Genomic DNA, 57,671 nt, shown 5'->3' with positions numbered 1-57,671 from the left:
GTATTATAAGCAGTTGCTCATTTTGCACAAGCAATGTATGGATTTTGTTGAAAAAGCATTTGCAAACACCTCAAAATATGGTATTTCACTTCGCGTAAATCAAAATTTGCTCCGCATCAGGCAGCAGTTGCACCGACTAAAAGTTTTGATTCCGCTTTTGATTGTTGATTTTGAAGAAAATAAAAAAAATAACGGCATCCAGCTGGCCTTAAAACTGATAAAATACAATTGTTATAAAAACGATGTCCGGGGTTTAATTAGCGAAAGCACGCAGCTTTTATCATATGAAGTTACACAGCATACTGCCAAAACAGGCGAAAAATACATAACCGAAGGCAAAGCCGAATATTTCAGGATGTTCCGCGGTGCTTTGGGTGGTGGTTTGATTGTGGGATTTCTCTGTATCATAAAAGTGTTGTTGGGGAAAGTGGAAACTAGCGCTTTCGGACACGCATTTTTGTACAGCATGAATTATGCGGCTGGTTTCATTGCTATTTATCTTTGTGGTTTTACATTAGCAACAAAACAGCCTGCCATGACAGCTTCTGCATTAATCAGTGCGCTGGAAAAAGGGATGAAAAAGCAAGGGCAGCCCTCTGAAAAACATTATGCTTTTGCCGTTTTGTTTGCCCGTGTTTTCCGATCACAATTTATCGCTTTTGTAGGCAATGTAATTATGGCTTTTCCTGTCGCTTTATTAGGTATTTGGCTGATCGATTACGCTTTTGAATACAATATTGCCGCTTCAAAATGGACAAAATTGTTGACTGATTTGAGTCCGGTTCATTCGCCAGCAATTTTTCACGCTGCGATTGCAGGAGTTTTCCTTTTCTTGTCTGGAATTATTTCGGGAAGTATTGCCAACAGAGACAAACATGGCCATGTTTATTATAGAATTCAAGAACATCCGCTGTTGAAAAAGAGCTTCGGAAGAGAAAAAACGAAGAAATTTGCTGACTTATATGAGAAAAAATGGGCCGGAGTCATTTCTAATTTTTGGTTCGGGATTTTCATGGGCTCCACGGCTTCCGTTGGACTATTTTTCGGATTAGATTTAGATATTCGACATATTACATTTACCAGCGGAAATTTCGCCCTCGGGCTTTATGGGGGCGATTTTATGGCTTCGATTGATATCATTATTTGGTCCATAATCGGAATAGGAGTCGTGGGACTGGTCAATTTCTTGGTTAGTTTTTCACTTTCATTAGGACTGGCTTTCCGTTCGAGAAATATTCCTTTGTTAGAAGTCCGTTATATTATTTCGTCAATTTGGAGGCATTTTACTTACAAGCCAATGAGCTTCTTTTTTCCGTCAGAAAGTAAAATTAAATCAGAAGCAACAGAGAGTTACCTGACTTCAGATACTAAGAAATAATCCGAAATATTTACTGTAAAAACAGCTAGTTTTGAATTAAATTTGAAGCAAGAATCAGAACGACTTTTTGAGGAAAGATTTATGCAAGAGCCAATTCAAAATAGGAAAATCATACACGTTGATATGGATGCTTTTTATGCATCTGTGGAACAAATGGATAATCCTGAATTGCGAGGAAAGCCGGTGGCTGTTGGCGGTGGAGAAAATCGTGGGGTCGTTTCGGCGGCAAGTTATGAAGCTCGAAAATTTGGCGTAAGAAGTGCCATCAGCGGTTATTTAGCCAAAAAAAATTGTCCCGATTTGATTTTTGTACGGCCAAGATTCGAACGCTATCGTGAAATTTCTGCGAAGATCCACAAGATTTTTTATGACTACACTGATTTGGTCGAGCCACTTTCGCTGGACGAAGCTTATTTAGATGTTACCGTAAATAAAAAAGGAAATCCGAGTGCTACTTTAATTGCACAGGAAATTAGAAAAAGGATTTTTGACGAGGTCGGACTTACGGCTTCTGCCGGGATTTCTATGAATAAATTTGTAGCAAAAGTAGCTTCTGATTTTAATAAACCAAACGGACAAAAAACGGTAAATCCTGATGAGATTATTGATTTTTTAGAAGTACTTCCAATCCGCAAGTTTTATGGAGTAGGGAAGGTTACCACTGATAAAATGTACCACCTAGGCATTTTTACGGGAAAAGATTTGAAAGAAAAATCCTTAGAATTTTTAGTGAAACATTTCGGAAAATCGGGAGCGTTTTATTACAATGTAGTTCGTGGGATCCACAACAGCGCTGTAAAATCAGAGCGTATTGCAAAATCTGTGGGAGCGGAGCATACATTTGATGAAAATCTGACTTCAGAAGTTTTTATGATGGAACGTTTGGAATCTATTGCAGCCACTTTAGAAAGAAGGTTGAAAAAACACAAAATTGCAGGGAAAACGGTTACATTGAAAATTAAATATAGTGACTTCACCGTTCAAACTCGAAGCAAAACTTTGATATATTTTATTGCTGACAAAAGTCTGATTCTTGATACGGCAAAAGAATTATTGTATCAAGAAAAAATGAAAGATTCAGTACGTTTGCTGGGTTTGTCTCTTGGGAATCTGAATACAGAAGTAAAGAAAACAATAGTGGTACAATTGAAATTTGATTTTTAATAATGTTGAACAAGAGTTAAACAGTACTAACATTTGCGGTTCAATTGTTGTAATATCTATATTTGTTAAAAATTTATCTGATGTTTGATTTAGAATCCTATGATAACGTACTGGAAAAATTATCCAAGATGCCTGAAGGAAATACAATGCCTTTGCATTCATGGGATTTTTTTGCTGTCAATTTCGACCAAAAAGCCACAGCGCTTTCCGATGCCAATAAACTTCAAGAATTTGCCAAAGTGAATCATTGGATCAGCAGCTGGAATTTCTCTGAAGAACTTCAAAATCAAAAAACCATTGTCGTGACTGATGCCCGCTTAAATATTGTTTTTGCAACCGAAAACATCCTGCAAATGACCGGGTACCAAAACGATGAAGTAATTGGGAAATCACCAAAAATGTTTCAAGGAGTAAATACTTGTAAAAAGGATTTGGAAGACATGAAAATCGCCATAAATCTGGAACAACCTTTTGAAAAAACGCTTTTAAATTACAAGAAAAACGGTGAAACGTATGCCTGTAAAATTCAAGCTTTTCCGGTTTTTAATTCTAAGAAAAAGTTAGTGAATTTTGTGGCTTTTGAAATTGCGGCTTAGTTACAATTTATAGTCAGTTTAACAAAGAAGTAAAATAATTTTAAAACAAATTAATTTTTTATGTTACGGAAAAACCACACATTTTGAATCTATTTGTTTTCTCTAGCAATTTTTAATAAATCTTCATCGTTTCCATTTAATTTTTATTTCGCTTTTCTATGGCGCTGTTTGAAGAATTAATATGTTCGCAAAGGTTTTTATTACGTATTCCTTGCACCAATAGTTGCACTGTCTTCAGTTCAATCTTCTATTTTCTTTATTTTTCATTTTTGTGCGTATCGATTTATAAAGCACAAGTTTACTGTTGTTTTTTTAATGTAATTACTGTTTTTCGTAAACTATTAATAAATCTCCTTAAATTTTTATTTTTAACGCACAAAAAAAGGCCGAACAAAATGTCCAGCCTATAATTTATATATTTTAAACTTTTTTAGTCTCTGCTGGAAAGTTTTGAAAGCAATCTTAAGAATTCAATGTATAACCAAACCAAGGTGATCATCAATCCCATGGCACCAAACCATTCCATGTATTTCGGAAGTCTTTTTTGAGCTCCTTTTTCAATCATATCAAAATCTAAGAATAAGTTCAATGCCGCAATGATGATCACTACCACGCTGATTCCAATACTCATCAAAGAATTTCCGTGATGCACAGGTGTGAAGCTTGTGAACATTGACAAAAGAAATGAAATTACATAATACGTCACAACTGCCAAAGTTGCTGCGATAACCACTGATTTGAACTGTTCGTTTACTTTTACAATATTATATTTATACAATCCGAAGCAAACTAAAAAAGTAACAAATGTTGCCCCAACGGCTTGAATCACCAGTCCAGGATGCATGGCTTCAAAAATAGCAGAAATCCCTCCGATAAACAAACCTTCAAATAAAGCATAAGCCGGAGCCAAATAGGTGGAAAGATGTGGTTTAAAAGAAGAAACCAGGACCAAAATTAATCCGATAACAGCGCCACCAATGGCCAAAGGCATTGGGTTCATTCCGTTAAAAGCCAAATACCAAGTCACAGATGCTGTTGCCAAAAGAAGCAAAAGCATAATAAAACTTTTGTTGATCGTTCCAGAAACCGTCATTTCTTGACCATAGGAAATTAAGGCAGAATCTTGCTGTGCAGCTAACGCAGTGGGCTTGCTAAAGTTCTTATTTCCTAAAAAAGGATTACTTGATTTAAAGTTCATTTCGTACGTATTTTATTATTTGTCCAAATATAATTTTTCTTTTGGTGTAATCCCAAAAATTGCACTATAAAAAAAGTCCGCTAGAATTTCCAACGGACTTTTTAGTATTTTGAATTGAGATTACTCTATTTCAGAAACTCTCAAAGTGTTTACCATCCCTTTGTCAACCACTGGCATTGCAGCAAGATTGATCAAGAAATCACCTTTTTCAACATAACCTTTTTCTCTTGCAATTTCGTTCACATCCGTCACAGTGTCATCCGTGCTCACAAATTTGTCATAGAAATAAGAATTAACTCCCCAAAGCAAGCTTAACTGCGTCAAGATTCTTCTGTTTGAAGTAAATACCAAAATGTGAGACTGCGGTCTCCAGGCTGAAATTTGAAATGCAGTATAACCGCTGTTTGTCAAGGTACAGATCGCCTTTGCTTTGATCACGTTTGCCATCAAGGCAGCGTGGTGGCAAATTGATTTGGTAATAAAACGTTTTGTTCTGATTTGCGGTGTATTTTGCGGTACTTGAATTAGCGGAGAATCCTCAACTGCTTCAATAATTTGGGTCATTTTTTCAATCACCTGGATCGGATAATTTCCAACAGAAGTTTCTCCAGAAAGCATCACGGCATCAGCACCGTCCATTACAGAATTGGCAACGTCATTCACTTCTGCACGTGTTGGCGTCAGGCTGGTGATCATTGTTTCCATCATCTGCGTAGCGATAATTACCGGAATTCGAGCCGTTTTTGCTCTTTGAACCAATTTCTTTTGGATCAACGGCACTTCCTGCGCTGGAATTTCAACACCAAGATCTCCACGGGCCACCATCAAGCCATCGCAGAAAGCAACAATCTTATCGATGTTTTCCACGCCTTCTGGTTTTTCAATTTTAGCGATAATCGGAATTTTATAAGCAGAATTTGCAGAAATCAAGTCTTGCAATTCCATTAAATCTTCGGCATTCCTTACAAAAGAAAGTGCAATCCAATCTACTTGGTGTTCAATTGCAAAAAGTGCATCCCTAATATCTTTTTCGGTCAAAGCCGGAAGCGAAACCTTTGTATTAGGCAAGTTTACTCCTTTTTTTGATTTCAACGGGCCGCCTTGAACCACACGGCAAACTACTTCTGAAGTTCCGTTAGTTTCTAAAGCTTCAAACATCAATTTTCCATCATCAAGAAGAATTTTTTCTCCTGGCTTGACATCAGCTGGAAATTGTTTGTAGTTCATGTAAACTCTTTCTGCAGTTCCAGGAACGTCTTCAGCCGTTTGAAAAGTAATGATATCTCCAGGAGCAACCACTACATCTTCTTTCATGACCCCAACACGAAGTTTTGGTCCTTGTAAATCAGCAAGAATTGCTGTATTGTATCCGAATTCTTCATTCAGCTCGCGAATCATATCGATTCTGGCCTTTACATCTGAGTAATCTGCATGAGAAAAGTTAATCCTAAATACATTTACTCCAGCGTCAATCATATCTTTTAGGACAGGTTTAGTGCTGCAGGCGGGGCCTAATGTAGCTACGATCTTTGTTTTTTTTCTTGTCAACATTTATTAGAAAATTAAATTGTTTTTAGATTTAATTGAGTCCGGATCCACTTCATAAACAGTTGAAATCCAATCAATATTATTTAGTTTTTGTATGATTTCTTCTAAATTGTAAGTGCTGAAGTTGTTTTCTATTTTCAACAAAAAATCTACTTTTTTTAATTCAGGAAGAAGATATACCTTGTTGTTAATTTCAACATTTTCATCTAAAAAAAGATTTTGGTCATCACTTTTTTTTCTGACGATGATTTCGTTCTTGTTTTGAATCAATGTCCAATTGATGTCTTTAGAAACATCTTCAAAACCGAATTTAGCAAACATAGCTTCTCCTTCTTTGGTTGTTACGCCAATTTCATCATTGCTTCTGCTTAAAATTATAGGTAATTGCTGATTGATGAAGTAGGCTAGCCTAAAATCTTCCAATGAAGTATGAATCGCGATTAATTCATAATCAATTTCATCAAATTCGTCAAGACTTAATTTATGGATGCCCATAGTAAAATTAAATAAGTCGTAAATATACTTAAATTTAGTGACGGATACTGCAAGAAAGTCTCTTCTTAACGGTAATTTATCAACGAAAACGATGTAGTTTTAGTTGTTTTACAATAAGTTGAGGTTGAACTTTAAGAAAGTGATAATGAAAAATAAATAGTATCTGAAGTTTAGGGAAATGATCGCAGGAAGTGTTTATCGAAAACAAAAAAACAGGCTTTCGCCTGTTTTTACTTATTATCAATTTTCTGCTGAAAAGCAAAATACGCTCTCTTGCTTGCAATTTCTTCGGCTTTCTTTTTTGAAGTAGCCCTGGCTTTGGCAATCACCTTTTTATCGATGCTCAATTTGACGCCAAAAAAACGCTCGCCACTGATGCCGTTGTCTTCAAAAACATCATAATGAAAAACTTTCTTTTCTTTTTGGCACCATTCAATCAAAAGGCTTTTGTAACTGATTACTTTTCCTTCTAATTTGGCAATATCCACATACGGCTTAACGACCCTTTTTTGGATGAATTTCTCGCAATAGGTGTAACCTTTGTCTAAATAAATGGCTCCAACCAATGCTTCAAAGATATTGCCGTGGATGTTTTCTCCAAAATGCTGTGTCGGGACTTTGCTTTCAATGAATGAAATCAGATTTAAATCGCGACCCAATTCATTCAAGTGTTCCCGGCTGACGATTTTTGAACGCATTTTGGTCAAATAGCCTTCATCGCCTGACGGAACTTCCTTAAAAAGATACGCGGCAATAACAGAGCTCAGCATAGCGTCTCCCAAGAATTCCAAGCGTTCATAATTCACGGCATTTCCGTTAGAATCCAGCTTGTTTGAAGAGCGGTGCGTGAAGGCCCTTCGGTAACATTCTAAGTTTAAGGGCTTAAATCCCAGTATTTTTTGAATATCAGTAAAAAAAATCCCGTCTTCTGGAGAACGGGAATTTGAAAATATTTTTCTGATTATACTCATATGAATATTAAAGTTCTAATTTTTTAACCAAAACGCAAGCGTTGTGTCCGCCAAAGCCAAAAGTATTGCTCATTACCACTTTCATGTCTCTTTTTTGAGCTTTGTTAAAAGTGAAGTTTAATTTTGGATCAATGTTTTCGTCATCCGTAAAGTGGTTGATCGTTGGAGGAACAATTCCGTGTTTGATCGAAAGGATACAAGAAATGGTTTCAATCGCTCCGGCAGCGCCAAGAAGGTGGCCTGTCATCGATTTAGTTGAATTCAAGTTCAATTTGTAAGCGTGCTCACCAAAAACGTGTTGAATTGCTTTTGATTCTGCAATGTCGCCAAGAGGCGTTGAAGTACCGTGCATATTTACACCGTCAACATCTTCCGGTTTCAGGCCAGCGTCTCTCAAGCAATACTGCATTACATTTTTAGCACCCAAACCTTCAGGATGGGGCGCCGTAATGTGATGTGCATCAGCCGACATACCGCCACCGCCAATTTCGCAATAAATAGTTGCGCCACGGGCAATCGCGTGTTCGTATTCTTCAAGAATTAAAGCACCGGCACCTTCACCCAGTACAAAGCCTTCGCGGTCTTTATCCATTGGTCTTGAAGCTGTTTTTGGGTCGTCATTTCTTGTTGATAAAGCGTGCATTGCGTTAAATCCGCCCATTCCGGCAATAGTTACAGCAGCTTCTGAACCGCCCGTTACCATTACGTCAGCGTGATTTAATCGGATATAATTGAAAGCGTCAATCATCGCATTTGTTGAAGACGCACACGCAGAAACTGTCGTGAAATTGGGTCCTCTGAAGCCATATTTGATAGAAATATGTCCGCCAGCGATATCTGCGATCATTTTTGGGATAAAAAACGGATTGAATTTTGGAACACCGCTGCCTTTGGTAAATTCCATTACTTCATGTTGAAAAGTTTCAAGGCCTCCAATACCAGAGCCCCAGATTACTCCAACCCTGTCTTTGTCTAATTTGTCAAAATCAAAGTTAGCGTCTTTTACAGCTTCTTCAGATGAAACCATTGCATATTGTGCATAACGGTCCATTTTTCTAGCTTCTTTTCTATCTATAAAATCCTCTACATTAAAGTTTTTTAGCTCGCATGCAAATTTAGTTTTGAAATGAGTGGTATCAAAATAAGTGATTGGCGCGGCACCGCTAACACCATTGATTAGAGCGTTCCAATAATCTTGGACGTTATTTCCAATCGGGGTCAAAGCTCCTAAACCGGTTACTACAACTCTTCTTAATTTCATACTTTAAATTTTATAGTTATAAATTTATATAAAAAATACCCGTGCTTTCTTCTTAGTCATAAAAAAGAGACATGGGTATTGCATAATTGTATCTTAATGATTGAAAGCAATCAAAATCGTTAATTTTAAAAATAATAACTCCCGTGTACTCAAAAGAATACACGGGATGTTATTGTTATTATTTTTTTGCTTCTTCTATGTAAGAAATTGCTTGACCTACAGTAGCAATGTTTTCAGCTTGGTCGTCTGGAATTTGAATATCAAATTCTTTTTCGAATTCCATGATAAGCTCAACAGTGTCTAATGAATCAGCTCCTAAATCGTTTGTGAAGCTAGCTTCTGTTACAACTTCGTTTTCGTCAACACCTAATTTGTCTACGATAATCGCTTTTACTCTTGATGCAATGTCTGACATAATCTTTTAATTTTTGAATTTAATTGATGGCAAAAATAAAAAACTTTATTTTAAAACCACGTTTTAGTTGATAAATGTGAGTACTAATTTAAAAAAAATATTTCACAAAGGCTCTTAATTTCTATTTATTATCATTTATTATTCTTTTTTTTGTGGTGTCGTAAAAAAGACTAAAATGAAAAAGATCATACTGTTTGCTTCGGGTTCAGGTTCAAATGCTGAGAATATCATCAGGTATTTTCAAGAGAAAAAGACGGCCGAAGTGGTGGCAGTTTTTTCTAACAATCCGAGTGCAAAAGTGCTTGAAAAAGCATCAAATCTTCACGTTTTTACGTCAGTTTTCACAAAAGAAGACTTGAATTCGGGGGAAGTTTTGCTAAAACTGAACGCGTTTCAACCTGATTTGATCGTCTTGGCTGGTTTTTTATGGAAATTTCCCGATGCTATTGTGGCTGCTTATCCTACTAAAATTATCAATATCCACCCTGCGCTTCTTCCTAAATATGGCGGAAAAGGAATGTATGGGATGAACGTCCATACAGCGGTTTTAGAAAATAAAGAATCACATTCGGGCATCAGCATTCATTATGTCAATGAAAATTATGACGAAGGCGGCATGATTTTTCAAGCGGAAGTGGAAGTAGCTAATTGCCAGACTCCTGAAGAAATTGCTGTAAAAGTGCAAGAATTAGAGCAGATTCACTTTCCTTTAATTATTGAAAAAATAATGAAGCAGACTTTATAGACCTCTTAGGTTTTTAAACAATTTAGATGCTTTGTGTTTAAAAAATCTCGAAATGAAAGAAATCTAAAAAGTTGAACGAAAGTCTTGCAGTTTAATAATCCAATAATCTAATAATCAAAAAAATGTCCCATCAAGTTCACATCTATACCGACGGCTCTGCCAAAGGAAATCCTGGTCCGGGCGGTTATGGCGTGGTTATGGAATTAGTGGGCACTCCTTATAAAAAAGAATTCTACGAAGGTTTTCGGCTGACCACAAATAATAGAATGGAACTTTTGGCAGTAATCGTGGGAATTGAAAAGCTCAAAACCGCTGGAACAAATGTTCTGGTCATTTCAGATTCTAAATATGTTGTGGATTCTGTCAGCAAAGGCTGGGTTTTTGGTTGGGAAAAGAAAAACTTCGCTGGCAAAAAAAATGCGGATTTGTGGAAACGGTTTTTAATTATCAACCGAAAGCACAAAGTCGATTTTAAATGGATAAAAGGCCATAATAATCATCCGCAGAATGAAAGATGCGATCAATTAGCGGTTTTTGCTTCCACACAGCCCAATTTGTCTGTTGATAAATGGTATGAAGAAGTGGGGTCAAAACAAGATTAGTTTTAACTCGGAATCACTTCCTCCAAAATTTCATTTCCTGATTTGTCACTATATAAATAGTGCAAAATTTGATTTAATAAAAAAAGCGCGCAGAAAAATATTCTACACGCCTTTTTAAAATAACTTTTAAGTTTTAGTTTTTGTCTAAATCTTTTGATTTGTTGAAACCTGCAAGAAGTCCGATTCCTGCCATCATGATGATAATTGAAGGATAAACCGCTCCATTGTTCAAATCAGTGTACGTTGTGATGAGTAACGCAATGAAAATCCCAAGACCGCTTCCTATTAATAGGTAAGCCAAATTTAAGATATACACTTTCCACATGGGCGTGCTTTCTTGCCTTCCTTTCATAAAAATGGAAGCATCGACGCCTTTTTCGATTAGCGCTAAACGTTCTCTGTTTCGATTCCGATATTGAAGAATTATTTTGACAAACGGTTTGAGGTTTAGGTTTTAATTGATTGCAAAATAGTATAATCATATAAAAATTAGCTAGAATAGTAGAATAACAGATTGATTTTAGGTCGGTAATTTAGCAAGAAGAATCGCATTAATAACCACAACCAAAAAATCAAAAGCTATGGACTCAAATTACATTATCAATCGACTTAAAACAACACCGTTTAAATATCCAACTGTTGAATTATTGCGATCAAGATTGAGAAATCTGGATGAAAACGCGAGATTTGAAATTCTTTCTTCGTTGAAAAAGGAAGTTTGGAAAGAGCGAAATATTGATATTCACGAACCGCTTATTGAATTGGTTTATAGAATGCCATTAGCGTCATAAAGTATGTAAAAAGGCGGAATGTTCATTTGAGATTGTTTTGAATTCAATCGTTGATACATCGTTAGGGATTTTAAAAATCAATATTTTGGGCATTAGTTTGTCTTTCAGTTTAAAATTTTAAAGAATTTTACACCTAAAGCGGTGTGTTTTGGAAATCATGTTCAAACTCAAGTTCGTTATCTTCCAATTTTCTTGTCATCCTGAAATTTAATCGTTCCAAAAGTTGAATGGCTTTTTTATTGTCCTGAGAAGTTATCGCAACGATTCGTTTTAATTTCAATTCGTTTTTTCCGAAGTCAAATGCAAGTTTCATTGCTTTTGACATAAAACCTTTTCCATAAAATGCTGGTTTTAAAACACAGCCAAGTTCACCGACTTCATTCTTGAATCCTCGGTAATATCCCAAAGTTCCCAAAATTTCATTGGTGCTATTATCAGCAATTCCCCAATGGATGGTTTCGCCATTTTTATAGTCAGCGACAATTCTGCCATGCATTTCGGTGGCTTCTTCTATAGTGGTGGCAACCTTTGCGTCATAGAAAGAAATAGACATTATGGATTGCATATCAGAGGGTTCAATTTCCCGAAGGACAATTGTATCAGAAGCAAGTATTGGAAATTTTACGAGAGGCAGTGCTATTATTAATTTTAGATTCAAAATTGCAGGAAGCGAATATCGGTATTTGATTCATTTTTTTACTATTTTATTTTTAAATTAAATCGCTTTCAATCGTTTAAGAATCAACAGGCTGTATTATTAAAACTTTGTGCTTTCCAATCGTTGCAGTTTTAAAACTTTAGAAGTATCTTTGCGCCTTAATTCGAAAATCTAAAAATGAATAAATTATTGATTGTCGGTACCGTTGCTTTCGACGCTATTGAAACTCCTTTTGGAAAAACAGATAAAATTTTAGGCGGAGCTGCAACTTATATTGGTTTGTCGGCTTCTCATTTTAACGTTAAATCTGCAATAGTTTCTGTTGTCGGCGATGATTTCCCACAAGAATATTTAGATCTTTTGACCAGCAGAAATATTGATATTTCAGGACTTGAAGTGGTTCAAGGCGGAAAAACGTTCTTTTGGAGCGGTCTGTACCACAATGATTTGAATTCAAGAGATACTTTAGATACGCAATTGAATGTTTTGGCGGATTTCCAGCCAAAAGTGCCTCAGGATTTTAAAGATGCTGATGTCGTTATGTTAGGAAACTTGCATCCTTTGGTTCAAAGCAGTGTTTTAGACCAAATGGAAAAACAGCCTAAGTTAGTAGTTTTAGATACTATGAACTTTTGGATGGATTGCGCTTTACCAGAATTATTAGACGTAATCAAACGCGTTGACGTAATCACTATAAACGACGAGGAAGCAAGACAATTGACAGGAGAGTATTCTTTAGTGAAAGCGGCTGCTAAAATCCACACCATGGGACCAAAATATGTGGTAATAAAAAAAGGAGAACACGGAGCATTGCTTTTCCACCAAAAAGAAATTTTCTTCGCGCCGGCATTACCTTTGGAAGAAGTTTTTGATCCAACAGGTGCAGGCGATACTTTTGCAGGCGGTTTCTCAGGATTCATTGCGCAAAGCGAAAACGTGTCCTTTGGCAATATGAAGAATGCAATCATCTATGGCTCAAACTTAGCGTCTTTCTGCGTAGAAAAATTCGGAACAGAAAGAATGGTAACACTAGAAAAAGCAGAAGTGCAACAAAGATTGCAACAATTCAAAGCTTTGACCCAATTTGACATCGTCTTAGAAAAATAACGGATAACACCGAGCCTCAGAAATGGGGCTTTTTTGATTTAAATAGTAGGCAAGAGATAAGAAGAAAGAGTCAAGAGAAAAGAGAAAAAACGCCACCTAATTTATTTTCTTAACACTTACAATAATTCATAATTCACAATTAGTTAAGTATTTCGGTACAAAAATTGCTTTTACAAAAAACAACTACAACACAACAACTACAATGAGCGACGCTTTAAAACACGAGTGTGGTATTGCCCTTTTAAGATTAAAGAAACCGTTAGAGTTCTATAAAGAAAAATACGGTTCGGCATTTTACGGTGTACAAAAAATGTACCTGTTAATGGAGAAACAGCATAACAGAGGCCAAGATGGTGCCGGTTTTGCAAGCATCAAGTTAGATGTGGAACCAGGCGAAAGATACATCAGCCGCGTGCGATCCAATGATTCGCAGCCTATCCAAGACGTTTTTGCGCAAATCAATGCCAGGATCAATGAAGAATTGGCTGAACATCCTGAATATGCTGAAAGTGTGGAACTGCAAAAGAAACACATTCCGTATATCGGAGAATTGTTTTTAGGCCACGTACGCTACGGAACTTTCGGTAAAAACAGCATCGAAAGCGTGCACCCTTTCTTGCGCCAGAACAACTGGATGCACCGAAACCTGATTGTAGCCGGAAACTTCAACATGACCAATGTCAAAGAACTTTTTGACAGCTTGATCGAATTGGGACAGCATCCAAAAGAAATGGCGGATACCGTTACCGTAATGGAGAAAATCGGACACTTTCTTGATGATGAGGTTACTGATCTGTACCAAGAGTGCAAAAACGAAGGCTTGTCAAAAAGAGAAGCTTCGCCTGTAATTGCAGAACGTTTAGATGTCAAGAAAATCTTGAAAAGAGCTGCAAAAGGCTGGGACGGAGGTTATGCCATGGCAGGACTTTTTGGCCACGGTGATGCTTTTGTTTTCAGAGATCCAGCAGGGATTCGTCCGGCCTATTTTTATGAAGACGATGAAATTACCGTTGTTGCTTCTGAAAGACCGGTTATCCAAACCGTTTTTAATGTTCCTTTTGATCAAGTGCAAGAATTGGATCCGGGCCACGCCTTGATTATCAAAAAAAACGGAACAGTTACTAAGGAAGAAATTCTGACTCCAACAATTAAAAAAGCGTGTTCATTCGAAAGAATTTATTTCTCAAGAGGAAGCGACGCTGAAATTTACCAAGAAAGAAAAAATTTAGGAAAATTGATTCTTCCGGCAGTTTTGGAAGCCATTGACCAAGATACTGACAATACCGTTTTTTCATACATTCCAAATACGGCTGAAACCTCTTTCTACGGAATGGTGGAAGCAGCGCAAGATTTCTTGAACCAAAGAAAAAACGACTACATTTTAGCAAATAAAGACACGCTGACGGTCGATACGCTGCATGAATTATTAGAAGTAAAAATCCGTACCGAAAAAGTGGCGATTAAAGACGCCAAACTTCGTACGTTTATTACTGAAGACAGCAGTCGTGATGATTTGGTAGCGCACGTGTATGACGTAACGTATGGCGTAATCAAGCCCGAAGATAATTTGGTAATCATCGATGACAGTATCGTTCGCGGTACAACTTTAAAGAAAAGCATCATCAAAATGATGGACCGCCTGAATCCTAAAAAGATTGTCGTGGTTTCATCAGCGCCTCAAATTCGCTATCCAGACTGTTACGGAATCGATATGGCAAAATTAGAAGGCCTTGTGGCGTTTCAAGCTGCTTTGGAACTTTTGAAAGAAAGAAACCTTTACCATATTGTTGACGAAGTATATGCAAAATGCAAAGCACAAGAAAATTTTAAAGACGCTGACGTTGTCAATTATGTGACTGAAATCTATGCGCCATTTGAGCCGCAGGAAGTTTCAGATAAAATTGCGGTGATGTTAAGTTCAGAAGATATTAAGGCTGAGGTAAAAATTATCTTCCAAACGGTCGAAAATCTTCATGTTGCCTGCCCTAAGAATTTGGGCGACTGGTATTTTACCGGAGATTATCCAACACCGGGAGGAAATAGGGTTGTAAACCGCGCCTTTATGAATTTTTATGAAGGAAAAGATTCTAGAGCTTATTAATAAAAGGTTAAATATGTGCAGTTCATCGATTTTATAAGGCTGTTGGTCTAATAAACTTTGCGATTCGAAAACATTTATCTTATATTTGAGCTACCATAGCATTAGTAGGTTAAGTTTATGGTAGATTTGGGGCAAAAAGGGTGGAAGAAATTCCGCCTTTTTTATTTTATAAAAATTCGTAATTACAAAATAGAAAAGCATCCGTTCAAGGATGCTTTTACATTATGAAACGTAAGGAAATGTACTTAATCGATTATTTTATACATTCAACAGAAATAGTTGTACAGCTTTAAAAACCATCTTACTTTTGGGCTACCATAGCATTAGTAGGTTAAGTTTATGGTAGATTTGGGGCAAAAAGGGTGGAAGCAATTCCACCTTTTTTATTTTATAAATTTAGGCTATTGGAATTTTTATACTAATTGAAGTTCCAAGTCCATCTGAAGATGTAATATACAGCTCAGCTCCAATTTCAGCAGTTCTTGACTTAATGTTTTTTAAGCCAATTCCCATTGTGGTTTTTGAAATATCAAATCCGCAACCATCGTCCTTCACTAATATTTCGATATTCGAATTTATCTTTAAAATCTCAATGACCACATTTGTCGCATTTGCATGTTTGACGATATTGTTGATGCTTTCTTGCAAGATGCGATAACAATTCATTTTTATAACCGCTGGAATAATGTCCCAATTGATTTCTTTGTCGACTTCTAGATGTAACTTTGTAAAATCATGTTTTTTGAAATCAGAAACAAGATTGTTCAAAAGCCCAGAATAGTCGTCTTTTATCGGAAATTTTTCGTCAGCAAGATCGTGCGCGATATTTCTGATTTCTTTTTCAATATTTTGGATTTCAGAAATGTATTTTAAACTTTCTTCAATCGTTTCAGGGTCTGTTTTCTTTTTAAGGATGAAAAGATTGAGTCGGATGCTCGCTAACTTGTTCATAATTCCATCGTGAAGTTCTTTAGAAATTCGTTTCTTTTCTTTCTGTCTTCCTTCTTCAAATCTTATTTTTTGATCAAGTATCAATCTATATATCTCTTCATTCGCATACTGTTGGTTTTTAATCAGTCTTAATTCGCGTTTCTTTGAACGTTGGATTCGTATGTTAAATATCAAAAAGGCTAAAAGTAATCCAGAAACGGAAAGCCAGAAAAATATCCATTTTTGGGCAACTGCATTATTTTTCTCTAAAATAATTTCGTCGGTTTGATATTCAATTCGTGCAATTCTATTTCTTGATTTTCTTTCTTCAACGACAAGACTGTCATTTAGATGGTTGTATCTCTCAAAATGATTAGTGGCGTTTTTTGGATCTGAAAAAGCCAAACGTTTTAAAGAATATAATAAATCTTCTGGGATATTCGATTTATAAGAAAGCTTTAAGGATTCTTGAGCCAATTTTTTTGCTTGTAGCGTGTCTTTTAAATACAGATAATATTCTGATAAATTGTTTTTAGAAGTGACGATTCCTGAAGTCAAGTTTAAGCTGTCTTTTATTTTTATCGAATCATAGAATAAGTCTGGTAAAAGCGTGAAATCTCTTTTCTTAAAAAGTGCAATGGCAAGATTGTCTAAAGTCCGTGCGTAAGATTCAGGATTATTTAAAAAATGGTCTTTTTGAGCAAGAGAGATTTTAAAATACTTGATTGCTTGGTCATAGTTGCCACTGGTTATGTAAACAGTTCCAATGTTGTTATAACTCAATGACTTCAGTTGAAAAGAGGATGGGAATTTATACTTATTTAAAATAGCTAATGCTTTTTTATGATATTTTAAGGATTCATCAGTTTGACGCATTAAATTGGCATTCACGCCCAGAAGATTATAGGTTTCAAAAATCGAAACAGAGTCTTTTGTGTTCTTTAAGGCTTTTAAAGCCTTTACAGCCATGAATTCAGAACCGCCATAATCGTTAATCATGTAGTGTGCTCTTGAGAAGCTGATGTATAATTTACCTAATTTTGCATCATTTTTTTGTTCGATATAAAGCCTTTCTGCTTTTTTATAAAATAAAAAGCTAGAATCGGCTTTAGTATTTCTAAAATAATAGTCTCCCATATAACTATAGGCTTTTGCTAGGCTTTCATTGTCTTTTGATATCTCTGACTTTTCGACCAGCAATTCTACCGTTTTCTTATAATTTGGCCAATTGGGCATATTAAAATAGCGATTCGCAACCTTAAAAAGATTAACGCGATACATAGAATCGTTTTCTTGACTTGAAATTATTCTTAATGCTTTTTCAGTGACTTCCATTCTTTTTTTATGAGATTCGGCATCATCATTGGCAATTTCCAAATAAACGGAAAGGCTGTCATTCGAATTAGAATTCAGATCAAGCTTCTTTTTTGAACACGAAAAAGATAAAAACGCAAAAAATAATAAATATAAAAAGTGGTATTTTTTCAATGGAAAATTTTTCAGATTTCAAAAGTACTACAAAACATCGAAGTCATTAAAAATCAAAGCATAAAAAAAGCGCTCTTTTCAGAACGCTTATTTATTTCAAAAGAAATATTATTTCTCAGAAGCATATCTTCTTGAAACTTCTTCCCAGTTGATCACATTGAAAAAAGCCTCGATATAATCAGGTCTTCTGTTTTGGTAGTTCAAGTAATAAGCGTGCTCCCAAACATCCATTCCAAGGATTGGAGTTCCACCGCAACCCACTTCTGGCATCAACGGATTATCTTGGTTCGGAGTACCGCAAACGTCTAATTTTCCACCTTTTTGAACACAAAGCCAAGCCCATCCAGAACCAAATTGAGTCGCGCCCGCTTTTGCAAACTTCGCTTTAAACTCTTCAAAAGTTCCAAAATCTCTTTCAATCGCGTCCAATAATTCTCCTTTTGGAAGACCGCCGCCATTTGGCGACATTACTTTCCAAAACAAATTGTGATTGTAAAAACCACCGCCGTTATTTCTAACCGCAGCATTCTTTTTGTCAAGGTTGATCAAGATGTTTTCAATCGTTAAGCCTTCTAAATCAGTGCCTGCAATAGCAGCATTTAAGTTAGTCGTGTATGCATTATGATGTTTTGTATGGTGAATTTCCATAGTTTTAGCATCAATATGTGGTTCCAATGCATCATAAGCATACGGTAATTTTGGTAATTCAAAAGCCATAGTCGGATTGTTTTAAAGTTTTATAAAATATTTATTTCAAAATTAAACATTTAACTTTGGAATCGGAAATACTATTTTGTTATAATTGTATTAATGCAAATGATAATCTTATGATTTTTTAGTGAAATGTGAAGATTTTTATAAGAAGCTATTCCTGCTTTCCGCTACAAGTCCTCATCTTAAAATCTTTTTTTACAAGCAAAAAAACGAGCTTCCTTCGGTCGCTGTTTTTCTTGCAGCAAAAAATAGATTTCAAAACTCCGGGCTTTCCGCTACAATCAGGGCTATTGACGAAGTTTGCCGACATTCAGAATCATTTGCAAACAACAAAAAGTTTGCAAATTGAAAACTTTTAATTACTTTTGTAATGAAGATACTCATCAAGAAAACAATTTTATATTACGCCACAAAATATCCAATTGCCCAAACGCAACTGCTTATCTGGTACAATGAATTTTCAAAACTCGAATTCCAGAATTTTAATCAGCTTAAAAAAGTGTATGGTAACGCAAGTATTGTCAATAATAATCGCGTTATTTTCAATATTAAAGGCAATGAATTTCGATTAATTGTTTCTGTGAATTTTCTTCAAGGCGCGTGTTATGTGATTTGGTTTGGAACCCACAAAGAATATGATAAAATAAATGTGGAAACAATCGCATTTGACATCGCCATTTTAACAGACAAAAAGATATAACGATGAACTGGAAAGTATTAAAAACAGAAGACGATTATAACAAAGCTTCCATAAGAATGATGGAAATTTTTCACGCCTTGCCAAATACACCAGAAGGTGATGAATTAGATTTGCTTATTGTCTTAATAAAAGATTACGACGAAAAAAACTTTCAATTGCCTGAACTTGACGCTCTGGAAGTTATAAAATACAAAATGCAAGAAATGGGAATGAAAGCGAAAGATCTTGAACCGATAATTGGAAGTAAGGGTCACGTTTCAGCAGTACTTTCTGGCAAACGGGAGATTACGCTGAAGATGGCTCAAAAATTAAAAAATTATTTTAGTATTCCCGCAGACGTTTTTCTGCACAATGTGAATTAGGCGTTTTAATAATTTTAGAATAAAAACTTAAATGGAAGAAAACGAAAAACACGCCTTCTCAATATACGACGCTTCCGCAGGTTCGGGAAAAACATTTACGTTGGTCAAAGAATATTTAAAAATTCTCTTGACTTCACGAAAACCAGACGCTTACCGAACCATTTTGGCCATTACGTTTACCAATAAAGCCGTGGCCGAAATGAAAGGCAGGATCGTCAGCAGCCTTTTTGAATTTACCAAAGACGAGCCCAACAAAAAAGCTGTCGATTTAATGGAAATCATTGCCGAGGAAACAAAATTGAAAGTTTTTGAAATCAAGGCAAAGTCACAGCAGATCATCAAAAATATCATCCACAATTATGCGGCATTTGATATTTCCACGATTGATAAATTCACGCACAAAGTCATTCGAGCGTTTGCACACGATTTAGGCTTGCCCATCACTTTTGACGTTTCGCTTGAAACCGACAATCTCTTGACCGAAGCTGTTGACGCTATTATTGCACAAGCGGGTGAAGAAGAAACGCTGACAAAATTGCTCGTAGATTTCACGATGGAAAAAACCGACGACGATAAAAGTTGGGACATCACGCGCGAAATTATGGACACCGGAAGATTGCTTCTCAATGAAAACAATCGCAACGAAATAATGCATTTTCAAGACAAATCGATTGCTGAATTTGTCCAGATTAAAAAGAAAATCCAGGAAGCTGTAAAAGAATTAGAAAAAGAGTGCGTCGAAATTGCAACACAGATCTTGAGGCAGATTGAATCCAACGGAATTGATGAAAAATCATTTTCAGGAAGCTATTTTCCAAAACATCTGTACAGTATAAAAGACAATAAATTCAATGCAAAAAATAAAACCTATCACGAATTTGACGATGTCAAAGTCAACGCAAAAGCAAAAGACAAGGCGATTATTGAATCGATAATTCCAGAAATGCTTTCGGTTTTAAGTTGCATTTATAAAAATCACGAGAAAATTGGTTTTTACAATGCTTTCTTGAAAAATATCACACCGCTTTCGCTTTTGAATACAGTCAGTCAAGAGCTTATAAAGATTCAAAAAGAACAAAATATTCTTTCCATTTCAGAATTTAACGCAATCATCCATCGCGAAATCCAGAACCAGCCAGCGCCGTTTATTTATGAACGTTTGGGCGAAAAATACAAACATTTTTTCATTGATGAATTTCAAGATACGTCTGAAATGCAATGGCAAAATTTGATTCCGTTGATTGATAATGCGCTTTCGAGCGAAAATTTAATTGGAGAACGAGGTTCGTTAATGATTGTGGGCGATCCAAAACAGTCGATTTATCGTTGGCGTGGCGGAAAAGCAGAACAGTTTATCGAGTTGAGCAAAAAGGAAAATAATTTTTTCCATCACACTAAAAAAGTCGAACATTTAGACACCAATTACCGAAGTTATTCTGAAGTAATTGAGTTCAATAATCGGTTTTTCAAGATGCTTTCGGGAGAATTTGAAAACCAAGATTATAAAAATTTATACGAAAATCACAGCCACCAAAACACGAATTCAAAAGTGGGCGGTTATGTAAATATTTCGTTTATTCCGCCAGTTGAAAAAGCCAGCGATGCTTCTGATGAAGAAGCTTTGGATAAAACCGAATTGTTTGTTTTGGCGACTTTAAATGCGATCAAAAAAGCAACTGACAAAGGTTTTGAATACAAAGAAATTGCCATTCTTACGCGAAAGCGCGACCAAGGAATTGCGATTGCCAATTACCTTACGGAACAAGGAATTCCCTTGCTTTCTTCAGAAACTTTGATGATTGAAAATGCGACCGAAGTTATTTTTATCTTAAATGTGTTGCGTTACTTAAAGAATAGCAACGATTTAGAATCCAAGGCGAAGTTGTTGCAATATATCGCTCAAAATATTCAAAAGGAGCTTCCTATTCACGACTTTATCGCCGAAGGAATGCAACTTACGGCTGAAAATGAATTTGAAAATTGGCTGATGAAATTTGAGATAGCACTTTCGTTTCAAAATTTACGAAGAAAATCATTGTATGAAGCCGTTGAAATCATCGTTTCGAAGTTTATCAATTTGAATCAAAATAACGCTTATATTCAGTATTTTCTGGATTTGGTGTTGGAAAGAGATGTGAAAAATCAAGCAGGAATCACGGATTTTTTACAGTATTGGGAGAAAAACGGAAGCAAATTCAGCATTCCGTCTCCCGAAGGAAAAAATGCAGTTCGAATTATGACGATTCACAAGTCGAAAGGTTTGGAGTTTCCGGTCGTAATTATGCCTTTTGCCGAAGAAGATTATTCGCGAAAGCCAAAGGATAAATTATGGTTGGACAGCGAAGAAAATTTATCGGAACTGCCAAAAGTTTTGATTGATAATTCAAGTGCTGTCGAAGGTTTTGGCGAAGAAGCGTCGATTGTATACCATCAAAAAAAGCAGGAAGATTTGCTTGATAATGTGAATGTTTTGTACGTGGCTTTAACGCGTGCGGAAGAACAATTGTATGTGATTTCAAATATGAATTTGTCGTCAAAAGGAGAAATTCCGAAGAATAATATGGCGACTTTTTTTATCAAATATTTAGAAAATTTTGCCGATTTTAATGTAGATAAATATGAATACGAAATCGGAAATCCAGAAAAATTATCTGATAAAAAAGAAAAAGAGATTGAACCGCCAAAAGTGCCTTTTGTAAAAGAAGTTTTGAATCCTAAAGCGATAAAAATTGCCCAAAGAGAATCGTTAATGTGGGGAACGCATCAGCAAAAAGCGATTGAATATGGAAATGTGGTGCACGAGATTTTGTCGTATATTGAAACCATTTCGGATGTGGATTTGGCACTTTCAAAAGCCATCGAAAACGGATTGATTGTTGAAATTCAAAGCGCTGAAGTGGAGGAAACGATTCTACATATTTTAAATCATCCGGAACTTTCTTTTTATTTTTCGGAAGGAAATAAAGTGATGAATGAGCAGACAATTATTCAGAAAAAAGGCTCTCCAATCAAGCCAGACCGAATGGTTTTGTCTCAAAATAAAGAAGTTTTTTTATTGGATTACAAAACCGGAGTCCACAACCAAAAATACCAGTTGCAATTGGAAACCTATCAAAATGCCATCGAAGAAATGGGTTTTAAAGTGACCAAAAAAGCGTTGGTTTATATCGGAGAACAAGTAAATGTAGTAAATTTGTAGCCAAATTAGTCGAAAGATAATACGCTTAATCATAAATCCAAAATCATAAATAAAAATGTACGGAAAAATTAAACAACATCTTCAGTCAGAATTGCAAGCTATTGAAGACAACGGAATTTTTAAAAAAGAACGAATTATCACGTCACCGCAAGGAGCCGAAATCACGATTTCTACAGGTGAAAAAGTGTTGAATTTTTGCGCCAACAATTACCTTGGATTGTCTTCGCATCCAGAAGTGGTCCAGGCCGCAAAAGACGCTTTAGATACGCACGGTTTCGGGATGTCATCGGTTCGTTTTATCTGCGGAACTCAAGATATTCACAAAACTTTAGAGCAAAAAATCGCTAATTTTTATGGCACAGAAGATACGATTTTATACGCGGCCGCATTTGATGCCAACGGAGGTGTTTTTGAACCTTTGTTAGGAGAAAATGACGCGATAATTTCAGATTCTTTGAACCACGCTTCGATCATTGACGGAGTCCGTTTGTGCAAGGCTGCCCGTTACCGTTATGAAAATAGCAATATGGAAGATTTGGAACAGCAGTTAATTAAAGCAAATGAAGCAGGGCATCGTTTTAAAATCATCGTGACTGACGGTGTTTTTTCTATGGATGGTGTTGTCGCTCCGTTAGATAAAATCTGTGATTTGGCAGATAAATATGACGCTTTGGTAATGGTGGATGAATGCCACGCCGCTGGATTTATCGGTGCAACCGGAAAAGGAACTTTAGAAGCAAAAGGCGTGATGGGCCGCGTGGATATTATCACCGGAACCCTTGGAAAAGCTTTGGGTGGCGCGATGGGAGGTTACACAACTGCCAAAAAAGAAATCATAGAAATCTTGCGCCAGCGTTCACGCCCTTATTTGTTCTCAAACTCTTTGGCGCCAGCTATTGTGGGTGCTTCAATCAAGGTTTTTGAGCTTTTAGAAAAAGATACAACGTTGAGAGACCAGCTAGAATGGAATACCAATTATTTCAAAAAAGGGATGAAGGAAGCCGGTTTTGATATCATCGATGGGGATTCTGCAATAGTGCCAGTTATGCTTTATGATGCAAAGTTATCACAAACTATGGCAAATGAATTGCTAAAAAATGGCATATATGTTATAGGATTTTTCTTTCCAGTGGTTCCAAAAGACAAAGCGCGCATAAGAGTTCAATTATCTGCAGCGCACACAAAAGAACATTTAGACGCTGCTATTCAAGCTTTTACGATTGTAGGAAAGCAATTAAAAGTGATCTAAATTAACATTTAACTAAATTTGCGTTAATTTTTTAACAGAAATCTTTGTAATTAATTTTTAAGATCTTACTTTTGTCTGTAATTAACGTATTGTAATCTAATAAAATTAAGTATGAAACATCTAAACAAAATTTTTGTTGCTGCATTGTTAGCATTCGGCTTGAACGCCAATGCACAAGATAGCGACAATCCGTGGGCTATCACTTTTGGTGCCAACGCCGTGGATACAAGAATTAGTGCTCCTTACAAATTTGGAGATCAAATTAACGAATTCTACAACGTAAAAGACAATTGGAACATTCTTCCATCTGTATCTTACTTAAACGTATCTAAATACGTTGGGTCAGGATTTATCTTTGGTGTAACAGGATCTGTTAACAAAATTGACAAATTCGTAAACAGTAAAACTCCAGGAACACTTTCAACTTTTGAAACTACAAATCCTGGTGATTTAACTTACTATGGAGTTGATGCAGTTATTAAATATAGCTTCATGGAAATGATCGGATCTAAAGTGATTGATCCATCTCTTCAAGTAGGTGGAGGTTATACATTCATTGGTGACGCTAGCGCTGGAACTGTGAATGGAGGTTTAGGATTAACTTTTTGGTTTACAGAAACTGTTGGTCTTTCTCTTCAATCAACTTACAAACACTCATTTGACGATACTAGAACTCCTGATGTTGATGTTGCTTCACACATGCAGCACTTCGCTGGTCTTACTTTCAAATTTGGAGGAAAAGATACAGACGGAGACGGAATCTACGATAAAGATGACGCTTGTCCAGAAGTTGCTGGTTTAAAAGAATTCCAAGGTTGTCCTGATACTGACGGAGACGGAATTCCAGACAAAGATGACGCTTGTCCAGAAGTTGCTGGTTTAAAAGAATTCCAAGGATGTCCTGATACTGACGGAGACGGAATTGCTGATAAAGATGATGCTTGTCCAGAAGTTGCTGGTCCAAAAGCATTAAACGGTTGTCCTGATACTGACGGAGACGGTGTTGCTGATAAAGATGACAAATGTCCAGAGGTTAAAGGTCCTAAAGAAAACGGTGGTTGCCCATGGCCAGACACTGACGGAGACGGAGTTCTTGACAAAGATGACAAATGTCCTAATGTTAAAGGAACTGTTGCTAACAACGGATGTCCAGAAATTACTGAAGAGCAAGTTAATAAATTGAATGCTTACGCTAAAACGATCTTGTTTAACAGCGGAAAAGCAACTTTCAAACCAGAAACTATGCCAGTATTGGAAGCTATCAACGCTATCCTTAAAGAATACCCAACTTCAAGATTCTCTATCGAAGGTCACACTGATAGCGATGGTTCAAACGCGTTAAACCAAACGCTTTCTGAAAACAGAGCTGCAGCAGTTAAAAACTTCTTGATTGAAAACGGAATCGAATCTTCAAGATTAAGATCTACAGGATTTGGTGAAACTAAACCAATCGATACTAACAAAACTGCTAAAGGTAAAGCTAACAACAGAAGAGTTGAAGTGAAATTGATCAAAGATTAATTACATCCTTAAATAAGTTTTAAAAACGCCTCGAAATTCGAGGCGTTTTTTTATTTTTACCCTATGACGAATACTACATTTCTTGATAAAATTGCCAAAACGATAATCGATAATTACGACCACAAATTATCAGATTTGGTTGTGGTCCTGCCTAATAAAAGAGCCAAGGTTTTTTTAATTGAAGCTATGAAAAATGCTACTGACAAAACCGTTTTTGCGCCACAGATTATTAGCATCGAAGATTTTGTACAAGAGATCGCTAACATTCGTTCCATTGACAGCATTGAATTGGTTTTTGAATTTTATGAAGTGTATCTCGAAATTACTGCCAAGGAAAAACAGCAAACCTTTGAGCTTTTTGCCAATTGGGGAAAAACATTGCTTCAAGATTTTAATGAAATTGACCGCTATTTATTAGAGCCAAATCACATTTTATCTTACTTAAAAGATATTGAAGATATCAAACACTGGTCGCTTGATGCCGAGAAAAGAACCAAGATGATTGACAGTTATCTTCAGTTCTGGGATTTGCTTCCCAAATATTACGAATCACTTTACAATCATCTTTTAAATAAAGGAATTGGCTACCAAGGGTTGATTTACCGAGAAGCTGTAAAAAATCTAGATTCTTTTTCAAATTCGATTGGCAGTACTGAATATCTTTTTGCTGGTTTTAATGCTTTGAACGCTTCCGAAGAAAAAATCGTGCAACATCTCTTGGCTTCTGATAAGGCTAAAATCTTCTGGGATGCTGACGATGCTTTTTTGACAGACCCATTTCACGATGCGGGCTTGTTTTTAAGACGATTTAAGGAAAGCTGGACGCATTACAAAGCCAATCCGTTTGAATGGATTGTAAATGATTTTTCTGCTACAAAAAATATCCAGATCATCGGAACTCCAAAAACGATTGGCCAAGCTAAAATTGCTGGAGATATTATCGAAAAACATATTGAACAGAACGCAAATTCGTTGAACAAAACAGCCATAGTTTTGGGCGAAGAAAATCTGTTGGTTCCATTGCTGTATTCGCTTCCAAACAGCGTTGGCGCTTTAAATATTACGATGGGTTATTCGGGGAAAAATAATCCGGCCCAGATTCTTATTGCCAAATTGTTCAAAATGCACACCAATGCACTTTCAAGAAACCAAAATAGCTATGTATTTTATTATAAAGACGTACTCGATATTTTGACGCATCCGTTGGTGGAACCTTATGCCAAAACAGGCGATTTGGTTAAAATCATCAATTCCAATAATTATACTTTTATTACCCAAAACAAAGTCTTTGAATTGGAACAAAATAAAAGCGAACTTTTTCTTCTTTTGTTCCAAAAGTGGGAAAACGGCGCGATGCCGGTTTTGGAAGTTATTTCAAAATTATTGCTTCAGATCAAGTCGAATTTAAGCAATGATTCTGAAGAGGAAAAAATCACGAAGGCTTTTGTGTTTTCTATTTTTAAGGTGATTAACAAGCTGATGAATTATTATTCAAACCATCAGCACATTGATACGATTGACACGCTTTACGCTATTTACAAACAGATTATAGACCTTGCAGAAGTTTCTTTTGAAGGCGAGCCGTTGAACGGCTTGCAGATTATGGGAGTGCTGGAAAGCCGTGTTTTAGATTTTGATACCGTAATTGTGACTTCAATGAACGAGGGCAAATTTCCGGCCGGAAAAACGCAAAACTCATTTATTCCTTATGACGTGAAAATTGAATTAGGTTTGCCGACGTACAAAGAGAAAGACGCGATTTATACCTATCACTTTTATCATTTATTACAAAGAGCCAAAACTATTTATTTGCTTTACAATACCGAAAGTGACGGACTCGATGGTGGTGAAAAAAGCCGTTTCATTACGCAATTGGAAGTAGAAAAACAGAAAAACCATACTATTACACACGAAATTTACAACGCTACTTTGCCAGACGTTGCGTACCAGCCGATCGTAATTCCAAAGTCTGAAAAAGTGATGGAACGACTGAAAGAAATTGCTGAAAACGGATTTTCTCCTTCGGCATTGACGTCTTACATTCGCAATCCGATTCAGTTTTATATGCAGAAAATCCTCCGCATCCGTGAAGTAGAAGAAGTGGAGGAAAACATTGCCTTAAATACTTTAGGAACCATAATTCACGGCACTTTAGAGGAATTGTACAAACCTTTACTAGGTAAATTTCTTTCTTCAGAAGATATCAAAAATTGTATTACATTAATCGACGACGAGGTATTAAAACAATTTAAAGAAGTTTATAAAGAAGGCGAAATTAAAAAAGGAAGAAACCTGCTGGCTTTTGAAGTGGCCAAGCGAAACGTCTTGAATTTCTTAAAAGTAGAATTAAAAGAAATTGAAAATGGTGATGCCGTAAAAGTACTTGCTTTAGAAAAAACATACGAACGAAAATTAGAACATCCATCGTTGCCCTTTCCTGTTTTGATTAAGGGAAATGTCGATAGAATTGAACTCCGCAACGGGAAAATCAGAATCATCGATTATAAAACCGGTAAAGTAGAAGCCAGAGATGTAACCTTGAAACAATGGGATAACTTGACTTCAGAAATCAAATCAGATAAAATTATTCAGGTTTTGGCGTATGCTTTTATGTACGAGCCAAATCTCCAGAGCGAAGAAATGGAAGTCGGAATTATTTCTTTCAAGAATTTAAAAAACGGTTTTTTACCTTTTAATTTTAAAGTTGATAAGACAGAAAATACAATAATCAATGAAGAAATTTCGGTTAATTATGTAGAACAATTAGTCGTGCTTTTGAATGAAATTTTAAACCAGGATATTTCTTTTGAAGAAAAAATATAACTTATAAATTCTTTAAAAATACCAATAAATTCTTAATCAGCTCCTCGCGATTTTCAATGTGGCTCATATGTCCGTCGGGGAAAGTAAGAAGTTTTACATCGGTATTTTCAATCTGTTCGATGCTTTCTTCGTAATTTAAAACGGGGTCGTTTTTGCCTAAAACCAATAGCATCGGATAAGGTGCAAAGTGCAAAATAACTTCCCGGTCTTTTCTGATTTTCATTCCTTCGAGCGAAGCTACAATTCCTTGCAAAGGCGTTTTTAACGCTTCTGATTTTACGTTTTCTATTTCAGATTCCAATCTTTCGCGGTTGTTTTCTGAAAATAAATTAGCAATTGAAAGTCGAACAAAGTTGGTGTAATTCTGTTTTACAACCTTAATAGCACGGTGGCGATTTATTTTTCGTTCGTCAGAATCTGCTCTGGAAGTAGAATTTAAAAGCACCATTCCTTTAACGTTGTCCGCATATAATTCGGCGAAAGCCAAAGCTACATAACCGCCCATGGAATGCCCTACAAAAACGGCTTTTCTGATTTTTAATTCTGATAAAACGGCGTGAACCACATCGGCATTGTCTTCCATAGAATGGATGTAGCCCATTGGTTCGGTGTTTCCGTGGCCCAGTAAATCAATCGAAATTGTACGGTATTTTTTAGACAATTCCGGAATAAAATAATTCCACATTTTGCTGTTTTCCAAAAATCCATGTAAGAAAACAATAGCTGTTCCTTTGCCAGAATCAGTGAAAGCGATTTTTGTGTTTTTGTAGATTATTTGTTTCAACGAAGGTAATTTTTATAGTGCAAAAGTATCATTTATTAATTCATCAGCTACATTTTTGTGCCACAGATTAAAGGATTTTAACGGATTAAATCCTTCGAGATTTTAGAGGTCTTTGTTCCAAAAAAAAGACGGTTCACTTTCGCAAACCGTCTTTTCTCTTTCTTCTTTTCTCTAATTAAGCATTCATCAAACTCTCAATTTCCTCTGCTTCCACCGGAATGTTTTGCATCAAATTGAACGGTTCGCCAGATTCTTGGACCACAACATTGTCCTCAATCCTGATTCCGAAACCTTCTGCAGGAATGTAAATTCCAGGCTCAACGGTGAAAACCATATTGGCTTGCATTGGCTCGTGAAGCAAACCATAATCGTGCGTATCAAGTCCCATGTGGTGAGAAGTTCCGTGCATAAAATATTTTTTATAAGCGGGCCAGTCTGGGTTTTCATTTTGAACATCGGCTTTGTCCAAAAGACCCAAACCTAACAATTCAGAAGTCATAATTTTTCCAACTTCCAAGTGGTATTGTTTCCAAAGTGTTCCCGCTGTAAGCATTTTTGTAGCTTCATTTTTTACTTTCAAAACTGCATTGTAAACCGCTTTTTGGCGCTCAGAATATCGTCCAGAAACTGGAATTGTTCTCGATAAATCGCTTGAATAATTAGCATATTCTGCAGCAACATCCAGCAGAATCAAATCGCCAGATTTACATTGCTGGTTGTTTTCGATGTAATGCAAAACATTTGCGTTGTTTCCTGATGCGATGATTGGTGTGTAAGCAAAACCTTTTGAGCGGTTGCGAACGAATTCGTGAATCAATTCAGCTTCAATTTCATATTCCGTCACATTTGGTTTTACGAAAGATAATAGTCTTCGGAAACCTTTTTCGGTAATGTTGCACGCATTTTGAATCAAATCAAGCTCTTGGCTTTCTTTTACCGAACGCAAACGCTGTAAGATTGGGTTCGATTTTTCTACTTTATGAGCTGGATAATTCGCTTTCCACCATTTTGTGAAACGGTCTTCACGGGTTTCTGTTTCAATGCTGGCGCGGTAATGTTCGTTCGTGTTGATGTACATCGTGTCCGAATACGCCATTATTTCCTTCAACGTCTTATGAAAATCCTGCAACCAAATCACGGTTTTAACACCCGAAGTTTCAAACGCTTTTTCTTTTGTCAATTTCTCGCCTTCCCAAATGGCAATGTGCTCGTTGGTTTCTTTTAAGAATAAAATCTCCTTTAAATTTTCATACGGAGCATCTGGAAAAAGCAACAAAACACTTTCTTCTTGGTCCACGCCGCTTAAATAAAAGATGTCGCGGTGTTGTGCAAAAGGCAAAGTGGAATCGGCTGAAACCGGATAAATATCATTAGAATTGAAAATGGCAACGCTGTTAGGCTTCATTTGGGCCGTGAACTTTTGACGATTTTTGATGAAAAGCTGACGGTCGATTTGATGGTATTTCATAATAAAATTACTTTTGAAATTAATACCTCAAAAGTAGCGAAAATAGGTGCTTAAAAAGAAGCCAAATGGCGTTATTTTATGTTTTTTCTGATACGGCTCATGTGTCTGGAAGAGATTCCAAGGAAAGACGAAAGGTAGTGCAGTGGGACTTCTTGTAAGAGTTTCGGATCGTTTTCTAATAATTTTTGATAGCGTTCTTCGGGTGAAAGTGTCAGCAAATCAATGCGGTAATCATCAATCAAGCAGAGCTGTTTTTCAATCAAATTATAATAAAATTGATTAAAGGCTTCGTTATTTTTAATTAGATTTTTGAAATCTTTTAAATCAACCACCCACAAATTGCAATCGGAAATTGCTTTGATGTTTTTTCGAGAAGGTTTGTCAAATAAAAAACTGTTTAATGAACTAGTAACTGAATTTCTCAGTGCCAAATAAGTTGTTTTTTCTTCACCTTCAATAACAATAGAATGTTGCAGGATTCCGCTTTCAACAAAGCAAAAATAGTTGCATACTTCGCCTTCTCTCACAAAAAAATCATTCTTTTTCAATGCTAAAAAACGGAAAGATTCTTTCGATTTTTCTAATAAGCTTAAAAACGATTCGTTGTCAGAATTCGAAAATCCGATCAGGTAATCTAAAAAATTTGGAGCTGGAGCAACGGTTTTCATTTTGTAAAATTACTTAAAAATGTCTTTCAAGCATTTATTCTATTCATTTGTAATAACAAGCTCCAATTAATTTCGGAATATTTTTTTCAATTTTGTCTAAAATCCATTCGTTTTTTGGCGCTAGAACGCGTTTCATTGTTCTTTTTTTTGCCATTTAGCAGGTCTTAAAATTAATTTGAAATCGGTTCTGGTATTGTAAAAAGTTTGGTTTTGCCGTAAGTTGATTTATGCCTAATTTTACTTGAGATTATAAAATTTAAAATATGAAATGTTTTTTCTGCCTAATGGCTTTCGTGATTTCGTTTACTGTTGTGGCGCAAGACAAACTTCCGTATCAATTGTATGATAAAAGCGGAAAGAAAACGACCTATAAAAAAATGGTGCAACAAGCCAAAAATGCGGAAGTTGTTTTGTTTGGGGAACACCACGATAATTCCATCGTGCATTGGTTGCAATTGGAATTTACGAAAGATTTGTTCGTCAAAAAGCAATTGGTTTTGGGAGCAGAAATGATTGAAGCCGATAATCAAAAACAATTGAACCAATATTTAAAAGGAGAAATCAACCAAAAAGCATTCGATACTTTGGCGCGACTTTGGAACAACCATAAAACAGATTACAAACCTTTGGTGGATTTTGCAAAAGGAAATAATTTAAACTTTGTGGCCACAAATGTGCCAAGAAGATATGCGAGTTTGGTGTACAAACAAGATTTTCAAGCGTTAGATAAATTGTCAGAAGAAGAGAAAACGTGGATGGCGCCATTGCCTATAAAATATGATAAAAACCTTCCGGGTTATGTAAAAATGTTGGAAATGATGGGCGATCACGCCAGTGAAACAATGCCAAAAGCGCAAGCCATCAAAGATGCGACGATGGGTCATTTTATTTTGCAGAACCTTAAGCCTAACACAACCTTGGTGCATTATAACGGAAGTTTCCACAGTGATAATTTCGATGGGATATATTGGTATTTGAAGCAAGGAAATCCAGAATTGAAAATTATGACAATCGCAACGGTTTCTCAAAAAGACATTTCAAGAATGGAGAAAGAACACTTAAAGCTTGCGGACTTTATAATTGTAGTTGATAAAGACGTTACAAAAACCTTTTAAAACTGGATCAAATTAAAATGCTTTTTAAGTAATTATTGGGTGTTTTTTGCTGGTTTTTTTGAGTTTTAGAAAAGAAATGAAGAGAAAAATTATCGGTAATGAATTTTTACGCTTTATTTTCTGCGAAAGGCATCCACTTTATACTGATTATAAATTAAGCGAAAAGGTTGTAGTTAACTGAATATGCTTTATTTTTGTGTGATTTTTTAAAACACAAACAACTCTTATGGCAAAATCTGCAATCTTAAAGTCATCACTTGCGAAAAAGTACTGGATGTCTCTAACAGGTTTATTTTTATGCTTGTTTTTGGTAGGACATTTAGCTGGAAACTTGCAATTGATTTTTAGCGATGATTCGCACTTCAACGAATACGCACTATTCATGACCACAAATCCTTTGGTCAAAATTTTATCGTATGTAACTTATATTTCAATTCTTTTTCACGCAGTGGACGGAATTTTACTGACAATCCAAAACAGAAAAGCCAGGCCGATTAAATATGCCAAAGAAAATGCAGCTGCAAACACTGTTTGGGCTTCAAGAAACATGGCGGTTTTGGGAACTTTGATTTTGGTTTTCATCGTGACGCACATGGTTAACTTTTGGGCTGTAATGCACTTTGACGAAAAGATGCCGTTGCAAACGACTCAAATTGACTATCAAGGTCAGAAATATGATTTTTACATCACATCATCTGTTGGTAAAGACAAATATATTCCTGTAAACCTAGAGCAATCAGGTTTAGAAATCAGAAACCGCACCGAATTTTGGGATAAAGCAGGTAATTTGAAAATTGCTGAAGGATACAAAGATTTGCACAAAGTTACTTTTGCATTCTTTCAAGATGCCTCTTATGGCTTGATTGCTACAATTTCCTACGTAATTGCAATGTTTGTTTTGGCATTCCACTTATCGCACGGTTTTGCAAGTGCATTCCAATCTCTCGGAGCAAATAATCCAAAATACAACGGATTAATTAAAGGATTCGGAAAAGGATTTTCTATAATCGTTCCTCTTCTTTTTGCAATTATTCCTGTTTACATTCACTTTTTTGCTAAATAATATACTTATAAAATTATGAGCTTAGATTCAAAAATACCAAATGGCCCAATTTCGGACAAATGGACAAATTATAAAGACCATATTAATTTAGTAAACCCTGCAAACAAACGTAATATTGATATTATCGTTGTTGGAACAGGACTTGCGGGTGGTTCTGCCGCAGCAACTTTAGCTGAATTAGGATATAACGTTAAAGCATTTTGTTTTCAAGATTCACCTCGTAGAGCACACTCAATTGCGGCTCAAGGTGGTATCAACGCTGCAAAAAATTACCAAGGTGACGGAGATTCAACATTTCGTTTATTTTATGATACCGTAAAGGGGGGTGACTACCGTGCTCGTGAAGCAAACGTGCACCGTCTGGCGGAAGTTTCTGCAAATATCATTGACCAATGTGTGGCACAAGGTGTACCGTTGGCTCGTGAATATGGCGGACTTTTAGACAACCGTTCTTTTGGTGGAACTTTGGTTTCTAGAACTTTTTACGCTGCGGGACAAACAGGTCAACAATTATTATTAGGAGCTTATTCTGCAATGAACCGTCAAATCGGTCGTGGAAAAATCAAAATGCACAACCGTCACGAAATGCTCGATTTAGTTATCGTAAACGGAAAAGCAAGAGGAATTATCGCTCGTAATTTAGTTACAGGTGCAATTGAAAGACATTCAGCGCACGCGGTTGTCATTGCTTCTGGAGGATACGGAAACGTATTTTTCCTTTCTACAAATGCAATGGGAAGTAACGCGACTGCAGCTTGGAAAATACATAAAAAAGGAGCGTTTTTCGCAAATCCTTGTTACACACAAATTCACCCAACTTGTATTCCGGTTTCGGGAGATCACCAGTCAAAATTGACTTTGATGTCTGAATCGTTGCGTAATGACGGTAGAATCTGGGTTCCAAAATCATTGGAAGATGCGAAAGCAATCCGTGAGGGAAAAAAGAAAGCGGCTGATTTATCAGAAGAAGAAAGAGATTATTACTTGGAAAGAAGATACCCATCTTTTGGTAACTTGGTTCCTCGTGACGTGGCTTCCCGTGCTGCAAAAGAAAGATGTGATGCGGGTTATGGTGTAAACAAGACAGGTGAAGCAGTTTACTTGGACTTTGCTGCTGCAATTCAACGTTACGGAAAAGAACAAGCATTGATTCAGCACTTGGATCAAAATGATGCGGTTCTAATCAAAAAATTAGGTAAAGAAGTTATCAAAAACAAATATGGTAACTTGTTCCAAATGTATTATAAAATCGTAGATGAGAATCCTTATGAAGCTCCTATGATGATTTACCCGGCAGTTCACTACACAATGGGTGGAACGTGGGTTGATTATAATTTAATGACTACAATTCCGGGTTGTTTCTCAATCGGAGAATCTAATTTCTCTGATCACGGAGCAAACAGACTGGGTGCTTCTGCTTTGATGCAAGGTTTGGCTGACGGATATTTCGTATTGCCTTACACTATCGGAGATTATTTGTCACCAGATATCAAAACAGGAACAATATCTACAGATACTCCTGAATTCGTAGAAGCTGAAAATAATGTTAGAGAGCAATTAAACAAGTTCATCAACAATAACGGAGCACATTCTGTTGACCATTTCCACAAGAAATTAGGTAAAATTATGTGGGACAAAGTGGGTATGGCTCGTAACGCTCAAGGTTTGAACGAAGCAATTGTTGAAATCGCTGCGTTGCGTGAAGAATTTTACAGAGATGTAAAAGTGCCTGGAACAATTGATAGCTTTAACCAAGAGTTAGAAAAAGCAATGCGTGTTGCTGATTTCCTTGAATTAGGAGAGCTTTTCGCAAAAGATGCTTTGCATAGGCAAGAATCTTGTGGAGGCCACTTCCGTGAAGAGTACCAAACTGAAGAAGGAGAAGCACTTCGTGATGACGAAAATTTCGCTTATGTTGCAGCTTGGGAGTACAAAGGAAAACCGAGCGACGCCGTATTGCACAAAGAACCTTTGGTTTACGAAAATATTAAACTGGTTCAAAGAAGTTATAAATAAGAGATTAGTAAGGAGAGAGGAGATTTTTGATTTAGTCTCAATACTCAATACTTAATTCGAAAAAACTTAAAAAAGATGAAACTTACATTAAAAATATGGCGTCAAAAAAACGCTAAAGAAACGGGGAAAATCGTGGATTACCCAATCGACGGAATTGAACCAGATATGTCATTCCTAGAGATGCTTGACGTTTTGAACGAAGGCTTAATTAACAAAGGAGAAGACCCTGTTGCATTTGACCACGATTGTCGCGAAGGAATCTGCGGTATGTGTTCGCTTTTCATCAACGGTGAAGCACACGGTCCAGACAGAGCTGTAACGACTTGCCAGTTGCACATGAGAATGTTCAAGGACGGCGATACGATCTTTATCGAGCCTTTCCGTGCAAAAGCGTTCCCGGTAATCAAAGATTTAGTGGTGGACAGAAGTTCTTTTGACAGGATTCAGCACGCTGGTGGATTTATTTCGGTAAATACTTCAGGAAACACCATTGATGCCAATACAATTCCAATTCCTAAACATGATGCAGACCGTGCTTTTGATGCGGCCACTTGCATCGGTTGCGGGGCTTGCGTAGCTTCTTGTAAAAACTCTTCAGCAATGTTGTTCGTTTCTGCAAAAGTGTCGCAATTCGCTTTATTGCCACAAGGAAAAGTTGAGGCTGCTGATCGTGTTTTAAATATGGTTCGCCAAATGGACGAAGAAGGTTTTGGAAATTGTACCAACACTGGAGCTTGTGAAGTAGAATGTCCAAAAGGAATTTCTCTTGAAAATATTGCAAGAATGAACAGAGAATATTTGGTAGCTAGCATGAAATAATTAGGCAAAAGCCAAAAGAATATAATTAAACGCATCTGATCCTTCAGATGCGTTTTTTGTTTTTAACAAGTTTGATAGAGCTGTATTAGATTTTCTTATCGAATTTTCGTAGAAAACCCTTCGTGAATCTCCGTTAAATATTTTCCTATATTTGAAAAACAAAACAAACAAAATGAAATATTTCGCGCTCCTATTATTTATTTCAACTTTTACTTTTGCCCAAAACTACCAGCAACACGTCAATCCGATGATTGGAACGGGCGGTCACGGACATACTTTTCCGGGAGCGACCGTTCCGTTTGGAATGGTGCAACTATCGCCAGATACCAGAATTGACGGGAGTTGGGACGGATGTTCCGGATACCATTATTCAGATGATTTAATTTACGGATTCTCACATACGCATCTAAACGGAACGGGAGTTTCTGATTTTGGCGATATTATGTTGATGCCAACGGTGGGAGAACCTTCGTTGGACAATAAAATATATTCTTCAAAATTTTCTCATGAAAATGAAAAAGCAACTGCTGGATTTTATGCTGTAAAATTAGACAAGCACGATATTGACGTTCGATTAACGACTTCCACACGAGTTGGTTTTCATGAATATACTTTTCATGAAAAAGGTCAAGCGAATATTGTTTTAGATTTGAACCATCGCGACCATTTGTTGATGGGAGAAGTCAGGATCATTGATGAAAAGACAATTGAAGTAATGCGAAACAGCGAAGCTTGGGCAAGGAATCAGTTTGTTTATGCAAGAATTGAGTTCAATCAGCCGATGAAAATTACAAAAGTGAACAATAACGCATTTGCTCCTGCTAAAGTTACCGATACATTTTTTGCAGGAAGTTTGCTTTCAATGAGTTTCTCTAAAGAAGTGAAAAAAGGCGAAAAATTGTTGGTCAAAGTATCGCTTTCTCCAACTTCCACCGAAGGTGCAAAACTAAATAGTTCTGAAATTAACCATTGGAATTTTGAAAAAGTAAAGAAAGAAGCCGAGGCACTTTGGAACAAAGAATTATCAAAAATTGAAATCACTTCTTCAGATAAAGATAAATTGGCGATCTTCTATACAGCTTTGTACCACACGATGATGCAACCGAATATCGCACAAGATGTAGACGGAAAATACCGAGGAAGAGACAACGAAATCCATACTGCAAAAGGCTTCGATTATTATTCTGTTTTCTCATTTTGGGATACATTTCGAGCAGCTCATCCTTTATATACGTTGATTGATAAAAAGCGAACTTCCAATTTTATCAATACGTTTTTGATGCAATACGAACAAGGCGGAAGATTGCCCGTTTGGGAATTGGCTTCTAATGAAACCGATTGTATGATTGGCTATCACTCGGTTTCTGTAATGGCCGATGCCATGGCAAAAGGTATTCAAGGTTTTGATTATGAAAAGGCTTTTGAAGCGTCAAAACATTCTGCAATGTTGGACCATTTTGGTTTGGATGCGTACAAAAAGAATGGTTTTATCAGCATTGATGATGAACACGAAAGCGTTTCGAAAACCGTTGAATATGCCTATGACGATTGGTGTATTGCGCAAATGGCGAAGATTTTAAACAAAAAAGAAGATTACGATTATTTTATGAAACGTTCTCAAAATTGGAAAAATCTCTTCGATTGGGAAACAGGATTTATGAGACCAAAAAAGAACGGCGGTTGGGACAAACCTTTTGATCCAAGAGAAGTCAACAATAATTTTACCGAAGGAAATTCGTGGCAATATTCGTTTTTTGTGCCACAAGATATTCCGGGAATGATTGAAGCGTATGGCGGAACCGAAAAGTTCGAAACCAAACTCGATGAAATGTTCAATAGCGAAAGCAAAACTACCGGACGCGAACAAGTTGATGTCACAGGTTTAATTGGGCAATATGCTCACGGAAACGAGCCGAGTCATCACATGGCATATTTGTATAATTATATTGGGAAACCTGAAAAAACGCAAGAGAAAGTAAATTATATCTTGAATGAATTTTACAAAAACTCATCAGATGGTTTAATAGGAAACGAAGATTGTGGACAAATGAGTGCTTGGTATGTATTGAGTTCGATGGGATTGTATTCGGTTACACCAGGAAGTGGTGAATGGACGAAAACAAAGCCGTATTTTGAGAAGGCTAAAATCAATTTTGAGGATAAGCAAGAACTTACCATAACCAAAAAAGGAATGAATGGTTATTTGAAAGAGGTTTGGGCGAAAGCGAAAGAGCAGCGTTTTGACAAAATTACTGTCGTTCCTGTAATTCAAGCCGAAAGTAAATCGTTTAGAGATAAATTGTTAGTTTCTATGGATAATGATAATTTTGACAAGAATTATAGACCTTACTCGATTAAATATAAGATTGATAATTCTGATTTTAAAGTTTATTCTGAACCATTTGAAATAAATAAGTCTTGTACAATAACTGCATATTCTGCTGTTGATTTAGAAGCTGGACTTGGTGGTAGTGATAAAATTTCAGCCCAATTCATCAAAAAACCTAACAATTATACCATCAAAACCAAATCAAAATACAATCCGCAATACCACGCGGGTGGAGAAGAAGGTTTGATTGATGGAATTTTTGGTAGTGAAAATTGGCGAAAAGGAGATTGGCAAGGTTTTCAATCGCAAGATTTCGAAGCAGTTATTGATTTGCACGAAACCAAAAAAGTGACTTCGGTTTCAGCACGTTTTTTACAAGATTCAAGAGCTTGGATTTTAATGCCGACAAAAGTAGAATTTTATACTTCAGATGATAATGTGAATTTTAAATTGGTCAAAACAATTGATAATAAATTAGATGCAAGAAATACAGAAGTTCAAGTTATAGATTTTGAAACTCAAATTCCAGTTACAAATGCAAAATATATCAAAGTCAAAGCGTATAATTTTGGAAAACTTCCAGATTGGCATCAAGGAGCTGGTGGGGACGCGTTTATTTTCATAGATGAAATTTCTGTAAACTAAATTAAAATTTACGATAGCGTGCCATTTCTGATTGCGAAATTTTCTATCTTTATAAGAATTCAATTCCTATAATTCGAGGGGAATTAACAAAAATTGTTGTTCAAAAATAGGATGCAAAATTAAATTAAGAGTCGGTTTTTAAAAACCTAGATTTTGGTAAATTTAAACTCAGAATGTTCCAAGCTATGGGAAAAGGAACACAAATGGAACGTTGTAATACAAATTATATACCATCAAAGTCGGAATCATTATCGTAAAAAAAAACGATCTTAGAGGACCGATTTACAATAAGACACTATGAAAATCGCCATGATCCAAGCGCCTTTGGTTTGGGAAAATCCAAAAATCAATCGCACTTATTTTGAAGAAAAAATCAATTCGCTTTCTGAGGAAATCGACTTGGTTGTATTACCCGAAATGTTTTCGACCGGATTTTCAATGCATCCAGAAAAAGTTGCAGAAACTATGGACGGCGAAACAATTTTGCTTCTAAAAAATCTTGCGAAAGCAAAAAATCTTGCGATTACCGGAAGCTTGATTATTAAAGAAAAGGAGCTTTTTTACAACAGATTGGTTTTTGTTTTTCCTTCTGGAGAAATCCAAAAATATGACAAACGGCATCTGTTTTCATTGGCTGGAGAAGAAAAAATTTATGCTTCGGGAAAAGAGAAATTGATTGTAGAATATTTAGGCTGGAAAATCTGTCCGTTGGTTTGTTATGATCTTCGTTTTCCTGTTTTTGCACGAAATAGCGAAGATTATGATTTGTTGATTTATGTGGCCAATTGGCCAAAACCACGCATCCAGGCTTGGGATATTTTGCTAAAAGCAAGAGCGGTTGAAAATATGGCTTATGTCATTGGCGTGAATAGGATCGGTGTAGACGGAAATAATCATCCTTATCCGGGACATTCCCAAGCCATTGATTTCTTAGGAAATTTTACAATTGAACCGCAAGAATCGGAAGGGGTTTTTACAGCAGAATTTGATAAAAGCAAAATGGATCTAGCCAGAAAAAAACTTGGATTCTTAAACGACCGAGATGTTTTTGAAATAAAATAATTTATTGTGAGAGGTCGAAGACTTCATCAACATAATCCCAATTTGGCCTTAAATTATATTCTACTGATTTATAAATAACTTCTTCAGGTTGTAATTTTTGCAAGTAATTTCCGGTATCCCATACCTTATTTTTATTTGTATCATAAATTACACGAATAAAAACGGTGGAAGGTTCCAGTCCTTCAAAATCAACTTTTGGAACTTCTGAATATTGAGAAGCGATAATGTCTCCTTTTTTTGTAACTAATTCTACGATAACTGGAAACTGTTTTACATTCAATAATGTCAAATTCATTGTTGAATATTCTTTGATAGCCTGCGTTTTAAGCGTATATTTTAAAGTATCATTTGCGGTACCTAAGTAAGAATTTATCGAACCTGGCAAAAGTTGCATCGTATACGTTTGCAATTCTTCGCGTTGAAAGTCAACAAATAAATTTTGATTAAATTCGTCATATTCTGTTGTGAAAGGCACAGCAACTGAATCTTTATTCATCAAGTTGATCTTTGCTTTGTCAATGTCAGCAAGCGGTAATGTTGAATTAATAGTAAAACGCTCTCTGGGATGCAAAGTTCCTTTTTGTATCGCCGTGAGGCTTAAGGTGTCTTTTTTAAATTCTTTCATACGAACAAAGAACTCTTTGTCAAAGCTTCCTTTTTTTATTGAAATGCCTAGTGAATCAGGTTTTATGGGTTGAAACCAAACTTGCAATGAATCTTTTTCAGGGAATTTGGTCAACTTAATTGGCAGGTTTTCGTTGCCGTTTCTCAAAGCAACTTCTATTTTGTCCGCATTTCCTTCATACGGAATCACAAGTCGATTTCCAGAAGCCTGATAAGGTTTTTGACCTTTAAAAGAGGGAATTTCGTTAAACAATTTTAATTGATAAGCAGAGTCACTCGGAACCGTAATATATTCTTTCCTAAAAGCAATTTTGTCTTTGTTTGCATTAAATTTGAAATTGTTATTGTAGTCCTTCATTGCAATCAGCATGTACTTTCCTTCCTTTAAATTCTCAAGCTTAAAGGTTTTTAAACTGTCTAAAGTATTCGTGATATATCTTGGATTTTGCTTGTACACCACTGAATCTGTGAATTTTTCATCCACTTCATATAACATCACTGAAACAAAATTTTCCACATCTTTATTGAAAGCATCTTTCACCGTTCCGCTGACTTCCAACGAATCAATATACGTTCCTGTCGAAAAAACATACTTAAATTGCTGGTACGGATTCCCTTCATTATTGTCTTGGATGCTGCTTCCAAAGTTGAAGCTATAGGTGGTATTGGGCTGCAAGGTATCCTTGATCCTGATGTTGATGTACTTGCTCGCATTCGTCGGCGTGATCACCGGCGGATATTCCATCGGAGGCGAAACAATCAGCTGCTTGTTCACGTCTTTAATCTTGATATATTCGTCAAAAGTGATCCTGATTTCTTTTACATCAAAATTAGTGCTGAAATTTTCGGGTGAACTTGAGCGCATCACAGGGGGAATGGTGTCTTTCAAGCCTCCGGTAATACTGCCTCTCTTCGCGCAACCCGTAACTGCTAAAGCCAAAATGAAAAGTAAAAATTGAAAACGAAACTTCAACATCAGAAAAATATTTTAGCCACAAAATAACAATTATATTTAGAGGAAACGAAATCTTTTAAGAAAATTATATTTCTGTTTTTGAAGCTATTCCGGCTTTCTGCTGCAAGTCCTCGTCTTTAAATCTTTTTTTACACGCAAAAAAACGAGCTTCCTTCGGGCGCTGTTTTTCTGCGGTAAAAAAATAAATTTAAAAACTCCGGGCTTTTCGCGCCAATCCGGGCTAAAAACCCATATTGTGAGTGTCAGCAATCGAAACAATGCTCAGCTTTGAATCCGGAATTTTCAAAATGGCCCTTGCGCAGGCTTCCAAGGTCGAACCGGTCGTAATCACATCGTCCACCAAAAGAAAATGTTTTCCGTGGCAATCTTCTGTAAAAACCACGTCAAAAATCGCTTGGTTGACCTCCGTTCTTCCCAAAAAGTTTTTCTTCGTTTGTGTCTTTGAATAAATATTCCGAACCAGAATAGAATCGTCATATTTAATAAAAAGCTTTTCTGATAGAGTTTTTCCAAACGTTTCAATTTGATTGTAACCGCGTTTTTTCAGGCGCTTTTTATGCAAAGGAACCGGAATTATGACATCAAAAGATTTTGTGATTTCAAGATTTTTCAAATCTTCGGCATACCAATTCCCTAAAAATGTACCAATTTCTTGATGCCCGTAATATTTTAGATTATGAATCAATTCATGAACAATACCGCGTTTGTGGTAAAATAACATCGAGGCGCCAAATTGAATTTCGATTCTTCCATAAAATTTTTTGGTCACTTCGTTTTCAGGCTCTAGGTGATAATTTGTCAACGGAAGATCGTGGCGGCAAGACGTGCAGATAATATCTTCATTTGATAAAAGAAAATTTTCACAGCCCAAACAGACTTTTGGAAACAATAAGTCGAAGAGATTCTGTAACATTTTGTAGGCTTGAAAATTAATTCTGAAACTTAAAAATACAAATTAAATTGATATTTGTTAAGAAAATAAAAACAGAATGGGGGTATATTACGTTTTTTAATAAGAACGTCAAGCATAAAGTGTTTCTTAGCTGTTTAATTCACTCTTCATCGATTATATTTTGTGGCACAGCCATCATACTTTAATTTTGCGTAAATTTTATCTTATAGTATGTTTGGAAAGAATTATTTAGCGGTCATCAAAGTTTCAGTCGTCGTACTTTCTGTTTCGATTGTCACTCTGGTTGCAAAGCTGTATAGTTTTGAAAATCAGATAAAAGAATTGAACGAGAGTATTGAATTGGATAAAAAAATTCATAATAATGACATAAATGAAATCTTGATCCGGTATGATTCTGTTTTAATTAAAAATATGAGATTAGAAAAAGAGAGCAGCCTAAATACAAACAAAGCAACGGATTCGAATGCAGTATATGATACCTCTATCAAAAAACTGAAGGGCAGTATATCTATCCTTGAAAAGAACAATACTTCAAAAGAAAAACGGCTGGCCAACTTAAACAGTATTTTGAAGACCAAACAGATTGATCTTGAGAGCAATAAAGAAGAGATTCTAAATTTAAATTCGAAAATTGCAAAGCTTCAGACAGAAATAAAAAGGTCGGTCGGTGACATGGAGCTTAAGAAATTGAAAGCAAAAAATGTCAGTGCGATTGGATCTAAAGTTGTTTCGGAGAAAATATTAGAAACGAAAAGATTAAAAGGAACTGAAAAAATCAAGGTGTGTTTTACTTTAGAAGACAATCCTTCGGTTGAAAAGGGCGACAAAGATATTTTTATCCAAATCATAAATCCAAAATCTAATATTGTAAGTAAAGCGCCCGCTGTACTGGAAATAAAAAACAAAACTCTTTTTTACAGCGCAAAAACAACAATAAATTACGCAAAAGAAAATGTTGATGTTTGTGTTTTGGTAGACGCACATAAAAATAATTTAATCAAGGGGAATTATATTGTTAATATTTTTTCTGGAATTAATCTTATCGGCAACACAAATCTTATTTTAAATTAAATTTTCTTCCTAATTTAAAGTCGATAATCAAATCCATTTTTTATATTTTTGCAGTATGGCAAAACAAGAAGATTTATTTAAGAATGTAGTTTCGCACGCAAAAGAATACGGATACATTTTTCCGTCAAGCGAAATTTATGATGGTTTAAGCGCAGTCTATGATTACGCTCAAAACGGTGTTGAATTAAAGAAAAACATCCGCGAATATTGGTGGAAATCAATGGTGCAAATGCACGAAAACATTGTTGGTCTTGACTCTTCAATTTTGATGCACCCAACAACTTGGAAGGCTTCGGGCCACGTTGATGCTTTCAATGATCCATTAATTGATAACAAAGATTCAAAAAGAAGATACCGTGCTGACGTTTTAATTGAGGATTATGCCGAAAAATTAAACCAGAAAGCGCAAAAAGAAATTGAAAAGGCAAAAGTTCGTTTTGGCGAAGCTTTTGACGAGCAAGAATTTATCAAAACCAACGCAAGGGTTGTTGAATATAAAGCAAAACAAAGAGAAATTCTAGAAAGAATGGCGAAATCGTTAGGAGATGAAAATCTTGCTGACGTGAAAGCTTTGATCGAAGAACTAGAAATTGCGGATCCAGAAACGGGTTCCAGAAACTGGACAGACGTGAAGCAATTCAACTTGATGTTTGGTACCAAATTAGGAGCTTCGGCTGAAAGCGCAATGGATTTATACCTTCGTCCAGAAACGGCTCAAGGTATTTTTGTAAACTTTTTGAATGTTCAAAAATCGGGCAGAATGAAAATTCCTTTCGGAATTGCTCAAACCGGAAAAGCGTTTAGAAATGAGATTGTTGCAAGGCAATTTATTTTCAGGATGCGTGAATTTGAACAAATGGAAATGCAATTTTTTGTGAAGCCAGGCGAAGAAATGAAATGGTATGAATACTGGAAAACGACACGTTTGAACTGGCATTTGTCTCTTGGTTTAGGAAAAGAGAACTACCGTTTCCATGATCACGAAAAATTAGCGCATTATGCAAATGCTGCGGCTGATATTGAATTTAATTTTCCGTTTGGATTTAAAGAGTTAGAAGGAATCCATTCAAGAACTGATTTTGACTTGAAAGCGCACGAGCAATTTTCAAATAAAAAAATGCAGTATTTTGATACCGAAGAAAATAAAAACTACACACCTTATGTAGTAGAAACTTCGGTTGGTTTAGATAGAATGTTTTTGGCAGTTTTCTCTAATTCTTTGAAAGAAGAAACGTTGGAAGACGGTTCAACAAGAACGGTGTTGCAATTGCCAAGCGTTTTAGCTCCAACAAAAGCAGCCGTTTTGCCATTGGTTAAAAAAGACGGACTTCCGGATGTGGCAAGAGAAATCATTGAAGAGTTAAAGTGGGATTTCAACGTGGCTTATGATGAAAAAGACGCCGTTGGAAGACGTTACAGAAGACAAGATGCGCTTGGAACGCCATTTTGTATTACAGTTGACCACCAAACTTTAGAAGATAAAACGGTCACGATTCGCCACAGAGATTCTATGAAACAAGATCGTGTTGCTATTTCTGAATTAAGAGCTATTATCAACAGCGAAGTTTCAATGAAAAATTGGTTGGTGAAAATGTAATCATTATTTTAAATATTTTTAAAAGCTGGCTATTTCGGTCAGCTTTTTTTGTTAGCAATAAAACTAGAGATGTATATCGCCATAAGGTAATGATTTAAAATTTTTGCTTTTCTTATTTTACATAATAAAAAAATATGCAGGTAAATGGCTGAAATTCATGTATTTCGTCGGATTTTTATGATATTAATATTATTTAATCAACAAAAATTAAGATTGTATTAACAACAATTCTATTTTTGTAGTTAATAGACTAAATTGGTCTCTGTTCAGTACCATAGAAGAAGGAGAAATTTTGCATAATAATGTAAACTAAATAATATAAAAACGATTTTTTATTAAAGGTTAAGATTAGTACCCCAAAACTACTTGCCACATTATAGACTTAATCAAAAAATGCTCCGATAAATCGTCGGTCAGGCTTTTGCATTCCTGATTGGAATTCCAAAAACAAATTTGTAAAAGCAATTGATGAGTAATTCCTACGTTATCATTAACGATAATCAAGAGAATGTTTTGAAAATTCAATCATTATGTGATGAGTTTCAAAGCCTTCGTTTTGTGGCATCTGCAAATGATTATGATGCTGGAATTAATGCAATTTTAGAATTTCAGCCGAGTTTGGTTTTTCTTGAAATTGAACCAAAAGACAAAAAAAGTAAGCTTTCACTTTTGTTAATTAATGAGCTTTACCGTTATTTAAAAGCGATTCCGAAAATTGTGGTCACGGCAAAGAATGAAAGCCTTGCTTATGAGGCGATAAAATTCGGTGTTTTTGATTATTTGATATTTCCGCATCAAATTGTTGATTTTCGAAAGACAATTTTAAGACTTGAAAAAACAGTTCAAAATGATGCTGAAATTTCTATAGAAGCAAAAGGGCAAGCCCCGGTTTTTATTGACAATGATATTCCTTCGGTAGTTACAAAAGATTCTCCGTTAACAATCTGTATTAAATCATATGGCGATTATCGGTTTTTAAACGCCGCAGACATTATTTATTTTCAAGCAGACAATAATTCTACTGATATGCATTTAAATAGCGGTGAAATGATTACTGCATTTAAAACGCTCAAACATTTTGAGAACATACTTCCTTCGGAATTTTATCGCATACATAATAGTTATATCATAAACAAAAACCATATTTCAAGGATTCATACCGGAAATTCAGTTTGTTTTATAAAAAATACCTCTACAAAAATTCCCTTCTCAAAATCGTACAAAGGTAATGTGGATCTCATCATTGCTGCTATTTCTAGTTCTGATTATCTAGAAATATAAAAATCTCCCTTCAAGTTTTATAGTCAAAAAGCAACTTTTTTTAAAATCGGTTCATTTACTCGCATTTCAATATCATCTACTCATAGAATGGTGTGTTCTACCATATATATATATATTTAGATTACTGATAATGAATAACTTGGTAATTTTACATCGTGAGAATGAGACATCACAATCAATAGTAAACAAATTTCCCAAACATTCATTAACCACAAAATGGAACACATTATGAAAAAAGCTATCTTAACAATCGGATTATTTTCTTTAGTAGTATTAACTTCTTTTTCAGTAGAAGCAACTTCAGCTGATTCAGGAGGACAAGGCGAGCCAGTAAGAACAGGTGGTGTAAACACTGACCTTGGTAATGGTCAAGCAGGAACAGGAGGCGGTAAAAAAGTAGATATCGTTGCAAGAAACTAAGAAATAAAATTAATATAAAAAAAAGCCGACAGTTATGTCGGTTTTTTTGTTTTACTTTCAGAATTATTTTAGAAAACAGATTTTAGTGTAAGTTTTTTTATACCAATAGATTTACTATTTTTGGCAACAAACTTTTAAGACTATTGAAAAAATATTACCACCTCTTTTTCCTAATTGGTCTACTATTCTTAGGATGCACTAAGGAGAAAAATGATTTTTCCGATAAAAGCATTACAGATACTCTTGCGATTTATTTAGATAAAGCCAATGAGGAAAGCTATTCTTATGAAGATCGGCTGAATTACAATAAAAAGGCCTTTGCTATTTTAATCAATCAAAAAAATGATTCTTTAAATAGGGTCAATCTCTTCAAAGTTGCCAATCGCTATTTTAATATTAATAATTTTGGTGAATATCAGAAGGCATCTCAAATTATTTTAGCTAAAGCACGTTCTGCTAATGATACCGTAAATATTGCTAAGGCATATAGTTATTTAGGGGATTATTACACCAATACTACTAGAAAAGACAGTGCTTATTCTTATTATTCAAAAGCAGAAAAGATTTATCTGAGATTGAAAGATAAAGAAAATTTATTTAATACATACTTAAATATTTCAACAATACAGAGCTATGAAAATGATTTTTCAGGTAGTGAGGTTTCTGCAATTAAGGCACTTAATGTATTAGATAATAGTCAAAACGTTGAAAAAAGACACAGAGTTTATAGTCAACTCGGTTTTATTTCTGCTGAATTAAAAGATTATGAGAAGGCTTTGGAATATTACAACAAGGCTTTGAAGCTTACTTTAAATAGCAGTCAGAATTTGCAAGTTCAAAAATTAAATTCGCTGAACAATATTGGAAATGTTTATCAGCGTCAGAATAAGCATAACTTGGCTATCGAAAAATTTCAGCAAGCAATTGATGAAATACATTTAGTAGAAGACAATTCTTTTCTTTTCGCTATTTTATTAGATAATATTGGTTACTCAAAATTCAAAATTAAAGACTTTTCAAACCTTCCAGAATTGTATTTTAAATCTTTAAAAATCAGAGAAGGGCTGAATGAAAGAGTCGGAATTATTTATGTAAAAATACATTTATCTGAATTTTATTTAGAAAGAAAAGACACTTTAAATGCAAAGAGATATGCAAATGAAGCCTTGACGCTTTCAAAAGAAGTCAAAAATTATCGTGCCGTATTGGCTGCTTTGAAACAAACTGGAGTTGTTGATTCTGAAAAATCTTCTGATTATTCTGAAGAATATATTAAAATCAATGACAGTCTTCAAAATGCGGAAAGAAAAATCAAAGACAAATTTGCCAGAATAGAGTATGAAACCGATGAAATAATTCAACAGAAAGATAAGCTTGCCGAGCAAAATAGAAATATGATTTTCTTTTTTGGTCTTGTTATCATGATAGGCATTTTGCTTTTTGTAATTAGAAATCAGCGTGCAAGAACGCAACAATTGCTTTTAAAACAAACACAGCAAAAAGCCAATGAAGATATTTATAACTTAATGCTTTTTCAACAAAATAAAATTGAAGAAGGAAGAATAAATGAAAAAATCAGAATTGCACAAGAACTTCACGATGGAATCTTAGGTCGGTTATTTGGTGCGAGATTAAATTTAGATTCCTTAAATAAAAGACAAGATGATGCCGCGATTGATAGCAGGAATTTATATCTTGTTGAACTTAAGAATATTGAACAAGATATTCGTGAAATTTCACATGATTTAAATCGGGAAAAATCAGCGGTTAATAATAACTTTGTAGGTATTATTAACAATCTTATTGAGCAACAAGAAAATCTTTCAGAAGCAAAGGTTACTTTTTTAATTGACATGCAAATTGAATGGGAAAAATTTGATAATACACTCAAAATCAACTTGTATAGAATTCTGCAAGAAAGCCTTCAGAATATAAATAAGTATGCTCAAGCAAAAAATATAAAAATCGAAATCAAGAAATCAGAAAAATATCTGAGAATGGTTATTTCTGATGACGGAATCGGATTTTCGGTTAAAAAGAAAAGTAAAGGTATTGGATTACAAAATATGATGTCAAGAGCCGAAACGAGCAAAGGAATACTGGATATAAAATCAAAACCAGGAAAAGGAACAACCATTACCATCAGTGTCCCAATTGAAACCAACACAAAAATTGAATAGCAATGACAAAAAAAATAAATATTTTAATTGTCGATGATCATCCCTTTATCATTGAAGCCTACAAAAACACAATTGCGGGATACCACCCTTCTAAATTTGAGTTTACAATTACGCAAGCAAACGATTGTAAATCAGCTTATGAAATCTTGGTAAACCCAAATATGATCCAATATGACGTCGCTTTTTTTGATATAAGCATGCCTCCTTACACAGAAAAAAATATTTTGTCAGGAGAAGATCTTGCTCGATTAATGAAAAAAGTTTTGCCTTCTTGTCGGGTTATTTTATTGACAATGCACACCGAGTCCTTAAAAATAAACAACATTATTAAGTCAATTAACCCTAACGGACTTATCATTAAAAACGACTTGACATTTGATGAACTTCTAATTGCTTTCGATAAAATCCTAAAAAACGAAAATTATTACAGCCAAACGGTTCTCAAGTTTGTAAGTCAACAATCGGGGGATGGAACGCTTATTGATGAATATGATCGCCAAATTTTATACCACTTATCCAGAGGCGTCAAGACCAAGAATATTCCGTTGCACACTTCTTTATCTTTGAGTGCTGTGGAAAAAAGAAAATTAAATTTAAAGGATATTTTTAATTTAAAAGGAGGCGATGATGAAGCATTAATTTCTGAAGGAAAATTGAGAGGTTATATTTGATTCAAAAAATATGCGGTTAAACCGTAAAAAAGTTTCGGCATTTAAAGCTATTTTTACAAATGAATTTTGAGTTAGGTACTTAGAATCAAGCTTTTTTAAAATTTTAAACCTTTTTTAGTTTCTAAAAAGTGACTAAACCAGCCAATTTTGCTTGATTTTATCAGAAAAATTAAACCGTCTTTTGAAAGAAATGACGGTTTTTTTAATTTAATGCTTTGACGTATAGCTTGATGAAAGAAAAAATGCGGGAAAACTGTAAACGACTTTAATTCGTTTATATTATTTTTACAGAGTTATTAAAAACAATAAGTCTCAAAAGGAATTATTAAAGCCAAAAATGAAATAAGCAGTTAGTTGAAATAAAATACCACCCTTTTGTCAGTCCCCAAATTTGACAAACCTACAAAAATAAAAAGCTGCTTAACCAACCAAAAAATAAATTAGCGATGCTTCTCCAGGCATCGCTTTTTTAATGGTAAAAATATAAAATTTTAGGTTTTATCTGTAATTGAAAATATGCGGGAAAACCGTAAACAACTTATCTGATGTTCGTGTAAATTTACAATTGTAAAAAGTAAAATTTTCATATTAAAATCAACAACCCAACCAACAACCAGTAATTAAATTTTGTAATGTAACCTTTTTTTGCCCCAAAAATGGACTTAACCTAAAATTTACTGTTTAGAAAAATTGGAAAAATAAAAAAGCGATGATCCCCAAACCATCGCTTTTTTTATGCTTAAAAATTTCCCGTAAATTATTGCTCCAAGGCATTCCAGCCCCTCGCTTTTAACGGAATTTTTGTATCAGCTCTAGTGATTAAATGAATTCCTTCGCTTTCTTGAACCATATGTCCGATGATTGAAAAATTAGGATTTCCTTTAATTTTATCAAAATCATCCATTGAAATGGTGAAAAGCAATTCATAATCTTCTCCTCCATTGATCGCAACAGTTGTACTGTCAATATTAAATTCTTCACAAACCGAAATTAATTGCGGATCAAGTGGTAACTTGTCTTCGTATAAATTACAACCCACTTCTGATTGTTTGCACAGATGAATGATTTCTGAAGAAAGCCCGTCAGAAATATCAATCATCGCCGTTGGTTTTATCTCTAAAGCGTGAAGCAGAGTTCGCACATCTTTTCTGGCTTCAGGTCTTAATTGTCTTTCAATAATATAAGTGTAAGCATCTAAATCAGGCTGATTGTTCGGATTTACTTGAAAAACTTGTTTCTCTCTTTCCAAAACTTGCAATCCCATATAAGCCGCTCCGATGTCACCAGAAACTACTAATAAATCCGTTATTTTGGCTCCGTTTCTATACACCAATTCATTTTCGTCAGCTTCTCCAATAGCGGTAATACTGATGATCAAACCTTTTTGAGAAGAAGTCGTGTCGCCACCAATCACGTCTACATTATATTCTTTTGCAGCAGTCGCAATTCCGTCAAATAGTTCTTCTAAAGCTTCCAAAGGAAAGCGATTTGATACCGCTACAGAAACCGTAATCTGCGTTGGTTTTGCATTCATTGCATAAATGTCTGAAAGATTTACAACCACTGATTTGTAACCTAAATGTTTCAAGGGCATATAAGCCAAATCAAAATGTACGCCTTCAATCAATAAATCGGTGGAAACAACTGCTTTTTTATCCTTGAAATCAAGAACGGCAGCGTCATCACCAATTCCTGTTAAGGTCGAAGGATTGTTGATTTCAAAATTGGAAGTAAGGTGTTTTATCAGTCCAAATTCGCCTAAATCAGAGAGGCTTGTGCGTTGAGGCGTTTTATCTTCTATCATTTTTTTTGTTTTCTAAGTGGCAAAGGTACAAAGATTAAAAATCAATACCATTTGAAATATACTTGAGAGAAAGGTATTTCAAAAAAACGTTAAAAAGCTGTAACAAAATTGTCTATCTTCCCACTAATGAAAATAATCAATCAATTATAACCACAAAATTATGAAGCTCAAAATAAACAACTTAAGCAAGACATATAAAAATGGAGTGAAAGCTCTGGATAATTTGAATTTGGAAATTAATTCAGGAATGTTCGGACTTTTAGGGCCGAATGGTGCTGGAAAATCTTCATTAATGAGAACGATTGCCACTTTGCAGAAACCCGATTCAGGAACCATTGAATTTGAAGGAATTAACGTTTTGGAAGATAATATCTCGCTTCGAAAAATCTTGGGTTATTTACCTCAAGAATTTGGAGTATATCCAAATATGTCAGCAGAAACTTTGTTGGATTATTTTGCAAGATTAAAAGGAATTTCTTCGCGTTCTGAAAGGAAAGCTCTAGTTAAAAAGGTACTTGAAGTAACCAATTTATATGAACAAAGAGGAAAATCAGTAAGCGGTTATTCTGGAGGAATGAAACAGCGTTTCGGGATTGCGCAATTACTTTTGAACAATCCAAAATTGATTATCGTCGATGAGCCGACTGCTGGTTTGGATCCTGCAGAACGTCATCGTTTTTTAAATGTGTTGAGAGAAATTGGAACCAATCACGTTGTTATTTTTTCAACGCACATCGTGGACGATGTGAAAGAATTGTGTAACGAAATGGCCATTTTAAACGGAGGAAAAATCTTGGCACAAGGAACTCCCGCGGAAGCTGAAGGGAAATTAAAAGGTTTCATTTGGACCAAAATCATCACGCGCGATGAACTGGAAACGTATGAAAAAGAATTTAACGTAATTTCTTCAAAATACAACCAAGACAATACTTTAAATATTAAAGTGTACAGTATTGAAAAACCAAACGAAACCTTCATAAACGCTGATCCACAGCTGGAAGATGTTTATTTTGTTGCACTAAAATCTGATAAATAAGATGTTTTCAACTATATTTAATTTCGAATTAAAACGATGGTTGAAAGGAGCCTCGTTTTACATATTTCTATCGCTCTTTTTCTTAATTTCATTGCTTTTCGGCTGTATCAGTTTTGGAGTTTTTGAAAGCGTGAGTTCGGTTAGAAATTCAAGTGCATACGCAAACTCGCCAATTGCATTAAACGGACTGATAAACGGTTTAAACACCTTTATATATTTACTGCTTCCAATTATTGTGGGAACTTCTGTTTACAGAGATTTTCGATATAATATGCACACAATTTTGTTTTCTTATCCATTTACAAAAACAGATTACATTGCCGGTAAATTCTTGAGTTCCCTGTTTGTGGTTATTTTGATAACACTTTCATTGATTTTAGGAATTCTAACTGCGTCAGTAATGCCTGGCGTGAACCCTGATTTGCTGACTGACTTTAGCGTTCTTGCCTTTGTGCAAACGTATTTTGTATTTGTGATTCCGAATTTGATTTTTATCGGAGTTATTATCTTTACGTTGGTTACCGTTTCCAGAAATATTTTTGTGGGTTTCATAGGAGTAATCGTTGTTTTCTTGCTTCAAATTATTCTTTCAAATCTTACAAGGGACGCTGATAACCGTTATGTTGTGGCGCTTTTTGAACCTTTCGGAAGTGAGGCTTTAAATTATTATACTAAATATTGGACGGTTTCAGAACAAAATGAAAACCTGCTTCCGATGAAAGAAGTTGTAATTTACAATCGATTGATTTGGATGGGTGTTTCTCTTTTTATTCTTGGAATTTTATACAAATTATTCTCTTTTACCCAAACCGCAATTACTTTTGGGAAAGGTAAAAAAGGCGATCGTGCTACAAAAAACAACTTTGGAGGCATTACAAAAATTGAGATTCCGGTGGTAAAACACGACTATTCTGGATGGCAGAATTTTAAAACCGCTTGGAGTCTTTCGAACTTTGATTTTAAATTTATTATTAAAAACTGGGCTTTTATCGTCATTGCTTTTGTCGGACTTTTGTTTATCCTTTTAATGTCGGTTACGGCCGGAGAAATGTATGGCACAAAAACATTTCCGGTGACATGGCAGATGCTGTTCTTGCCAGGTTCTACGTTTAATTTCTTTATTAATATTTTGACATTCTTATTCGCCGGTATCTTGATTCACCGCGGTGAAACGGCAAGAATGAATCATTTAATTGACGTAACGCCAATTCCAAACTGGGTTTTATTGACTTCAAAATTCATTGCAATTGTCAAAATGCAGATTTTGCTTTTGCTTTTAATCTTGATTGCTGGAGTTTCAATTCAAGCTTATAACGGCTATAATAATTTTGAAATCGGACATTATTTGATAGAATTATACGGAATAAAACTGCTGAATTTTGTGGTTTGGGCGTTTTTGGCCATTTTAATTCAAACGCTTTTCAAAAATTATCTTCTTGGATTTTTTGTATTGATTTTGATAATGATCGCTTTGGCTTTCTTACCTGAAATTGGTGTGGAACAAGATATTTATAGTTATAATTCTGATCCGGGTTACCAATATTCTGACATGAACGGATATGGTCACGGCCTTGAATTGTATTATCTGTATAAATTTTATTGGATATTGCTTGGAGTGGTTTTCTTCTGTGTGGCATTATTATTTTGGACAAGAGGAATTCCAATGTCTGCAAAAGAAAAATTCTCGAATGCAAAAAAACGTTTCACAACCAAATTAGCCGTTCCCATGTTGGTTGCGCTTTTAGGGTTTGTGGCAATTGGTGCGACAATTTATTATGAAAACAACATTGTAAATCAACGTTATTCTCAAAAAGAAAGAGAAAAACAAATGGTAGAATGGGAAAAAAAATATAAAAAATACGAACATTATGACCAACCGAGAATCACGGATGTGAATGTAAATGTGGCTATTTTTCCTAAAACCAGAGATTTGAAGGTAAAAGGATATTATTTTTTGAAAAACAAAACTAAAAATCCTATTGACAGCATTTTTATCGATTATGTTGATTATGAAAGTGTCTTTAAATTCAGCAAAGAAGCTACTTTGGTTTCAAAAGACACACTTTATAATTTCAATATTTACAGATTAAAAACGCCATTGAATCCGGGAGATTCAATCAGATTTGATTTTGAAATCAAGAACAAACCAAATACTTTAATTACAAATTATTCCCCAGTTTTAGAAAACGGAACTTTCATAAACAACGGTTCGTTTCCTTCGATTGGATATTCTGAAAATGGTGAGCTTTGGGATGATGATACCCGAAAAAGATATGGTTTAAAGCCAAAAGACAGAATGGCAAAAGCAACTGATTCTATTGCTCGGAAAAACACGTATATTTCAAGTGATGCCGACTGGATTAATTTTGAAACCACGGTAAGTACTTCTGAGGACCAAACGGCAATCGCGCCAGGTTATTTAGAGAAAAAATGGACTGCTGACGGAAGAAATTATTTCCACTATAAAATGGACCGTCCGATGTTGAATTTTTATGCCTATCAATCCGCTCGATATGAAATCAAAAAAGACATGTGGAAAGATGTCGCTATCGAAGTTTATTATCAAAAAGGGCATGAATACAATATTGATCGAATGATCAAAGCGGTTAAAAAATCATTGGATTATTATACTGAAAACTTCAGTCCGTATCAGCATAAACAAGCTAGAATCATTGAGTTTCCAAGAACGGGTGGCGGTTTTGCACAGTCATTTGCCAACACGATTCCGTTTTCTGAAGCTATTGGTTTTATTGCCGATGTAGATGATGAAAATGATGATGCGGTTGATTATCCTTTTTCGGTAACTTCTCACGAAATGGCGCACCAATGGTGGGCACATCAGGTGATTGGTGCCAATGTTCAAGGCGCGACTTTGATGTCTGAAAGTTTGTCAGAATACAGTTCTTTGAAAGTTTTAGAAAAAGAATATGGAAAGTCGCAGATGCGTAAATTCTTAAAAGACGCTCTTGATAGTTATCTTCAAGGAAGAACAGGAGAAAGCAAAAGCGAGCAACCGCTGATGTTTAACGAGAATCAACAGTACATTCATTATAACAAAGGTTCGCTAGTCTTATATACTTTAAGCGATTACATCGGAGAAAAGAATATGAACAATGCTTTGAAAAAATACATTGAAAAAGCGGCTTATCAAGAAGCTCCTTACACGAATTCCATCGAATTTGTGTCGTATTTAAACGAAGCAACGCCAGATTCTTTGAAATATATGATTGATGATATGTTCAAAACAATCACGTTATATGACAACCGTGTTAAAAATTTTACTTCAAAGAAATTACCTAACGGAAAATATGAAGTAACGATCAATGCGCAAGTCAGTAAATACCGTTCTGACGCAAAAGGGAAAAGGTCTTTCCAAAATGCTTATGGTAAAACGCTTACTTTTAAAGGTAAAGGCGAAAAATATGCAGTAGATTCGTATCCGTTAAGTGATTATGTGGAAGTTGGAATCTTTGGTGAGCAAAAAGTAAAAGGCAAAACTAAAGAAAAACAGCTGTATCTAAAGAAACATAAAATCAATAAAATAGATAACAAATTTGTTATAATCGTGGATGAAAAACCAACAGAAGTCGGGATTGATCCTTACAATAAATTGATCGACACGAACTCTGAAGACAACAGAAGAAAGTAATAATTTTTTAAAGCCTCCAACTGGAGGCTTTTTTATGTTTTAAAACGAGTATTAAAATTTGAGTTATTTCTGAAAGATGTTTAAATTAGCGCTATATTTATGGCTTTGAGGGTTTTCTATGTCCCTCATTAAAATGATTCATGATTTAATAATCATTTTAAACCTTCGCAAGATGATAAAAATATTCGGGATAAATTTTCAATTTAAGATTGCTATTCTTGCGATGCTTTTTATGCTTTCTGCGTCTGCATCTGGACAAATTTATTATCACAGTTTCCCTTCGACAGTTGTTACCTATCCGTATATTGCACCTCCAACAACAATTGATACAAATCTTTTAAATTCTTCGTGGTATAATTCCTTTGGTGAATGGGAAATTAATAATGGGTTGCTTATGCAGGGTAATTCAACAGCAACTCTTACTTTCGATGTGGCTCCTGGATATTTACTTTCGGTATCATCATTTAATTTTTATGGTAAAAAAACTAGCGGAGGTCCACAAAATTGGTCAATGTCAATAAACGGAATTGTTGTTGGGAGTGGTTTAATTTCACCATTATTAACTGGGGCTGAAATTGGACAGACTAATGCTTCAAATTTAATTTCAGGCTTGACTGGTGAGGTTACGGTAGTTTTAACGGTATCAAATACTATTTATACCGGTGGTTATAATTTTACTTTTGATGAGTTTAAACTTTTTGGAGAAGTTATACCTATTTGTAATCCGCCTATAATTGCTTCGATTTTTCCAAATAATGGTCCTGAAAACACCTTAGTTAAAATTGAAGGTAGTGGATTTTTAGTTGGGTCAGGGACATCTTCAGTTCATTTTAATGGTGTTGCAACAACTAATTTTAATGTGATATCAGATTCATTAATCGAAGTTTATGTTCCATCGGGTAATACAAACGGTTATATAACGGTAATTACTAATGATTGTGAAAGTATCACTGGGGAAATTTTTACAAAAATAATCTCAGAAGGTGCTGATTTGACAGACTTGTATATGTCAGAAATATATGATTCTTCAATTAATGGAGCTTTTATTGAGCTCTATAATGGAAGTTTTAATAGTATTAATTTGTCTGGATATAAAATAAAAAGGTATGCGAATATTGGAGACATAGTATTTAACTATGAAGTAAATCTGACAGGTACTATTGAACCAGGTGGGATTTTTATAGTTGGATTTGATGATGTGCCATGCCCCGTATTCTATCATCAATACCACGATTTTGGTATTAATGAAAATGATGCCTTAGAATTGGTATATAACAACATCATTTTAGATTTGGTTTACACGCCTAGTTATCAAGGCTATTCTATGATTAGAAATCCTGATGCTATTGCTCCTAAAACTTTTTTTGACGAGAGTGATTGGGATATTTTAAGTACATCTACTTGTGAGAATTTAGGTTCGCACGAAACAATATTTGATTTGCCGGTACTTTATCAACCCAACAG

General features: G+C 35.2%; 45 protein-coding genes (2 of these 45 cut by a window edge). 29 read left to right on the top strand and 16 right to left on the bottom strand.

Annotation, left to right across the window (positions count from 1 at the left end; genetic code table 11):
* The 3 genes from EG849_RS11920 to EG849_RS11910 form a co-directional block, all read left to right on the top strand.
* Positions 1-1,378, top strand: partial view of a recombinase gene (locus tag EG849_RS11920; RefSeq protein WP_125013312.1) — the 3' portion only. It extends 704 nt beyond the left edge of the window; 1,378 of the gene's 2,082 nt are visible here — the last part of the coding sequence; the start codon falls outside the window, past its left edge; its stop codon occupies positions 1,376-1,378.
* Between the two features lie 81 nt (positions 1,379-1,459).
* A complete protein-coding gene (gene dinB, locus EG849_RS11915; protein WP_125013320.1) occupies positions 1,460-2,542 on the top strand; it encodes a DNA polymerase IV in 1,083 nt (360 codons plus the stop codon).
* A gap of 80 nt (positions 2,543-2,622) precedes the next feature.
* Positions 2,623-3,138 (top strand): PAS domain-containing protein, encoded by a 516-nt coding sequence (locus EG849_RS11910; RefSeq protein WP_125013311.1) that lies wholly within the window; start codon positions 2,623-2,625, stop codon positions 3,136-3,138.
* 430 nt (positions 3,139-3,568) lie between these two features.
* On the opposite strand, the gene EG849_RS11905 is transcribed toward EG849_RS11910, so the two are convergent.
* From EG849_RS11905 to EG849_RS11880, 6 genes are all read right to left on the bottom strand, one after another.
* The gene (locus EG849_RS11905; protein WP_125013310.1) at positions 3,569-4,336 is read right to left on the bottom strand and encodes a Bax inhibitor-1/YccA family protein; all 768 of its coding nucleotides are present in this window, start codon (positions 4,334-4,336) and stop codon (positions 3,569-3,571) included.
* Between the two features lie 120 nt (positions 4,337-4,456).
* Positions 4,457-5,887, bottom strand: a complete 1,431-nt coding sequence (pyk, locus tag EG849_RS11900) for a pyruvate kinase (RefSeq protein WP_125013309.1) — start codon at positions 5,885-5,887, stop codon at positions 4,457-4,459.
* Between the two features lie 3 nt (positions 5,888-5,890).
* Positions 5,891-6,379, bottom strand: a complete 489-nt coding sequence (locus tag EG849_RS11895; RefSeq protein ID WP_125013308.1) for an IPExxxVDY family protein — start codon at positions 6,377-6,379, stop codon at positions 5,891-5,893.
* Positions 6,380-6,609: 230 nt separating this feature from the next.
* Positions 6,610-7,350 (bottom strand): ribonuclease III, encoded by a 741-nt coding sequence (rnc, locus tag EG849_RS11890; protein ID WP_125013307.1) that lies wholly within the window; start codon positions 7,348-7,350, stop codon positions 6,610-6,612.
* A gap of 7 nt (positions 7,351-7,357) precedes the next feature.
* Positions 7,358-8,611: a beta-ketoacyl-ACP synthase II gene (fabF, locus tag EG849_RS11885; protein WP_125013306.1), complete on the bottom strand. Its 1,254-nt coding sequence runs from the start codon at positions 8,609-8,611 to the stop codon at positions 7,358-7,360.
* 178 nt (positions 8,612-8,789) lie between these two features.
* Entirely contained in the window at positions 8,790-9,026 is a 237-nt protein-coding gene (locus EG849_RS11880; RefSeq protein ID WP_007137004.1) for an acyl carrier protein, read from the bottom strand.
* A 175-nt stretch (positions 9,027-9,201) separates the two neighbouring features.
* Here EG849_RS11880 and purN point away from each other — a divergent pair, with 175 nt between their 5' ends.
* Entirely contained in the window at positions 9,202-9,771 is a 570-nt protein-coding gene (gene purN / locus EG849_RS11875; protein WP_125013305.1) for a phosphoribosylglycinamide formyltransferase, read from the top strand.
* A gap of 122 nt (positions 9,772-9,893) precedes the next feature.
* Positions 9,894-10,373, top strand: a complete 480-nt coding sequence (rnhA, locus tag EG849_RS11870; protein WP_125013304.1) for a ribonuclease HI — start codon at positions 9,894-9,896, stop codon at positions 10,371-10,373.
* Between the two features lie 133 nt (positions 10,374-10,506).
* Here the strand turns inward: rnhA and EG849_RS11865 are convergent, their stop codons facing one another.
* A complete protein-coding gene (locus EG849_RS11865) occupies positions 10,507-10,797 on the bottom strand; it encodes a DUF6249 domain-containing protein (protein ID WP_317125208.1) in 291 nt (96 codons plus the stop codon).
* Between the two features lie 157 nt (positions 10,798-10,954).
* Between EG849_RS11865 and EG849_RS11860 the strand changes: the two genes are divergently transcribed.
* Positions 10,955-11,164, top strand: coding sequence for a hypothetical protein (locus EG849_RS11860; RefSeq protein ID WP_125013302.1), 210 nt, complete (start codon positions 10,955-10,957; stop codon positions 11,162-11,164).
* Between the two features lie 133 nt (positions 11,165-11,297).
* Here EG849_RS11860 and EG849_RS11855 read toward each other — a convergent pair whose 3' ends face one another.
* Positions 11,298-11,822 (bottom strand): GNAT family N-acetyltransferase, encoded by a 525-nt coding sequence (locus EG849_RS11855; protein WP_262680050.1) that lies wholly within the window; start codon positions 11,820-11,822, stop codon positions 11,298-11,300.
* A gap of 177 nt (positions 11,823-11,999) precedes the next feature.
* On the opposite strand from EG849_RS11855, the gene EG849_RS11850 reads away from it, so the two are divergent.
* Both EG849_RS11850 and EG849_RS11845 read left to right on the top strand, forming a co-directional pair.
* Complete coding sequence (locus tag EG849_RS11850) at positions 12,000-12,929, top strand: PfkB family carbohydrate kinase (RefSeq protein WP_125013300.1); 930 nt, start codon at positions 12,000-12,002, stop codon at positions 12,927-12,929.
* A gap of 202 nt (positions 12,930-13,131) precedes the next feature.
* The gene (locus EG849_RS11845; RefSeq protein WP_125013299.1) at positions 13,132-15,030 is read left to right on the top strand and encodes an amidophosphoribosyltransferase; all 1,899 of its coding nucleotides are present in this window, start codon (positions 13,132-13,134) and stop codon (positions 15,028-15,030) included.
* A 396-nt stretch (positions 15,031-15,426) separates the two neighbouring features.
* On the opposite strand, the gene EG849_RS11840 is transcribed toward EG849_RS11845, so the two are convergent.
* Both EG849_RS11840 and EG849_RS11835 read right to left on the bottom strand, forming a co-directional pair.
* The gene (locus EG849_RS11840; protein WP_125013298.1) at positions 15,427-17,448 is read right to left on the bottom strand and encodes a tetratricopeptide repeat-containing sensor histidine kinase; all 2,022 of its coding nucleotides are present in this window, start codon (positions 17,446-17,448) and stop codon (positions 15,427-15,429) included.
* A gap of 108 nt (positions 17,449-17,556) precedes the next feature.
* Positions 17,557-18,165, bottom strand: a complete 609-nt coding sequence (locus EG849_RS11835) for a superoxide dismutase (RefSeq protein ID WP_125013297.1) — start codon at positions 18,163-18,165, stop codon at positions 17,557-17,559.
* Positions 18,166-18,532: 367 nt separating this feature from the next.
* Here EG849_RS11835 and EG849_RS11830 point away from each other — a divergent pair, with 367 nt between their 5' ends.
* From EG849_RS11830 to EG849_RS11805, 6 genes are all read left to right on the top strand, one after another.
* Positions 18,533-18,862: a type II toxin-antitoxin system HigB family toxin gene (locus tag EG849_RS11830; RefSeq protein ID WP_125013296.1), complete on the top strand. Its 330-nt coding sequence runs from the start codon at positions 18,533-18,535 to the stop codon at positions 18,860-18,862.
* Between the two features lie 2 nt (positions 18,863-18,864).
* Complete coding sequence (locus EG849_RS11825; RefSeq protein WP_125013295.1) at positions 18,865-19,224, top strand: helix-turn-helix domain-containing protein; 360 nt, start codon at positions 18,865-18,867, stop codon at positions 19,222-19,224.
* 31 nt (positions 19,225-19,255) lie between these two features.
* Complete coding sequence (locus EG849_RS11820; protein ID WP_125013294.1) at positions 19,256-22,423, top strand: UvrD-helicase domain-containing protein; 3,168 nt, start codon at positions 19,256-19,258, stop codon at positions 22,421-22,423.
* Positions 22,424-22,478: 55 nt separating this feature from the next.
* The gene (gene kbl, locus EG849_RS11815) at positions 22,479-23,672 is read left to right on the top strand and encodes a glycine C-acetyltransferase (RefSeq protein WP_125013293.1); all 1,194 of its coding nucleotides are present in this window, start codon (positions 22,479-22,481) and stop codon (positions 23,670-23,672) included.
* Between the two features lie 111 nt (positions 23,673-23,783).
* Positions 23,784-25,193 carry an OmpA family protein gene (locus EG849_RS11810; protein ID WP_125013292.1) on the top strand — a complete coding sequence of 470 codons (1,410 nt, stop codon included), beginning with the start codon at positions 23,784-23,786 and terminating at the stop codon, positions 25,191-25,193.
* 63 nt (positions 25,194-25,256) lie between these two features.
* A complete protein-coding gene (locus EG849_RS11805) occupies positions 25,257-28,016 on the top strand; it encodes a PD-(D/E)XK nuclease family protein (RefSeq protein WP_125013291.1) in 2,760 nt (919 codons plus the stop codon).
* A gap of 1 nt (position 28,017) precedes the next feature.
* Here the strand turns inward: EG849_RS11805 and EG849_RS11800 are convergent, their stop codons facing one another.
* From EG849_RS11800 to EG849_RS11790, 3 genes are all read right to left on the bottom strand, one after another.
* Positions 28,018-28,800 (bottom strand): alpha/beta fold hydrolase, encoded by a 783-nt coding sequence (locus EG849_RS11800; RefSeq protein WP_125013290.1) that lies wholly within the window; start codon positions 28,798-28,800, stop codon positions 28,018-28,020.
* 175 nt (positions 28,801-28,975) lie between these two features.
* The gene (locus tag EG849_RS11795) at positions 28,976-30,268 is read right to left on the bottom strand and encodes an aminopeptidase P family protein (RefSeq protein WP_125013289.1); all 1,293 of its coding nucleotides are present in this window, start codon (positions 30,266-30,268) and stop codon (positions 28,976-28,978) included.
* Between the two features lie 71 nt (positions 30,269-30,339).
* Entirely contained in the window at positions 30,340-30,936 is a 597-nt protein-coding gene (locus EG849_RS11790; protein ID WP_125013288.1) for a Crp/Fnr family transcriptional regulator, read from the bottom strand.
* Positions 30,937-31,199: 263 nt separating this feature from the next.
* Here EG849_RS11790 and EG849_RS11785 point away from each other — a divergent pair, with 263 nt between their 5' ends.
* The 6 genes from EG849_RS11785 to EG849_RS11760 all read left to right on the top strand — a co-directional run bounded on the left by EG849_RS11785 (position 31,200) and on the right by EG849_RS11760 (position 39,985).
* Entirely contained in the window at positions 31,200-32,051 is an 852-nt protein-coding gene (locus EG849_RS11785) for a ChaN family lipoprotein (RefSeq protein WP_125013287.1), read from the top strand.
* Positions 32,052-32,277: 226 nt separating this feature from the next.
* Positions 32,278-33,114: a succinate dehydrogenase cytochrome b subunit gene (locus EG849_RS11780; RefSeq protein ID WP_125013286.1), complete on the top strand. Its 837-nt coding sequence runs from the start codon at positions 32,278-32,280 to the stop codon at positions 33,112-33,114.
* 15 nt (positions 33,115-33,129) lie between these two features.
* Complete coding sequence (locus EG849_RS11775; RefSeq protein ID WP_125013285.1) at positions 33,130-35,130, top strand: fumarate reductase/succinate dehydrogenase flavoprotein subunit; 2,001 nt, start codon at positions 33,130-33,132, stop codon at positions 35,128-35,130.
* Positions 35,131-35,205: 75 nt separating this feature from the next.
* Entirely contained in the window at positions 35,206-35,949 is a 744-nt protein-coding gene (locus EG849_RS11770; protein WP_125013284.1) for a succinate dehydrogenase/fumarate reductase iron-sulfur subunit, read from the top strand.
* Positions 35,950-36,121: 172 nt separating this feature from the next.
* Complete coding sequence (locus EG849_RS11765) at positions 36,122-38,923, top strand: GH92 family glycosyl hydrolase (RefSeq protein ID WP_125013283.1); 2,802 nt, start codon at positions 36,122-36,124, stop codon at positions 38,921-38,923.
* A 297-nt stretch (positions 38,924-39,220) separates the two neighbouring features.
* Positions 39,221-39,985, top strand: a complete 765-nt coding sequence (locus EG849_RS11760) for a nitrilase family protein (protein WP_125013282.1) — start codon at positions 39,221-39,223, stop codon at positions 39,983-39,985.
* A 1-nt stretch (position 39,986) separates the two neighbouring features.
* On the opposite strand, the gene EG849_RS11755 is transcribed toward EG849_RS11760, so the two are convergent.
* Both EG849_RS11755 and EG849_RS11750 read right to left on the bottom strand, forming a co-directional pair.
* Positions 39,987-41,585, bottom strand: a complete 1,599-nt coding sequence (locus tag EG849_RS11755; protein WP_125013281.1) for an Ig-like domain-containing protein — start codon at positions 41,583-41,585, stop codon at positions 39,987-39,989.
* A gap of 220 nt (positions 41,586-41,805) precedes the next feature.
* Positions 41,806-42,498 carry a ComF family protein gene (locus EG849_RS11750; RefSeq protein ID WP_125013280.1) on the bottom strand — a complete coding sequence of 231 codons (693 nt, stop codon included), beginning with the start codon at positions 42,496-42,498 and terminating at the stop codon, positions 41,806-41,808.
* Between the two features lie 210 nt (positions 42,499-42,708).
* Here EG849_RS11750 and EG849_RS11745 point away from each other — a divergent pair, with 210 nt between their 5' ends.
* The 6 genes from EG849_RS11745 to EG849_RS11720 all read left to right on the top strand — a co-directional run bounded on the left by EG849_RS11745 (position 42,709) and on the right by EG849_RS11720 (position 49,718).
* Positions 42,709-43,569 carry a kinetochore Spc7 family protein gene (locus EG849_RS11745; RefSeq protein WP_125013279.1) on the top strand — a complete coding sequence of 287 codons (861 nt, stop codon included), beginning with the start codon at positions 42,709-42,711 and terminating at the stop codon, positions 43,567-43,569.
* A gap of 55 nt (positions 43,570-43,624) precedes the next feature.
* Entirely contained in the window at positions 43,625-45,166 is a 1,542-nt protein-coding gene (locus EG849_RS11740) for a glycine--tRNA ligase (protein WP_125013278.1), read from the top strand.
* Between the two features lie 468 nt (positions 45,167-45,634).
* Positions 45,635-46,447, top strand: coding sequence for a LytR/AlgR family response regulator transcription factor (locus EG849_RS11735; RefSeq protein WP_125013277.1), 813 nt, complete (start codon positions 45,635-45,637; stop codon positions 46,445-46,447).
* 216 nt (positions 46,448-46,663) lie between these two features.
* Positions 46,664-46,867: a hypothetical protein gene (locus tag EG849_RS11730; RefSeq protein ID WP_125013276.1), complete on the top strand. Its 204-nt coding sequence runs from the start codon at positions 46,664-46,666 to the stop codon at positions 46,865-46,867.
* A 143-nt stretch (positions 46,868-47,010) separates the two neighbouring features.
* Positions 47,011-49,047 (top strand): tetratricopeptide repeat-containing sensor histidine kinase, encoded by a 2,037-nt coding sequence (locus tag EG849_RS11725; RefSeq protein ID WP_125013275.1) that lies wholly within the window; start codon positions 47,011-47,013, stop codon positions 49,045-49,047.
* A gap of 2 nt (positions 49,048-49,049) precedes the next feature.
* A complete protein-coding gene (locus EG849_RS11720) occupies positions 49,050-49,718 on the top strand; it encodes a response regulator (protein ID WP_125013274.1) in 669 nt (222 codons plus the stop codon).
* 757 nt (positions 49,719-50,475) lie between these two features.
* Here the strand turns inward: EG849_RS11720 and thiL are convergent.
* A complete protein-coding gene (gene thiL, locus EG849_RS11715; protein ID WP_125013273.1) occupies positions 50,476-51,522 on the bottom strand; it encodes a thiamine-phosphate kinase in 1,047 nt (348 codons plus the stop codon).
* A gap of 160 nt (positions 51,523-51,682) precedes the next feature.
* Between thiL and EG849_RS11710 the strand changes: the two genes are divergently transcribed.
* From EG849_RS11710 to EG849_RS11700, 3 genes are all read left to right on the top strand, one after another.
* Complete coding sequence (locus EG849_RS11710; RefSeq protein WP_125013272.1) at positions 51,683-52,558, top strand: ABC transporter ATP-binding protein; 876 nt, start codon at positions 51,683-51,685, stop codon at positions 52,556-52,558.
* A 1-nt stretch (position 52,559) separates the two neighbouring features.
* Positions 52,560-56,207 carry an ABC transporter permease/M1 family aminopeptidase gene (locus EG849_RS11705; RefSeq protein WP_125013271.1) on the top strand — a complete coding sequence of 1,216 codons (3,648 nt, stop codon included), beginning with the start codon at positions 52,560-52,562 and terminating at the stop codon, positions 56,205-56,207.
* Positions 56,208-56,379: 172 nt separating this feature from the next.
* Positions 56,380-57,671, top strand: partial view of a lamin tail domain-containing protein gene (locus EG849_RS11700; protein WP_158611948.1) — the 5' portion only. Its footprint extends 589 nt past the window's final position; the window shows 1,292 of its 1,881 coding nt (coding positions 1-1,292); the start codon lies at positions 56,380-56,382; its stop codon lies off the right edge, out of view.

The sequence above is a fragment of the Flavobacterium macacae genome, from assembly GCF_003865365.1.
GTDB lineage: Bacteria > Bacteroidota > Bacteroidia > Flavobacteriales > Flavobacteriaceae > Flavobacterium > Flavobacterium macacae.
Note: the sequence above shows the minus strand (reverse complement) of the source record. Positions and strands in the feature narration are given on the sequence as shown.

Excerpts from the sequence above, each read along its gene's own strand:
- EG849_RS11795 (WP_125013289.1), bottom strand. The coding sequence starts at position 30,268 with ATGAAATACCATCAAATCGACCGTCAGCTTTTCATCAAAAATCGTCAA.
- EG849_RS11880 (WP_007137004.1), bottom strand. The coding sequence starts at position 9,026 with ATGTCAGACATTGCATCAAGAGTAAAAGCGATTATCGTAGACAAATTA.
- rnc (WP_125013307.1), bottom strand. The coding sequence starts at position 7,350 with ATGAGTATAATCAGAAAAATATTTTCAAATTCCCGTTCTCCAGAAGAC.
- EG849_RS11835 (WP_125013297.1), bottom strand. The coding sequence starts at position 18,165 with ATGGCTTTTGAATTACCAAAATTACCGTATGCTTATGATGCATTGGAA.
- EG849_RS11710 (WP_125013272.1), top strand. The coding sequence starts at position 51,683 with ATGAAGCTCAAAATAAACAACTTAAGCAAGACATATAAAAATGGAGTG.
- purN (WP_125013305.1), top strand. The coding sequence starts at position 9,202 with ATGAAAAAGATCATACTGTTTGCTTCGGGTTCAGGTTCAAATGCTGAG.
- EG849_RS11760 (WP_125013282.1), top strand. The coding sequence starts at position 39,221 with ATGAAAATCGCCATGATCCAAGCGCCTTTGGTTTGGGAAAATCCAAAA.
- EG849_RS11770 (WP_125013284.1), top strand. The coding sequence starts at position 35,206 with ATGAAACTTACATTAAAAATATGGCGTCAAAAAAACGCTAAAGAAACG.
- fabF (WP_125013306.1), bottom strand. The coding sequence starts at position 8,611 with ATGAAATTAAGAAGAGTTGTAGTAACCGGTTTAGGAGCTTTGACCCCG.
- EG849_RS11765 (WP_125013283.1), top strand. The coding sequence starts at position 36,122 with ATGAAATATTTCGCGCTCCTATTATTTATTTCAACTTTTACTTTTGCC.
- EG849_RS11905 (WP_125013310.1), bottom strand. The coding sequence starts at position 4,336 with ATGAACTTTAAATCAAGTAATCCTTTTTTAGGAAATAAGAACTTTAGC.
- EG849_RS11830 (WP_125013296.1), top strand. The coding sequence starts at position 18,533 with ATGAAGATACTCATCAAGAAAACAATTTTATATTACGCCACAAAATAT.
- EG849_RS11755 (WP_125013281.1), bottom strand. The coding sequence starts at position 41,585 with ATGTTGAAGTTTCGTTTTCAATTTTTACTTTTCATTTTGGCTTTAGCA.
- EG849_RS11860 (WP_125013302.1), top strand. The coding sequence starts at position 10,955 with ATGGACTCAAATTACATTATCAATCGACTTAAAACAACACCGTTTAAA.
- EG849_RS11825 (WP_125013295.1), top strand. The coding sequence starts at position 18,865 with ATGAACTGGAAAGTATTAAAAACAGAAGACGATTATAACAAAGCTTCC.
- EG849_RS11740 (WP_125013278.1), top strand. The coding sequence starts at position 43,625 with ATGGCAAAACAAGAAGATTTATTTAAGAATGTAGTTTCGCACGCAAAA.
- EG849_RS11780 (WP_125013286.1), top strand. The coding sequence starts at position 32,278 with ATGGCAAAATCTGCAATCTTAAAGTCATCACTTGCGAAAAAGTACTGG.
- dinB (WP_125013320.1), top strand. The coding sequence starts at position 1,460 with ATGCAAGAGCCAATTCAAAATAGGAAAATCATACACGTTGATATGGAT.
- EG849_RS11735 (WP_125013277.1), top strand. The coding sequence starts at position 45,635 with ATGAGTAATTCCTACGTTATCATTAACGATAATCAAGAGAATGTTTTG.
- EG849_RS11785 (WP_125013287.1), top strand. The coding sequence starts at position 31,200 with ATGAAATGTTTTTTCTGCCTAATGGCTTTCGTGATTTCGTTTACTGTT.
- rnhA (WP_125013304.1), top strand. The coding sequence starts at position 9,894 with ATGTCCCATCAAGTTCACATCTATACCGACGGCTCTGCCAAAGGAAAT.
- EG849_RS11805 (WP_125013291.1), top strand. The coding sequence starts at position 25,257 with ATGACGAATACTACATTTCTTGATAAAATTGCCAAAACGATAATCGAT.
- kbl (WP_125013293.1), top strand. The coding sequence starts at position 22,479 with ATGTACGGAAAAATTAAACAACATCTTCAGTCAGAATTGCAAGCTATT.
- EG849_RS11810 (WP_125013292.1), top strand. The coding sequence starts at position 23,784 with ATGAAACATCTAAACAAAATTTTTGTTGCTGCATTGTTAGCATTCGGC.
- EG849_RS11730 (WP_125013276.1), top strand. The coding sequence starts at position 46,664 with ATGGAACACATTATGAAAAAAGCTATCTTAACAATCGGATTATTTTCT.
- EG849_RS11850 (WP_125013300.1), top strand. The coding sequence starts at position 12,000 with ATGAATAAATTATTGATTGTCGGTACCGTTGCTTTCGACGCTATTGAA.
- EG849_RS11750 (WP_125013280.1), bottom strand. The coding sequence starts at position 42,498 with ATGTTACAGAATCTCTTCGACTTATTGTTTCCAAAAGTCTGTTTGGGC.
- EG849_RS11705 (WP_125013271.1), top strand. The coding sequence starts at position 52,560 with ATGTTTTCAACTATATTTAATTTCGAATTAAAACGATGGTTGAAAGGA.
- thiL (WP_125013273.1), bottom strand. The coding sequence starts at position 51,522 with ATGATAGAAGATAAAACGCCTCAACGCACAAGCCTCTCTGATTTAGGC.
- EG849_RS11790 (WP_125013288.1), bottom strand. The coding sequence starts at position 30,936 with ATGAAAACCGTTGCTCCAGCTCCAAATTTTTTAGATTACCTGATCGGA.
- EG849_RS11775 (WP_125013285.1), top strand. The coding sequence starts at position 33,130 with ATGAGCTTAGATTCAAAAATACCAAATGGCCCAATTTCGGACAAATGG.
- pyk (WP_125013309.1), bottom strand. The coding sequence starts at position 5,887 with ATGTTGACAAGAAAAAAAACAAAGATCGTAGCTACATTAGGCCCCGCC.
- EG849_RS11895 (WP_125013308.1), bottom strand. The coding sequence starts at position 6,379 with ATGGGCATCCATAAATTAAGTCTTGACGAATTTGATGAAATTGATTAT.
- EG849_RS11845 (WP_125013299.1), top strand. The coding sequence starts at position 13,132 with ATGAGCGACGCTTTAAAACACGAGTGTGGTATTGCCCTTTTAAGATTA.
- EG849_RS11910 (WP_125013311.1), top strand. The coding sequence starts at position 2,623 with ATGTTTGATTTAGAATCCTATGATAACGTACTGGAAAAATTATCCAAG.
- EG849_RS11745 (WP_125013279.1), top strand. The coding sequence starts at position 42,709 with ATGTTTGGAAAGAATTATTTAGCGGTCATCAAAGTTTCAGTCGTCGTA.
- EG849_RS11820 (WP_125013294.1), top strand. The coding sequence starts at position 19,256 with ATGGAAGAAAACGAAAAACACGCCTTCTCAATATACGACGCTTCCGCA.
- EG849_RS11720 (WP_125013274.1), top strand. The coding sequence starts at position 49,050 with ATGACAAAAAAAATAAATATTTTAATTGTCGATGATCATCCCTTTATC.